We start from the raw sequence: 57,671 nt of genomic DNA, 5'->3' as shown, positions 1-57,671 counted from the left end.
CTCCGGACCGAAGGTAGCGACGGTTTTAGAGCCGCGATAATTTCCTGGTATTCTGCCCCCGCCACAACCAGCACCGGCGCACCGTCGGCGAGGACGTAGCCGATTTCTTCGGCGTTGAGCCGGAAATTAACCGGCAGCAGGATCGCGCCGAGCCGTGCGACCGCTCCGATCACATCGATCATTTCGAGCGAGTTTTGCGAAAGGATGGCGACGCGGTCACCGGATTTTACGCCCTCGCGTGCTAGGCCCGCCGCCAGCCGCTCGACCCTTTTCAGATATTCACGATGGGTGATGCGCTGGCCTTCAAAAACGAACGCGGTGCGGTCGGGAAAAAATTCCGCATTACGGCGGTACACGTCGAGGAAAGTAAAGTCTTTCAGGGGCATCGAGTCCTCGATGTTATGCACGATCTATCTACCGCAAAGTGCTCCACTCGAAGAAGGTCTTCGAAGCCGTCGCTCGCAGCGCGCTTTGTCAACTCTCGAATTTTGGCTCACGTTTTTCGAGAAAGGCAGCGATACCTTCCTGTGCGTCTCGATGCATGAATAGGAGCGGAAAACCATCGATGGCGTGCCGTATCTCATCGCCACCGAGGCCGCGGTTGTAAAACGATTTGGCCATCTGCACCGCAAGCTTTGGTTTTGATGCAATTCGTTCGGCAAATGCCAGGGCGTCCGTGAGCAGATCGCCGTGAGGAACCACACGTAGTACGAGGCCTAGTCTGAATGCCTCATCCGCGCTGATTGGATCGCCGAGGATACTCATTTCTTTGGCCTTGGCGCGGCCGACCATATCGTGCAGGCGTACAATCGCAAAACCGGGCAGTAGTCCGAGCTTGATCTCCGGTACCGCGAAGCGTGCGCGATCCGATGCGATGATAAAGTCTGAAGCGATCGCGAGTTCAAAGCCACCGCCGAACGCAATACCATTGACGGCGGAGATTACGGGTTTGCGGCAATTTTCCGGTGCCGCTAATACCGCCAAAGCCTCGATCATAAACTTGCGTACTTTGTCCGGATCAAAGTTGAAGCCGCTAATATCGGCGCCCGCGCAAAATGCCTTGTCCCCGTTGCCGGTGATGATGGCGACGCGGACGTTGTCGTCTGCATCCACTTTCTTCAGGCCATCCAGAATACCCTCACGGATGCCTGTGCTGAGTGCGTTAAGCTTGCCCGGCTCGTCCAGCGTAAGGATGGCGATCTTCCCTTTGGTTTCATAGTTGACGCTGCCTAGTCTCATCGCAGTCTCCCTTACGCTATGGCGCCATGTCGTTAGCGAAACGCGCTGAAATCAGGCTTGCGTTTCTCGAGGAATGCATTGGCGCCTTCCTGCTGTTCTTGTGTCGTGAAATAGGCGGGTGCGACCTCGCGGACGAGGTCATCCATGTCGCGCTCCATGATCGGCGCCATGTGATAGTAGAACGAGCGCTTGAGAATCTTCAGGCAAGTGGGGCTCAACGCCAGGAGTTCGTCGCAATATTTCCGCACCTCGACGTCGAGTTCGGCCATCGGAACGACGGAATTAGCCAGCCCCCAGTCGAGCGCTTGTTTGGCGGTGTAGCGTCGCGCCAGCATCCAGAGCTCTCTCGCGCGCTTGTGGCCAAGCACATTGGCGCTGTGCGAGACGATATAGCCTCCCGCCGGGGAGCCGACACGTGGACCGTTCTGGCCAAAGATCGCATGATCTGCGGCGATGGTGAAATCGCAGAAATAGGCGATGTGGTGCCCGCCGCCAATCGCGTAACCGTTGACACGCGCGATCACCGGTTTCGGACATTCGACGATGTGGCGGTTAAAGTTGAATTTCAGTCCTTCGAGCCCGCTCTTGCCGCCGGCGTCCTTCTCCCAGTTGACGTCGCCGCCGACGCAGAACGCGCGCTCGCCTGAGCCGGTGAGGACGATGACGCCAACTTTCTTGTCTGCGGTTGCCTCGAGGATCAACCGCTCCATCTCTACGATGTTATCGCCGGTAAAGGCGTTGAGGGTCTTTGGCCGATTGATGGTGATGGTTGCGACATAGTCCTTGACGTCGTACATGATCTCTTTTTCGGACACGATGGAACTCCATTTTGTTCTGGCGAAATTAACGGCCGACCTCAGCCGATCATGGTGTATCCGCCTGACACCGACAGGACCTGGCCGGTGACATGACCTGCGGCGGCGGACGAGAGAAACACTACGGCGTTGGCAATATCGTTCGGGCGACCCAGCTTGCGCAGCGGCAGCGCCTTGGCAACTTTCTCGAATTGCTCCGCCGTGAACATTGAGTCTGGCTTTGTCCACATGCTGTTGGTACCAACTTCTTCCGTATCCACGGGAACAGTGACGCCAGGACAAACGACGTTGCAGCGGATGCCATAGCGGCCGTTCTCTTTGGCAATGGTCTTCATGAAAGAATTAACGGCGGCCTTGACGCCACCATAGACCGCCTCGCGCGGCTCGCCCGAGCGGCTTGCGTCGGAACTAATCGACACGATAGCGCCGGCACCCTTCGGAATCATGATATCGAGCGCACATTTGGTGCAGTTAAGCACGCCGACGTAGTTGATCTTGATGATCTTGTCCCAGAACTCGGGCGTTGTTTGCGTAAAGAACATCAGCTGATCCCAGCCAACGTTATTGACGAGCACATCGACCGTGCCATGCTTCTCGGTAGCGGCCTTGAACATGGCGTTTACCTGATCGAAATCGGTCACGTCGGTCTTGATTACCTGAACGCTGGCAGCGCCATTCTTCTGCGCAAGTTTGGCAACTTTCTCAGCCTGCGCCTGGTCGAGATCGCCAACCGTAATGTTGGCGCCCTCGGCTGCAAACCCGAGCACAATGGCCCGGCCGATGTTGGAGCCGCCGCCAGTGACGACGACCGATTTGCCCTTCAGATTAAAATCCATACTTGCCACTCCCGGTTCTGTGATTGAATTACGGTTGCTGCTCCGGCTCCACGACTACGACAACCGCGTTGCGCTCGACGGTCTCGCCTGGCCGGCAATTGACTGCCGTGACCACGCCATCGGTTTCGCAATTGATCCGCAACTCCATCTTCATCGATTCCAGTACGGCTGCGACATCGCCCGCCTTGATCGTATCGCCGACTGCGACGTTGACCTTCAGGATCATGCCCATCATGGGCGCACGCAGCTCGCCGCTGGTTTCGGCGACCGCGCTGATGTAGGTGAGATAGGGAATAGCCGTCAGCGTATGGACGCCGCGGCGATCGTGGACGAAGATCGTCTGGTTTTCTTGATAAATGCGCACCGTCTCACGCCGCGCGCCGACAATCGCTGTGAAGGTGTCGTCTTTGAGCGGGATGAGTCTGACCGGTAGCTTCTCGTCGTCGACGCCGACAATCATCGAGCCGTCGGCCTTGAGCGGTGCGAATCGGATCTCCGCGCTTGCGCCCGCGGTTTCGAGGTGCAGGATCGGAATCGGTGACAATCCGTCGCCACCCGCGGCCATGTGCCATCCAGTCATTTCGCGCGACTGCCACGGCCCCCTTGCGAGGGGCTGTCGTTGCCGGATCATCCAGAAGTAGGCGCCCAACGCCAACGCCTCGGCCTCCAAATCCTTTGCCTTGTCGACCAACTGGTCGATTTGCTCGTCGATCAGGCGTGTATAAAAGGTGGCACTGCGCGTCGCTGGCAGGGCGAGCAAGCGCTTGAGAAATCCCTGATTGGTCGTAATTCCGAAAATCGAGGTTGCGTCGAGAGCCCGGTCGAGTTTGTCGAGCGCCTCATTGCGCGTTTCGGCGTGGGCGATGAGTTTTGCCAGCATCGAGTCGTAATACGGCGTGACTACCGACCCGCTTTCGACGCCCGTCTCGACGCGAACGCCGTCGGCGGGAAATTTGACGTAAGCGAGGTCTCCCGTGCAAGGGAGAAAATTATTTGCTGGATCCTCCGCACAGATGCGCACCTCGACGGCATGCCCGCTACATGTCACCGCATTTTGCGTAAACGGCAGCCCTTCTCCGGCGGCGATGCGGAGCATCACCTCGACAATATCGATGCCGGTGACCATCTCGGTCACGGGGTGCTCGACCTGGAGACGTGGGTTTACTTCCAGAAAATAATAGGTGTCTCCGCTCAGGATGAATTCGACAGTGCCGACCCCGCGATAGTTCAGGCGCTTGCCGAGCCGCACCGCGTCAGCGGCCATTTTGTCGCGAAGCGTTGCGGCGAGATTGGCGGCAGGGGCTTCCTCGATGAGCTTCTGGTGACGGCGCTGCAGGGAACATTCACGCTCGAACAGGTGAAGCACGTTGCCTTTGCCATCGCCGGCGATCTGCACTTCGATATGGCGCCCGCGTTCGACCAGCTTTTCGACGATCAGCCCGGGATAGCCGAACGAATTCTTCGCCTCACGCATGGCCGATTCGATCTCATTGGCAAGGCCATCGAGATCGGAAACGGCACGCATACCCTTGCCGCCGCCGCCGGCCGCCGCTTTCAGCATCACCGGAAGCCCGACTTCCTGCACGATCCGGGTGATCTCGGCGGCGTCCTCACTGGGCGTCTTGCTGCCGGGGATGATCGGCACGTCGGCCGCCTCAGCCTCCTTCTTGGCAGCGGCCTTGTCGCCGAGCCGTTCGATCACATCCGGTGTCGGCCCGATAAAAACCAGACCTGCCGCCTCGACTGCACGGGCGAACGTGGCATTCTCCGCGAGGAAGCCAAAGCCGGGATGGATGGCCTGAGCGCCGGTCGCTTGCGCTGCGGCAATCACCGCATCGATCCGCAGGTAGCTGTCGGACGCGGCGGCGCCTCCAATCTCGATGGATTCGCCGATCATCTTCACATGCAAGGCGTCGGCGTCGGCCGTGGAGTGAATGCCGGCAACCGCGACCCCGAGCCGATGGCAGGTTCGCGCGATCCGGCAGGCGATCTCGCCGCGATTGGCAATCAGGATTTTCTTGAACACGGAACGATATCCTCTGTCATCACATCCTGAACACGCCGAAGTCGGTTTCCTGCTGTGGCAGACGGCCGGCGAGATCAAGCAAGAGGGCCATCACGTCGCGGGTCTCGAGCGGATCGATCACCATGTCACACCAGGTGTTGCGTGCGAAGTTGTAGGCGTTCGCGAAATCCTCAAAAGTCTTGCGAACCGGAGCGCGATAAGCCTCGCGCTCTTCGTCGGTCCAGTTCGTGCCGTCGCGCTTGTGGATATCGTCCTTGACCATCGCGAGCGTGTTGGCGGCCTGATCCGGCCCCATGATCGCGGAGCGCCCGTGCGGCCACATCATCATCGCATGAGGTTTGAAGGCACGGCCGCACATCGCCAGATAGCCGGCTCCGTAGGAATTCCCGATGATCAGCGTGTATTTCGGCACGTTGGCGCTGGCCATTGCGGTGATCATCTTGGCGCCGTGCTTGGCGATGCCGCCTTCTTCCGCCTCGCGCCCGACCATGAAGCCGGTGACATCGGCCATGAACAGCAGCGGGATATTGCGCTTGCAGCAGAGGTCGATGAAGTGGGTCGCCTTCAGCGCGCATTCGGAAAACAGCACGCCGTTGTTACAGAGAATCCCGATCTCGAAGCCCATTATGCGGCCAAAGCCGGTAATCAGCGTCTCGCCATATAGCGGCTTGAATTCGTGAAACTCGCTGCCATCGACAAGCCGCGCAACAATCTCTCGATTGTTGGTGGGAATACGTGGGTCCGCGCTGATAAGTCCATAAATATCCCTGGGGTCGAAGCGCGGCTCACGCGTCGGCGCCACGTTCCACCGCTGCACGGGAATGTCACCGAGATTGGCGACGATATCGCGGGTAATCGCAATCGCGTGGCTGTCGCTTTCCGCCAGATGGTCGGTGACGCCACTGACGCGGCTATGCATTTCACCGCCGCCGAGGGCTTCGACGCCGACCTCTTCCTTGGTCGCGGCGTAGACCAATTGCGGTCCGCCCAGGAACATGGCGCCCTGATTGCGGATGATGACGGTCTCGTCGCAGAGCGCCGGCATGTAAGCGCCGCCGGCGGTCGAGGGCCCATGGACGATTGCGATCTGCGCGATACCCTCGCTCGACATCCGGATCTGGTTGTAAAAGATCGATCCGAACTGTCCGTCGTCGGGAAAAATGTTGGGCTGGTCCGGCAGGTTGGCGCCGCCGGATTGCACCATGGTGACGCAGGGGAGGCGGTGTTGCCAGGCGAATTTCTGTGCGCGGACGTGCTTCTTGCAGGTGATCCCGTAGTAGGTGCCGCCTTTGACCGTGGCGTCGTTGGCGATCAGCATGCAGGCGCGGCCCGACACCATTCCAACGCCGGTGACGATGCTGCCGCCGGGCGGCACGCCGTCATACATGCCTTCGCCCGCGAGCTGGCAAAATTCGAGGAACGGCGAGCCGGGATCGAGCAGCGCAGCGATCCGTTCGCGCGGCAGAAGCTGCTTGCGTTCCTTGTGCAGCAGCCGCGCCCGTTCCGGGCCGCCGACTATTGCGGCTGCACGGCGCTCATGCAGATCGGCGATTCTCAAGCCGTACGCGTCCCGGTTGCGGCGATACTCTTCGCTCGCAGCGGACACATCGGACTTCATGAGAGCCATTGCAGACGACCTTGTTCTTTGAGGGTGATCTCTGAATAATTGAAGACGAATCGCCGGTAGAGCCGCGCCTCACCGTTCCGGGTCATGCTCTAATAACTGCGAGGCAAGCCCATCACGTGCTCGCCGATGTAGTTGAGGATCATTTCGCGATTGAGCGGCGCGGTCTTCAACAGCCGCACCAGCGGATAGATATCGAAGATGCCGTACTCCTTGGTGAACCCGTTGCCGCCGAAGCATTGCAGCGCGGTGTCCACGGCCTTGATGCCGGCGTCGGCTGCGGCAAGTTTTGCCATGTTGGAGAATTCGCCGGCTTCGCGGCCCTGATCGAAGATCCAGGCGGCTTTTAGTGTCATCAGCGATGCCAGCTCAACATCGGTGCGGGCGCTGGCCAGGGGATGCTGCAAGCCCTGATAAGATCCGATCGGCACGTTGTTGAAAACCCGCCGTTCCTTGGCGTATTCGACCGCGCGGTTCAGGGCATAGCGGCCGAGACCGCAGGAAATCGAACCGACGAGGATGCGTTCGGGGTTGAGGCTCTTGAACAGGATGCCGAATCCCTTGTCAACTTCGCCGACAATGTCCTCCGGCCCAAGATCGACGTCATCGAAGAAGACCTGCCATTGTGTTTCCGGCGCCGGAATGCTCACCGGAATGTATTGCTTCTCCACACCCTTGGCTTTCAGGTCGACCACAAACAGGGTGAAGCCATCGGTTTTCTTCTGAACCTCGGTATGCGCTGTCGTTCGCGTCACCACCAGGGCGTAATCCGCGCCATCGGCGTCGGTGATAAATGTCTTCTGACCGCTCAGCGCGAAGCGATTGCCACGCTTCTTTGCTATCGTGGACGTACGAATCGTGTTGGTTCCTGCGTCAGGCTCGGTGATCGCGAAGCAAAAGCGCGTCTTGCCGCCACACGCATCGGGCAGATAGCGCAATTTCTGCGCTTCGCTGCCGTATTTGGCTATGAATCCCAAACTCATTGCCGCGCCGACGACGAGGTTTAGCAGTGGAATGCCATTGTTTGACAAGCCCTCAAGGAACAGGTGCATCTCGACCATGCCTTGTCCCGAGCCGCCGTATTCCTCAGGCACCATCGTTCCGACGAAGCCATCCTCCGCAACCTTGCTGTAAAGGGCTTGGGGGAATACGTGCTTGTCGGCGCATTCCATCCAGTATTTGCGATCGAATTGCTTCGCAACGATATCGCCGTATTCGTAGATTTGCCGCTGCTCGTGCGTAAGATCAAAGTCCATGTCGGAACTCCGCCGCCGGCCGAAACCCGCGTTGTTCTAAGTTGAGAATTGGAAACCCTCTCGGGAACGCCGTCGAGTTTGTTGTTTGCGAGGCGGCCGGCTGTCGGTCGGCAGCATCAATTGCTTGCTATCTTTAGGCAGAAGCGGCTAGGATTTCAACCTAACAATCGTTCGAAAACGAACAAATGTTAGAAAATAATGAAGACCATCAAGCCTGCATTTCCTGGCTTGCGATCGGTTTTTGGGGGGTGGCCAATTGACCGCGATGAAAACCGCTGTGGCGACCGGGTCCGACGAGTTCAAGCGCAATCGCGCGCATTATCTGGAACGGATCGCTGATCTTCAGAAGCGCCGAATGGATGCCAACCAAGGCGGTTCCGCCAAGGCTCGGGCCTTGCATAAATCGCGCGGACAGCTGCTGCCGCGCGAACGCATCGCGGCGCTGATCGATCCCGGTTCGCCGTTTCTCGAGCTCGGTCACCTGGCGGGCGAGGGGATGTACGACGGCGTGCCGCCGGGCGCGACGATCATCACGGGTGTCGGACAAGTCTGCGGCCGCAGTTGCATGCTCATTGCCAACGACGCTACCGTGAAGGGCGGGACGCTGTTCGGCATGACAACGAAGAAGCATACCCGCGCCCAGTTGTTTGCCTGGCAACACCGGCTGCCCTGCATCACCTTGGTGCAGTCAGGCGGTGGCTTCCTGCCGGACATCGCCAATATCTTTCCGGACGAAGGGCAGGCCGGATCGATCATGTATAACCAGGTCAAGATGTCGGCCGAGAATATCGCGCAGATCGCCGTCGTTCACGGCCCGTCAACCGCGGGCGGCGCCTACATTCCGGCGCTGTGCGACGAGGTGGTGATCGTGCGCAATCAGGGGGCGATGTTTCTCGGCAGCCCGCAACTGGTATTTGCCGCGACCGGTGAGACCATCGAGGTCGAACCGCTCGGCGGCGCGGAGATGCACAGCCGGATCAGCGGCGTCACCGACCATCTCGCCGAGAATGACAGCCACGCGCTGGCGATCGTGCGCAACATCGTCGCCAACCTGGGAGAGCCGCCGCGATTGCGCTGGACGGTCGAGCAGGGTGAACCGCCTTGCCATGCGATCGAGGAAATCTATGGAATCGTCAGCGCCAACCGGCGCATCCCGACGGACAACCGGGAGATCGTCGCACGTCTCATCGACGGCAGCCGCTTTCAGGAGTTCAAGCATCTTCACGGCGAAACCATGATGTGCGGGTTCGCCCGCATCAATGGCTTTGAGATAGGCATTCTGGCCAACAACGGCGTGCTGTTCTCGGAAAGCGCGATCAAGGGCGCGCACTTCATCCAATTATGCTGCAAGCGCGATATACCGCTACTGTTCTTGGTCGACGTCTCCGGCTTTATGGTCGGGTCCGCCGTCGAGCGGCAGGGCATCGCCAAGCATGGCGCCAAGTTCATGACTGCAATGGCGTGCGCCGACGTTCCGAAATACACCATCATTACCGGCGGTTCATACGCGGCGGCCTATTTCGCAATGCTTGGCCGCGCGTTCAAACCGAACGCCACGCTGATGTGGCCGAACGCCCACGCCGCCCTGATGGGACCGGAGCAGGCGGCGACAACGCTCGCGATGGTGCGCGACAACATTCACCGGCGCGAGGGCACCTCCTGGACCGACGAGCAGCGCGAGGAATTCAAGCAACCGATCCGTAGGGATTTCGAGGCGTTCGCCGATCCCTACAATTTTGCCCGCAATCTATGGTGCGACATGGTGATCGACCCGGTCGAGACCCGCGACGTCATGGCGCTGCTGCTGGATCTCGCCGGGCGGACGCCCGCGAAGAAAACGAAGTTCGGCGTATTCCGGATGTAGCCAATGCGGGTCTTAAGTCAGGCCTTCCTGAAGCGGGGCAGTGTGATCTCGTCATTGACCTTTTCGCAGACGAGCATGACCTCCATGTCGAACACGACATCTTCGGGCTTGCCGCCGGTGTAGGTACTGATTATCCGCGGGCCTTCTTCCAGATCGATCAGCAAGACAGCGTAAGGGGTATCGGCCTTGAATGCGGGGCCCGGTGCGCGGTGCACCACGCTGAAGGAATGAATCTTGCCGCGCCCGCTTGCCGGACGATGGGAGAGATTTTCGCCGCCGCACTGCCGGCACATCGCCTGCTGGTAGTATTGCACGTGGCCGCAATCGGCGCAGTGCTGCAGTAGCAGCATGCCGTCGCGCAGGCCGTGCCACAAGGCGGCGGAATCCGCGTCGGGCGCCGGCACCGGTTTCTTCATGGCGTCTTCGGACGAGATCACAGCGTGTTCTCCGTTCCCAGGATGGTGGTGGCGTTAGTTGCAAAACCGGCACCGAGGCTGTGAACCAGCCCGAGCTCCGCACCCGGCACCTGGCGTTCGCCGCACTGGCCGCGCAACTGCGCGATCACCTCATGAAAATGAAACAGCGATCCAGGTACTCCCGAATGCGCGAATGACAACAAGCCGCCGTGCGTGTTCGAAGGAATTTGTCCGCCATAGGTCATCTGTCCGTCTTCAACGAAGCGGCCGCCCTCGCCCTTGGGGCAGAAACCGAGATCTTCCAGCATCATGATAACGGTACCGGTGAAGCAGTCGTATACGCCGGCAAGGTCCATATCTTTCGGGCCATATCCCGCCATCTCGTAAGCCCTGCGGCTCGACTCGACCGCGCCGGTGGTCGTCAGCGACGGCATCAGGAAAATATGTTCGTGGGTGTAACACTCGCCGCCGCCAAGAATGTAAATCGGGCTTTTGATGCCGAGCGCCTTGGCATGTTCGGCCGATGTCAGAATGAATGCCGCGCCGCCATCCGATATCAGCGAACAGTCAAGCTTGTGATACGGCGTCGTCACCATGCCTGAGCTTAGCACGTCGTCCACCGTGATCGGGGTAGTCTGCTGCGCACCGGGCGTGCGCATAGCATGACGCCGCTGGACCACGGCGACTTCCGCCAACTGTTCCGGTGTGGTGCCGAAATCCTTCATATGCCGGTGTGCGGTCATGGCAAAGGTGTTCGCGACAGGAATGCCGAACGGCATCTCGTATTGCTGATCACGGCTTTCCGTCATCGAGCGCAGCGCCAGATCCGGCGTCAGGCCGGTCAGTAGGCTGTCGCCGCCGACCACGAGTACGACCTCGGCGAGGCCGCCATGAATGGCAGCGGCGCCAATATTGAACATCGTCGCCGCCGTCGCGCCGGACACCTGAAGCGTGTTCGAAAAGGTCGGCTGAATACCTAAATACTCGCTGAACGCAACGCTAAAGCGATGGAAGGGAGAAGCGAACGCATGGCTCGACAGCACGCCGTCGATCCCGCTTTTCCCGATGCCGGCATCGGCCAGCGCCTTCTTCGCGGCGTCGGCGGCGAGCCATAACGGGCTCTTACCCCGCACCTTGCCAACCGGCGACATCCCGATGCCGATTACTGCGACCTTGCCGCGTAGCGTTTGTTTACGAATGGAAGGCATTTGGTCTCCGCTCGGCGTTGTGCGTGAAGGTCAGCTTCCAGCCGTCGTGCGCGCCGAAGCGGCGCCCGTACTGCTGCCGGAGAATCCGAAGAACTTGGCGTAGGTATCGACCGGCACCCGCTTGGTGACGAGCTTGTTTTCGGGCGCAGTCGTGTCCTCGTAACCCAGCGCCACGCCACAAATCAGGATTTCGGTGTCGTCAAACGAAAGTTGCTTGCGGATGATGTCGTGATACCAGGTGAACGCGGCCTGGCCACAGGTGTGCAGGCCATGACCGCGCGCGGCGAGCAGGATGTTCTGCAAGAACATACCCATGTCGATATAGCTGCCGGTGTTCAAGCGGCGGTCCATCGTCACGAAAAGTCCGGCCGGGGCGTCGAAAAAAAGATAGTTGCGGTTCATCTGCGATGTGCGTGCGGCAACGTCGTCGCGAGCAATGCCAAGCTTTGCGTAAAGGTCGTAGCCGAGTTCGCGCCGGCGCCCGATATAGGGCTCGTGCCATTCGGTCGGATAATACTCATATTCCGGCCGATGCTTGTCCGGTTCGGTTTCGGCAGCTTTCAGGATGTCCGCGCAGAACCGATCCTTCACCTCGCCCGCGATCGCGTAGACCTTCCACGGCTGGATGTTGTGGCCACTTGGCGCACGCGCCGAGACCTCGATGATTTTTCGCACGACCGGTTCTGGAACCGGCTTGGGAAGAAATCGCCTGACCGAGCGCCGCGTCAAAATGGCTTCTTCGACATTCATGTTTCCGTCTCCGATTGCGGTGCCTTGCCGCGAGCAGTTTTCGTTCGACGAAAATTGCGACGCGAAGAGCTAATGGGCGTGTCCGTATTAGCTGTTTACCCGTTGTCTTTCGCCCGCCAGCCTGGCTTCGAGCTCGTGGCGCTGAACCTTGCCGCTGGTGGACCGCGGAAATTCCGAAAAATCGATGAACCGGAACTGCCGGGGACATTTGTATCCGGCAAGATCGCGCCGGCACAGAGCAAGCAGGTCCGCCTCTGTGACCGTCGTGTCGCGGCGCGACACGAATGCCACGGGAACCTCACCCCATTTCAAATCGGGAACACGCACGACCGCGGCCTCGGTGATCCCTGCATCACTCATCAAAACGCGCTCGATCTCGGCTGGATAAACGTTTTCGCCGCCGGTCTTGATCATGTACTTGGCGCGATCGACGAAATCGAGCGAGCCGTCGTCATTGCGTCGAAACACGTCGCCCATGTGAAACCACCCGCCGCGAAAGTCGCGTGCGTTGGTATCATCAGCTTTCCAATAGCCGGAGAACAAAGTTGGGCTGCGAATAGCCAACTCTCCCGGTGCGCCAATCGGAACCTCCTTGTCGGCAGAATCGACGAGCTTGATGTCGCAGAACGCGCTTTGTTGCTTCGCCAGGCTGGCAGGTATTTCGCCTACCGGGATCAATGATCTGGTTGCTGGCGGCAAGCCGGTCTCGGTCGAACCAAAACTGTTGACGTAGGGAGCCCGCAGCAGGTCAGTGACCTCGGCGATGACATGCGGAGGGACCAGGTCGGCCATCGCGCCGCAAACACCAACGCCTTTTACGGTAGCGTTCTGCGCCTTGAAGCCGGCGATGAACGCTTCAATCATGCCCGGAATCAAAACAAACCAGCCAACCCGATGGCGCTCCAAAGCAGACAATAACGGCTCGATCTGAAAACCATCGACCACGACGACTGTTCCGCCACGCAAGAGTGTCGCGAGACTGTGGTCCGTGGATGCCATGTGAAACAGCGGCGCCCAGGCGACAAAGGTATCGTGATGTGAAATGTTCAACTCGGAGCTGAACACTAGCGCCCGCATGATCATCGCCCGATGCGATATGACGGCCCCTTTGGGCTGGCCGGTGGTCCCACTGGTGTAAAGGATAACCAGGCCGTCTTCGGACTCCGCTGCAATGGGCAGCGCATGATCGTTTTGTTCTTGCAAGATATGCTCGTATTGCGGACCGATCTTGATGACCTTGCGATCTTCCGTAGGAGAAAGCTCGAAATCTCCGACTAGTTCTTCTTCAACAATCAAGAGCTTCGGTGAGACCAGATCGATACAGTAAGCGAGTTCCCGCTGCGACAATCGCCAGTTCAGGCAAGCCGTGATGACGCCGAGATTGGCGGCGGCCAGCTCTACTTCGAGATACTCCGGTCGATTGCGTGAAAGCAATGCTACGCGGTCGCCTCGGCGAAGATCTTGGCTCGCCAGCATCGAGGTCGTGCGATGTACACGGTCAAGGAGCTGCCCATAGCTGATATGTCTGCCCTGATACTCGATCGCGACCGAAGATTTGTGGATCAGCGCGCTCGCGCGAAACAGCTCGCCAATCGTAAGACTGGCGCCCGCCCTCGTTGTCAGAGCTTTTTCGTGCCCGTCTGCCACGGCAAATCCTCCGAGTCTTGCTCTCGCCGCCCCCGATGACGGCCTCAACTGAAAAGTATAGGCTTGCAGCCTTTCCCGATCGGTTTTAAATTCTAACATCTGTTCGAATGAATTCATAGCAGGTTCGTGGCGAGGACGTATCGGAAAGCAGGAGAAATCTGCCGACTGCGATATGCATCGTCATCCCTGTAAGATTTAACCCGACCAAGCAAATCAACCAAGTGTCCAGAAGGGAAGCCGATGTCCAATCGTTATGCTGCTTATACCAAATTGAAGCTCGACTATCCGTCCAAGCGGGTTCTCCGGCTCACATTCGACCGGCCCGAGACCTACAATTCGGTCGACGCCGAGACCCACACTCAGCTCACCAATATCTGGCGTGACATCAACGACGATCCGGATATCAACGCGATCATCGTGACCGGAGCTGGCAAGGCGTTTTCGGCGGGGGGCGATTTCGAGCTGATCAAGAGTATTCTAGACAACCCGGTCGCGCGAATGTCGACCTGGAAGGAGGCCAAGGATCTCGTTTATAACGTTATCAATTGCAACAAGCCGATCATCTCGGCGATCAACGGCGTCGCCGTCGGCGCAGGTCTTGTCGTCGGAATCCTGGCCGATATCTCGATTTGTGGAAAGTCCGCGCGCATCGTCGATGGTCATACACGGCTTGGCGTCGCGGCGGGCGATGTCGCTTGCATCATCTGGCCGTTATTGTGCGGCCTTGCAAAAGCAAAATATTACCTGCTGACCTGCAAGCCGCTGTCCGGCGAAGAAGCTGAGCGGATCGGTCTGGTGTCGCTATGCGTCGAAGACGCGGACCTGCAGAGAATAGCGATCGAGACGGCCGAGGAGCTTTCTAACGGCGCGCAAAGCGCGATCCGTTGGACCAAGTACGCTCTTAACAACTGGCTGCGTGTCAATGGTCCGCTGTTCGATACCTCGACCGCGCTTGAGATTTTGGGTTTCACCGGCGCCGAGGCGCGCGAGGGATTGGCGTCCCATCTCGAAAAACGCAAGCCGGTGTTTCCGCAGGATTGCCCGCTCTGATTTTCGCGCGCGACGGTCATCTCAGAAGGGGGCCGGAATTTCACCCGGCCTTCTTCTTGCGGCAGCCGTTAGCCGAGAATTATTTCATCGAATTAACGATCTCGCGAAGCCTGAATTTCTGTACTTTGCCGCTCGGCGTTTTCGGCAAGGCGTCGAGCACCTCAATGCGCTCCGGCCAGTAGTTCTTGGCTACAGCGTTCTCCGCCATATATGCCATCAAGTCAGCTAACGTCAGTAATGCTCCCTCGCGCAGCACGACACAGGCACAGGCCCGCTCGCCCAAGCGTTCATCTGGCACTCCGACGATTGCGACTTCTCGGACGGCTGGATGGCGATACATCAGCTGCTCAATCTCGATCACGGGAACATTCTCGCCGCCGCGGATGACGATGTCCTTGGTGCGCCCCGTGATACGAATGTAGCCGTCCTTGTCCTTGCGGGCGAGGTCGCCGGTCTCGAACCAGCCATCCTGATCGACGGCATAGAGATGCGGCCGCTTGAGGTAGCCCACAAAGGTGCCGGGGCCCCTCGCTTGTAGACGCCCCTCTTCATCGTGAGGCAGGACGTTGCCCCCGCCATCGACGATCCTGACTTCCATACCCTGGCTTGGGCAACCGTCGGTCTCGAAGACCTTTTCCGGTGGATCGTCGAGCTTGGTGGTCGTCACCAGCCCGTTTTCCGTCATCCCCCATCCTGAGACGATGTGCGCGCCAAGATTCTGTGTGGCCTGGCGTACCAAAACACGAGGAATTGGGGCGCCTGCCGATACGAAAGTGCGCAGTGAACGCAGCGCTTCAGGCCGCCGCTCTGCCTCCGCAGTCAAATCCGCCAGAAACGGCGTCGATGCCATGGTCATCGTCACGCGCTCTGTCTCGACGATGTCGACCGCCTTGGCTGGATTCCAGATATCCTGAAGAACAACCCGTCCTCCCAGATACAGCGGCAGCAGCAGGCCGACGAGAAAACCGGTCTGATGGGCCATCGGCGAGGCCATCAGCACGACATCGTTGGCTGTGAGACGGACGCGATCCTCAAAATATCGCACGCTGTTCAGCAACGTATTGCCTGTATGCATCACTCCCTTGGGCTCACCTGTTGTGCCCGACGTGTAAAGCAATTGCACGACATCATTGGCCGAGGCAGCGGTCGCTGCCTCAACCCGCTTTCCCGGCGAATTCAGCACGGTCTCGAAGTCTCGATTGTCGCCCGAACCGATAATGACGACGTGCTCAAGTGTGGGCACCTTGGCCTTGAGGCGGTCCGCCATTGCGGCGTGATCGAAATCGCGAAATCGCTGTGGAACGATCAGCACGCGCGTCTCGGCCAAGGTCAGCATGAATTCCATTTCGCGATCGCGGAAAATAGGCATGATGGGATTTGTGACCGCGCCGATCCGCAGCAGTGCGAGGTGAAGGGTCATGAAGTGCCACCAATTCGGCAACTGATACGACACCACTTCGCCAGGCTTGACACCAAGCCGCAACAAATTAGCCGCGATTCGATCGGCAGTTTGCTGCAGTTCGCCATATGTCAGCGCCGTACGTCGGTTGGACGCAGCTTCGTAGCCAACAACCGCGAGCCGCCCTGGATCGTTTCTGGCATGCCTCGAAAAAAAATCGAGCAAGGTTTGATCGCTCCAGAATCCAGCGGCCCGCATCGCTTGCTTGCGTTGATCTGACAAGATCGGATCCATCGCCATTGTACGCCTCTCCTTATGAAATCCTTGGAGCACCGAGGTCGGGGCCCAGGGAAAGGTCCGCTTCCACCTCGCCCGACAGCTCGCCATTGGTTTATACGGCGCCAAGTTTCTCGCGAAGCCTGTCAACTGCTTCGGGATTGGCGAGTGCGGAAAGATCGCCGGGATCCTTGCTTTCGAACACTGCTCGCAGTACCCGGCGCATGATCTTCATGTTGCGGGTTCGAGGCAGATCATCCACAAAAATGATCTTCTCCGGCCGATACGATGCTCCCATGCCATTCACGATAGCGGATGAGAGCTCGTTGGCAATATCACTCTCGACGTTCGTACCCGGCATGAGCACGCAGGCACAAACGATTGCTGAACCCTTTACCGGGTGCGGAATACCGAACACCGCCGCCTCGGAGACCTTGCCGGTGTCTATCAGAATACCTTCGAGCTCGGACGGTCCGGTCCGCTTGCCTGAAATCTTGATGGTGTCGTCGGAGCGCCCGAGAATATAGTAAAGCCCATCATGGCCGCGCATCGCAAAATCGCCATGCACCCACAGGCCGGCAAGCGTGCTCCAGTAGCTTTCAATATAGCGCGCATCGGCCTTCCACAAGCTCTTGGTCAATCCGATCGACGCATGGCGGAGCACCAGTTCGCCGACTTCGCCGGGCGGCAAACTTTTGCCGGACATATCCACGATGTCCGCGCCGACACCGAGCGCCGGACGGGAGAACGAACCGGGGTTCATCGGATGGTTCGGCGTTCCCGTGAAGATGCAGCCTCCAACCTCGGTGCCGCCGGAAATGTTGATGATCGGAAGCTTTCTCTTGCAGACATACTCGAAGAACCATTGCCACGGTGCGTTGGTCCATGCCTCGCCGCCCGACGCGGTCATACGCAGGCTCGACAGATCGTGGCGCTCGACGTCCTGCGTTCCATAGCGCATCAAACTACGGACTATGGTGGGGGATACTCCGAGATAGCTTACGCGATGATCCTGGATCAGCCGCCAGAATCGTCCAGTGTCCGGAAAATCCGGCGTGCCTTCGGCGATCAGAAGGCTCGCGCCCGCGAAACTGGGAATACACGCGCACATCGCGCCGACCATCCAGCCCATGTCACTGAGGAAGAAAAAACGGTCCGACGATTTGAAATCGGCGCAGATGATCATGTCGCGTGTGACCATAGAACCGATGAAGCTGATATGGGTCCAAACGCAACCCTTCGGTTCGCCGGTGGTTCCCGAAGTGTACAGCAGAATCGCGGGATCTTCCGCTTTCATTTCGACGGTCGCGATCGCTTCATTCTTGCCGGCGACGATATCGTGCCACCAGTGATCGCGGCCCTCCCGCATCGGAGTTTCGATCTCAAGGCCTTTGCGATCGACGACGATCACGTGCTGCACTGTCGGTGAGGAGTCGAGCGCGACGTCGAGGATGGATTTGAGCGGTGCCGCAGCGCCACGCCGCCAGGTCCCGCTCGCGGTGATGACCGCCTTGGCGCCGCCATGGTTGAGCCGGGTTTGCATGGGAGCTGGACCGAAGCCTGAGAACAGCGGCATCAGGATCGCGCCCAATTTCAGCACCGCGAAAAACGCGATAAAGGTTTCCGGCAGGTTCGGCAAATAGAGAGCGACCACATCGCCCTTACCGATGCCGAGATTACGCAGTCCCTGCGCAAGCCGTCCGACGCCGCGGTCCAATTCGCGATAGGTAAGCGCGCGCTGTTCGCGCTTGTCTTCACCCTCCCAGACCAAAAATGTCTGGTCCCATACGGGCGTGCTGCGATGCTTGTCGATGCAGTTCAGCACGACGTTGGTGGTCCCGCCGACGCACCAGCGTGCCCATGGCTGCCCGCGCGACAGATCCAACATCTGGTCGTAACTGCGATAGAATCGAACATCGCAGAACTTAAAGACTTCCTCCATTAGCCATGCCGGATCGGCCTCAGCCTTCGACGCGAGGTGATCGTAATCGTCATATCCGGTTGCGCCCAGGAAAGCGGTTAGATTACTTGCTGCAATTAGCTCGGGCGGAGGTGTCCATGCATAGGACGTTGGATTATTCATCGACTACGTTCCCTGATTTGCAGTCAAGTTCAATTCGAGATTGACTTACCGGCCGATAGGAACGCATGCCCGATCGTACACGAGACGGTGGACAGGCCCGCCCGATAAGCATGTGTCCAGCCTGGACGCCTAATGCTAACGCTCTCGTCTTGCGAGTTCAATCGATTCTAACAATCGTTTGATAAATCTATTCGTATGGAACAACAAATGAGGTATCCATCTTTGGGCGCCGGTCGCGACCCGATTTGACTTGCCTTAATTTCTAACATCTGTTAGGTGAGTGCAAGTACCAATCGAGGCGCAAGTGACGATCAACCCGGACCTCGCGGAATTTCTCGCTCCAACGCATTACGTGGATTGCGACTCACCTGCGATTAGAGATTTTGTCTCGCGTGTGGCTGGCGACAAACAAGACCGGTCGGCCGCCGAGAAGGCAATCCTCCTATTTAACGCGGTACGAGACCAGATCAGATACGACCCCTACGCGGTGAGTTTGTCCGAAGCCGATTATCGCGCCAGCGAGATTCTCAAAATGGCTTCGGCGTTTTGTGTTCCGAAGGCAATATTGTTGACGGCCGCCATGCGCGCAGCGGGAATCCCCGCCGCGATCGGCTTTGCAGACGTTCGCAACCATCTGAATTCCCCCAAGCTGACGGAGTTAATGGGGACTGATCTCTTCATTTATCACGGCTACGTCGCGCTTTGGCTCGATGGGAAGATGTTCAAAGTTACGCCCGCGTTCAACATAGAGCTATGTGAACGATTTGGAGTCCGACCTCTTATCTTCGACGGTACGGCCGACGCCTTGTTTCACGAGTTCGACACGAGCGATCATCGCCATATGGAGTATGTCAATGACCGAGGTTGGTTCGCCGACGCTCCGATAGGCAAGATGCTTGAGGACTTCCGCATTGCATATCCCGCGCTGGTGACATTGAATACTGGTGGTGTCTCAATAGATGACGCTGCCTTCGGAGCGCCTCAATCAGGCGAGTAGGCCGGAGCGAACGAAACCACGGGATCTGACTACCCGAACCCAGGTGCGAGCTGAATACGACACCCTGGGCGCGCAGTTTATCGATGGCGCGGTCGGCATCATCCATTTGGCCCGGCCCGAAAATCTACGCACGGCGGCACAGGTTTCGCCGAGAGATGGCAACGGCGGCGATAGGTACGCTCATTTTGAGGCATGCCGCAATTCGGAAGGCTGCTTGGCGTATTGAACAGCGACACGTCCGACCTTTTCGCGCGCGATGACAAGTTTCTGAATTTGTGCGGTCCCGTCACCGATTTGTAGACCCATGACATCGAGGTAACGCTGATGAAACGGCAGATCGGTGGTGTAACCGTAGTGGCCGTGGGTCAGCAGGCACTGGTGGATGATCTCGCAGGTCACCTTCGGAACATACCATTTGCACATCGCAGCTTCCGCGGTGTGTGCAAGCCCGCGATCTCTGAGCGAAAGCGTATAGTAACAAAGCTGCCGCATCATGGTGAGCTGGGTCTCAGCTTCCGCGAGCGGAAAGCTCACGCCTTGAAACTGCGCGATCGGCCGCTCGAAGGCGGTTCTTTCCGTCGAGTATTGCCATGCTTCGTCGACCGACGCCTGCGCCGGTCCGATGCACTCAAGGCCGATCAAGGCACGGCTATAGTCGAAGCCCGACATGATTTTGGAGAAGCCCTTGTTCTCCTCTGCCATCAGGCACTCGGCCGGAATGAAGACGTCGTCGAAGAACACCGAGCCGCGACCGACAGGCTTAGTCCCGATATCGTCGAAGTGAGTACGCGTAATTCCGCTCTGCGCCAGATCGACAAAGAATGCGCTGACGCCACGTGCGCCGTCTTCGACCTTCCCAGTGCGCGCGAAGATGATTGCTGCGTCGCATTGATCCGAGAAGCTCATCGATGTCTTTTCACCGTTGAGGCGATAGCCATTTCCTGATTTTTCGGCTCGCAGAATAAGATTGGCCGCGTCCGAACCGCCCCGCGGCTCGGTCAGGCCGAGGCCGATGATCTTCTCACCGTGGGCCACTTGCGGTAGCCACTCCTGAGCGATTTCGGGCGAGGCGTGCTCTGCGAGCATCCCGCCGAGCAGTGACGCCAGGAGTTGGACGTAGCTGGCGTTGAAGTCTCCATAAGCGATCTGCTCGACAATAATGCCCGCCGTCACGCTGCTCTCGCCAAGGCCGCCGTATTTTTCCGGCAGATCGGCGCCGATCAGGCCGAGTGACCCCATTTGTTTCAGCATGGCACGATCGATGCGGTGTTCCCTTGCCCGCCTCTGATAGTGGGGGGCCAGTTTTTCCTTGGCGAAACGCTTCGCGGTTTCCTGGAAAGCCTGCTGCTGCTCGCTAAGCGCGTAATCCATCGTGACCTCTCCCATCTGGCTGACTTTGAGTTCTTGCATTCAGTCTAACAACTGTTAGAAATTTAACAACCAGCCACGGAACCAAGTCCATGCTGACGCCAACCACCCCCGGAACACCGCTTTACCCTCATTTGCTATCTCCGTTGAAGGTCGGGCGAACCACGTTGCGAAACCGCATGGTCATGGGCTCGATGCACACCCGGCTCGATATGGAGGAGAACGGCGTGCACAAGATGGCGGTTTTCCTTGCCGAGCGCGCCAAGGGGGAGGTCGGACTCATCATCACCGGTGGTTATGCGCCCAACACCGCGGGTCTGATCGAGCCTGGGGGGCCGATTTTGACCGAACGTGCACAAGCTCGTGAACTTCGCCGCATCACCGATGCTGTGCATCAGCACGGTGGCAAAGTCTGCATGCAGGTGCTGCATTCGGGCCGATATTCCAAGCAACAGGACTGCGTCGGTCCTTCCGACATCCCGACCCGCATCAATCGGTTTCCCCCGCGCGCGATGACTGGGGCAGAGATTGAACAGACGATCTCGGATTACGTGCGCTGCGCGCTGCTCGCAAAGGAGGCCGGGTTCGATGGCATTGAGATCATGGGGTCGGAAGGTTATCTCATTAATCAGTTCGCGGTGCTGCGAACCAACAACCGTACCGATGAGTGGGGCGGATCGGAGGAGAACCGCCATCGGCTCGCGGTGGAACTCGTCAGACGCTCGCGAAGCGCCACCGGCGACGACTTCATCATTGTCTACCGAATCTCGGCGTTGGACCTCGTCGAAGGAGGTGCAACCGGCGAGGAGATCGATCGGCTTGCCCAACGGGTCGAGGCCGCGGGCGCCGACATTCTCAACACCGGTATCGGCTGGCATGAAGCGCGCGTTCCCACGATCGCTTACGTCATTCCGCGCGGCGCATGGCGTTTTGCGGCATCGCGTCTGAAGAAAGCGGTCAGGATTCCGGTAGTGGCATCAAATCGCATTAATACGCCGGATACCGCAGAAGAAATTCTGGCGGCGGGCGATAGCGACCTAATATCGATGGCCCGCCCGATGCTGGCCGATCCGCACTTCGCCAGGAAGGTGCGGGAGGGCAACGCCGGCAAAATCAACATCTGCATTGCCTGTAATCAGGCCTGCCTCGACCTGATCTTTTCCGAGCGGACCGCGAGTTGCCTGGTTAATCCGCGCGCCTGCCGCGAGACTGAGTTTGAGGACGGCCCGGCTCAGACCTCGCGTAGGATCGCAGTGATTGGCGCAGGCGCGGGCGGTCTCGCAGCTGCCGCGGAAGCCAGCCGACGCGGGCACAAGGTAACCCTGTTTGAGGCCGCTGATCGCATAGGCGGGCAACTCAACCTTGCCCGAGCAGTCCCGGGCAAGGTCGAGTTCGACGAAATGCTGAGTTATTACAGCGGCCAAATCGCCGATGGCGGCGTCGATCTCCGGCTGAATTCGGCGCCGGCGGTCAGTGACCTGAAAGATGCACGGTTCGATGCCGTCGTTGTCGCCTGTGGTGTCCATCCTCGCGTCCCGGAGATTCAAGGCATCAATCATTCGAAGGTGATATTTTATAACGATCTATTGAGTGGCAAACGCCACGCGGGGCGGCGAGTCGCCATCATCGGCGCTGGAGGTATCGGTTTCGATGTCGCCGAATACCTCTGCCATTCGCAGCCTGATGAACCGCCAAAATCACGGGCGATGGATATTCGTGAGTTTCAGCAAGAGTGGAATGTCGATGCCAGCCTTACGAAAGCTGGAGGGCTATCGGGCGATCCGCTGGCGCCAAAGCCAAGTCCGCGCGAAATTACGATGCTGCAGCGCAAGAAGACGCGGCCTGGCCTCGGTCTCGGCGTCTCGACTGGTTGGATCCTGCGTAGCAGTCTTGAAAAACGCGGAGTCAAGATTGTCGGAGGGGTGACCTATCAGCGAATCGATGATCTCGGGTTGCATTTCGTGGTCGACGGCGAGCCAAGTACGCTCGCCGTCGATACGATCGTAATTTGCGCCGGCCAAGTATCCAACCGCGACATGCTTGCCGAACTGCTCGAGACCGGAATCGAGACGCATGTCATCGGCGGCGCCAAGGAAGCTTTCGAACTCGACGCGATGCGCGCGGTCGAGGAGGGCGCGCGCATCGCGCAGGCACTTTAGTGCGATCGGGAGCCGAACTAAGATGAGTGCGCAAAGCATCCGGCCGAGTTACGGGTTCACGGACGACGAGCTCGCAACGATCCCGACAGTGTATCGATCCGATCTGTTCGCCGGCCAGACCATCATCGTCAGCGGCGCGGGGAGCGGACTCGGGAAGGCGATCGCATTCCTGTTTGCGAGGCTTGGCGCCAATCTGGCAATCTGCGGGCGCGATGCTGAGAAGCTCGCCCGCGTCATACCGGTTCTAGAGGGCCTCGGCGCCCGCGTCTTCAGCAGAAGTCTCACGATCCGCGATCCCGATCAAGTCAACGAATTCGTCAAAGACGTCTGGGATCATTTCGGCCGTCTCGATGTGATGGTCAACAATGCTGGTGGACAGTTCGCCCAGATGGCCATTGACTTCAAGCCAAAGGGCTGGAACGCAGTGATCGACACCAATTTGAATGGATCGTGGTGGATGATGCAAGCCGCGGCGCGCGAATGGATCGATCGCGGCAAGACCGGTAATATCGTCAATATTGTCGCGTTGATCTGGCGAGGCCTGCCAGGGATGGCGCACACTGTCGCGGCGCGCGCCGGCGTGATTTATGCGTCCAAGACCGTCGCGGTCGAATGGGCGCCGCACGGCATCCGGGTGAACTGTGTCGCGCCGGGCGTCAATGAAACCACGGCATTTGGCCGCTATGTTCCGGAAGGCTCCGCGACCTACAAGGAAGCGAATCCCATGAAACGGCACGGCGACGCCTGGGATATCGCCGAGGCCTGCGTTTATCTCGCGGCGCCGTCCGGGAAATTCATCACGGGCGAAACGCTTTCGGTAGACGGCGGGCAGCAAATGTGGGGCGATCCGTGGCCTGCCGGACGTCCGGAATATTTTCGCATTGGTCAGACGTAAACAAGCTCCCGAATCGAATATTCGATATGCCGCCACAGCGTTAGCGATTCTGACCGCTACTACAATCCTGCATCGCCGCGTTCGCGTTTGGCAAATTTAACGGCGTCGATCATGTCGCGGGCGTCGTGGGCAAGGTGTAGCGTCTCGCCGCCATCGATGTACCAGTCCTCGCCGGTGACGAATTGACCGAGCGGCGAGGACAGAAAAATGATTGCTGCAGAAATATCCTCGACGCTGCCCATGCGTCCCAGCACGTTACGGTTGAGCCTGACCCAGTCGTCCGGCGGTATCGGATAGCGGCCAAGCGCCTCAGTTTTGATGGTTCCGGGTGCGACGCAGTTTAGGCGAATACCGAACTCGGCCCACTCGTAGGCGAGCGTTCGCATCATCGCAGTAACGCCGCCGCGCGCTGCCGCAGTATGCACGAAGCCGCCAAGGCCGCTGCGGATACAGGCGGTTACGAACACAATCGATCCGCCATGCGCCAACATGAAATGGTCCGCGGCAGCCTTGGTTACCTGCCACGAGCCGATCAGGTTGTTGCGGATCACGGTCTCAAAGCCCTTGTTGCTGAGTTCGCGGGCTGGCGTCACGAATTGTCCGCCGGCATTATTGACGAGGATATTGAGCCCGCCGAACTCGGCTTTGATCTTCTGCATCGCGCGTTCGATCAGGTCGGGCTCGCGAATGTCCGCCGATACGGCAAAGGCCTCGCCACCCGCGTCGCGGATTACCTTTGCAGTGCTCTCTATCGGATCGATGCGGCGGCCGAGAACGGCGATGCGGGCCCCGCAGCGCGCCATCTCAATGGCCGTGGCGCGGCCCATTCCTGTGCCGCCGCCGGTGACGAGTGCGACCTGACCCTTGAGAAGGTCCGGCGCGAAGCGCGTTTTTGAAGGACTTTCGTGCATCACCAATCCCATGCCTGAAAATGCTTTTGCGTTCGGTCAGGTTTAGGATATTCTAACATACGTTAGAATACATAAAAAGGCAGATCGATGTCAAACAATGAACCTATTCGTTACTCGGTCGAGGATGGCATCGCGACGATTACCATCGATCGGCCCGCGCGTAAGAACGCCTTGTCGGTTGAGGCGATGAACGGTTTGACCAATGCCTGGGAGCGTGTCGAACGGGATTCCCAGGCGAGGGTGGTGATCCTGACCTCGGCTGACTGCGGCGTATTCTCCGCCGGTCTGGACCTCAGGCAGGCAGCCGAGATCAGGGCGCGTGACGGTGTCGATATACTGACCCTGATGCGCGATCCGATGCAAACGGCCATGCGCACCGTTTCAAAGCCGATCATCGCGGCGATGACTGGGTCGCTGATGGCGGGCGGGATGCTGCTGGCGCTTAAGTGCGACCTTAGGATAGGCTTACGCGGAACACGAGCCGGGATTACCGAGGTCAAGATGGGGCGGGGATCGCCGTGGGCAGTGCCGCTGCTCTGGATGTTGCCGCAACCGGTGCTGATGGAACTCGTCTTGACCGGCGAGACCCTGCCGATCGAGCGGCTCGCGGAATATGGCTTCGTCAATTATCTGGAAGAAACACCCGACGCTGTTCGTGCGCGTGCATTGCAGCTTGCGCGCAAGATTGTGGAAGGCGCACCATTGTCGGTGAGGGCGGCCAAGGCCAGCGTGTTGGCCGCGATGGACCTCGGCTGCGAGAAGGGACTCGTTGAGGCCAACAGGCTTCATGTCGAAACCTACGCAAGCCTCGATGCCATTGAAGGCCCGAGAGCCTTTGCCGAGAACCGCAAACCGGTGTGGCAAGGTAAATAAGGCAAGGCAGATGAGGATTGTGCCGAATGATGTCCGCTTTCATGCTTTCAAGTCGATAGCGGATACCAATCCTTCCGACAATTTTTCCTTAGCCCGCAAGGTCAACGATGAGCACACACCACGTCGGCACCCCGAATCGCTCGGCTTATTTCGGCGAAGAACATGAATTGCTGAGAGCCCAGCTACGGCGTTTCGTTGAAGAGGAGATCAAGCCACACGCGCTTAAATGGGAACAGGACGGCATGGTGCCGCGCGAAGTGCTGCGGCGCATGGGCGAGCTTGGCTTTCTCGGTATCCGCTACCCAGCCGAATATGGCGGTTCCGATATGGATACGCTGGCGACAGTCGTGTTAGCCGAGGAGTTGGGACGATCGTCGTTCTCGGGCGTGGCGATCACGGTGCTGGTTCATACCGATATGGCGTCGGTACATCTCTACAACGCCGGCTCGCAGGCGTTGAAAGACCACTTTATGCCGGATGTCATTGCCGGAAAGAAGATCGTCGCGGTCGGGGTTACCGAGCCCGGCGCGGGCTCCGACGTGAAGGGCATTCGGACCACCGCGCGCCGCGACGGCGGCAGCTACGTGCTCAATGGCGCCAAGATGTTCATTACGAACGGCGTGCACGCGGATCTTTATTGCATCGCCGCCAATACCAATCCGGACATGCGGCCTTCCCAGCGTATCTCGATGCTGCTGGTAGAGAAAGGCACGCCCGGATTTCGTGTCGGACGTGCGCTCGACAAGCAGGGCTGGAGATCCTCGGACACGGCTGAGTTGTTGTTCGAGGATTGCCGGATTCCCGCCACGAACCTGCTTGGCGAGGAAGGGCGCGGCTTCTACGCGATCATGCGAAATTTTCAGAACGAGCGGATCGTGATCGGCGCGATGGCGATGGGCGAAGCACTAGCTGCGATTGAGATTACATTGGACTGGGTTACGCAGCGGCAGACCTTTGGCGCGCCGCTATGGTCCAGGCAAGCTATCCGTCATCGGCTGGCGATGCTGGCGGCCAAGGTCGAGGCAGGACGGCAACTTGTCTATCACGCTGCATGGCTGGTAACGCAGGGGATCGATGCCACCAAGGAAGTATCGATGGTCAAGGCTTATTGCGGCGAGCTCGTCAACGAGGTGATGTACACATGCCTGCAGTTTCATGGCGGCATGGGTTACATGCGCGAGAGTACGATCGAGCGAATGTCACGCGACGCGCGCGTTCAGTCGATCGGTGGCGGTGCCACCGAGGTGATGCTGGAGGAGGTTGCCAAGCGAATGCGTTAAAGCCGCACACAATCGGTCGTTAGTGTGGCAAAATACCATTGAAGATTAACAACGTGGTGCGGTCCGCCAAGTCTTGCACCGAGCTATTTTTTCGCGCATCAAACCACTCAACTGTCCAATTCATAGCACCAAGAATAAACCTGCGTAGGGGAACAATCAATATCTCCGGGCGGATTTCGCCGGCACGCTGCGCATCCACCAGCATGTCATCCCAATATTTGCCATAGGCGCGGCGCAGTGGACGATGTCGCTTCTTGATGCGTTCGGGCAACTGCCCGTAGACACGCATATTGGCGGAGGTATAGTCGCTCTCTTGCAGCAGGGTGACGAGATGAGCTTTGATCGCGGCGCTGATCTTGTTCCGGTGCGACCCCTTGCCAAGGTCATTCACGCTTGCCTTTACTGCATCGAATATGCGTTGCAACCCGAGTTCGAGGATTTCGTCCAATATCGCGGTTTTCGAATCAAAGTGGTAATAGATGCTGCCTGCCTTCATTCCCGCCTTGTCAGCGATCTGTCGAAGTGTCGTTGCGGAATAGCCCTGCTGCCGAAAAAGCTGTGCTGCGACCCGAAGGATAAGGTCACGTGAAACCTGCGATTTCGGCGGCACGGAAAGTGCGACTTTTTTACGCTTGGGCTCGCGCTTGGCAACCCGCTTCATTCCCGATGAAGATTTCAAATCTTGCTCGCTTAAACCCGAATGGCATCACCGTACAAAGCCCAGCTTTTGCACCAGATGAGTAATGCCCTTGTAATAGACCAACAAGGCTGTTCGGGCAACATTGCGAAGCTCTGAAACTACTTTCAATGGGCGGCCAGAGAACGACTCAAACCTCGGACGATACATCATGACGATCCGACCGTAATAGACGGATCGGCCTCTTGCAAGCGAGCCGGGCCTTGTCCCATTGGTCTGGCCGGCTACAACTCGATATCGCCGGCCAGCAGCCGCTGGGCTATGGTGCGTGCCAGGATTTCGTTGGTGCCGTCGGCAATGTTGATGATTCGCAAATCCTGCAAGGCATGGACGAGGCCCACCTCGTTGGTGAGGCCCATGGCGCCGTGGGCCTGTATCGCCTGATCGACAGCCCGATAGCCTACCTGCACGGCGTATGCTTTGGCCATCGACAATTCCTTCACAGCCCGCTCGCCACGATCGAGCAGCATTGCGGCATTGAGTCCCATCAGATGTGCGGCGTGCAGTTCGGTTGCAGCGCGAGCGAGTGGAAACGAGACGCCCTGATACTCTGCGATTTTGGCGCCGAAAGCCTCGCGCTGTTTCACGTAGTCCAGTGCTTTCTCAACTGCCCAGCGGCCTTGCCCAACGGCGCGCGCGGAGTTATAGACCCGCCCGAGCGATACGCCGTACAGCGCGAGCTTGAAACCGTCATCCAGCGTGCCGACGAGTTGCCACGGCTCGACCCTGACATCCTCCAGAACCAGTGCGCCTTCGTGGCCGCCCGGATGACCGAACAGCCGCACCACGCTTTCCACAGCGAAGCCTGCCGCGTCGGTCGGCACCAGAAAGCCGCTGATGCCGCCGGCTTTGCGCCTCGCTTTGTCCAGATCCGTGACGGCGAATACGACGCACCATTCGGCGGTAGGTGAGTTTGTGGTCCAGAGTTTGCGGCCTGTGATGCGCCAGCCGTCGCCGTCCTTGACTGCGCGGGTCGTGATCATAGTGGCGTCGGAGCCTGCGCCGGGCTCCGAAAGGCCGAAACACATCGAGGTGCGCCCCGCGACCATGTCGTCGAGACAACGCGCCTGGGCTTCCGGTGTCGCCTGCATCAGCATTGCGCTTGGCCCAAACGCCCAATGCGCTATCACCCATGGGGTTAGGATCGCGGGGCCGCCAATTCGCCTGTAAATCGCCTCCCACGCGACGTAATAGGCAAGATGGCCAAGGCCGCCGCCGCCGAGAGCGACCGGTGCGCACATCGCATAGAAGCCGGCTGCCGCTGACGCCATACGCACCTCGCGGATCAGCGCGCGCACCTCCGGCGCATAACGACCGTCAACCGTATAAGTGCGGCGCGAATCATCGAGCAGCGCGTGGTTGTGCTGCAGCCGCGGGAGAACCTCGGCTTCGACAAACCGCAGGACCCCGTCGCGTACCGCAACCACGTCTTCGGGAAGCTGAAAGCCGATTGCGCTCATGTTATCATCTCCGTGTTGAGCCTAGGACGGCTGCGGGTGAAACTTCTTCTTGGCCGTCAAACCGCTGTTCAGACTGTTTCGCACACTTTTCCTCAAACGTCTGTCAGCAGCCTTCAGCGTCGGCGCCTTACGTTCTTCGGTGACCTTGGGTCTCTGGCCGCGCTCGATGCCTTCAGGGGTTGCATCACTGCCATGCAACGCATCAACTGGGTCGTCTACGCCAAGCGACCCTTCGGCGACCCCACACAGGTCTTGGCCTATCTCGGCCGCTACACCCATCGCGTTGCGATCGCCTACAGCCGGCTCGTCGCTTTCGACGACGATCATGTCGCCTTTACCTGGAAGGACTATCGCCAAAACAGCGCAACAAAAATCATGAAGCTCAGGCCCGACGAGTTCATTCGCCGCTTCCTTCTTCATACGCTGCCCGACGGGTTCCACCGCATCCGCCACTTCGGCTTCATGGCCAACCGCCACCGCGCCGCCAAGCTTGCCCTTTGCCGCTCCATTCTTAGTCATGAGCGGACAGCGCAAAACAATAGCGAATCGTTGCACGTGGATTCGAGCGCTCAGACCAGGGCCGAGGTTCCCGCCTCTCCTGATTATGGTGGCGTCATGCGCATCATCGAGCGCTTTCGACACAGCTTTAGCCGCTCCAGCCCTCGAACATCGCCGTTCCGATGCGACACATCGCGAGCCAGCTCATGCTCTGCACGACGATCATCATTCGTCATTCCGCTCCCAGAGTCTCGATCATCGCGAACATTCCCAAATCCGTGCGGCCACACAGAGGAGCGACAACCATTCGATGTAGCAGAAAGTCAACCGCGATCTCCGGCGAAGCGCGTCTGACCTCAACTCTTCTCCGATGCGTACATCTCGTGTCTCTGTGTTACGCGCTGAGCCAGCAGATCGGGCCTTGCGATCTCGAACAATGACCATAGCTGCAAAACCGCGCATATACTCCCGCACCCTTCGTGTTCAGTCCGGCTCCAATGAGGTCGCGTCATAAGCGCCTGCCGCGCCCTCGCGTGAGCGCGGCCTCATAGAACGCTCCAGATTCTCTGCTGCTCTATCCAGGAGCAGAGATCCCGTGCGAAGCAACCCGTTTTGGCTGAACGAACTCCAGCCTTTGAGCGTCGGGTTGACCCGGCCGAAGTCATAGTGTGAACGCGGCATCGACCAGATGGGACAGCGATGGTATTTGGCAGCATCGGCTAGGCAGCGGTGGGATCACTGTGACCTGACCGCTTGAGACGGCCTATGTAAACCTTGACAAGCCACCGCCTTTTCGACCAGATCGGATATCGAACGGTCGTTAGTTAGAATCTAAAAAAGAGGGCTTTAATAAGCGTGAAGGTCCTGGTACCGGTAAAGCGGGTGGTCGATTACAACGTCAAGGTCCGCGTCAAGAGCGATGGATCGGGCGTCGAACTGTCCAACGTCAAGATGTCGATGAATCCGTTCGATGAAATCGCCGTCGAGGAGGCCCTGCGGCTGAAAGAAGCCGGCAAGGCGACCGAGGTGGTGGTGGTGTCGATCGGCCCGGCGCAGGCGGCCGAAACCATCCGGACCGGGCTCGCGATGGGTGCCGACCGCGGCATTCTGGTCAAGGCGGAGGGCAATGTCGAACCGCTGGCGGTGGCGAAGATTCTCAAGTCCATTGCCGACGAAGAGAAGCCCGGCCTGATCATTCTCGGCAAGCAGGCGATCGACGACGACTCGAACCAGACCGGCCAGATGCTGGCGGCGCTGCTCGGATGGTCGCAGGCGACCTTCGCCTCCAAGCTCGAAGTCGATGGAACCGATTTCAAGGTGACGCGCGAAGTCGATGGCGGCCTGCAGACCTTGAAACTGAAGGGCCCGGCGATCGTAACGACCGACCTGCGGCTGAACGAGCCGCGCTACGCCAGCCTGCCCAACATCATGAAGGCAAAGAAGAAGCCGATCGCCGACAAGAGCGCATCCGATTACGGCGTCGATCTCACCGCCCATCTCGAAATTCTCAAAACTTCGGAGCCGCCGGGCCGCAAGGGAGGCGTCAAGGTCAAGGACGTCGCCGAGCTGGTGTCGAAACTCAAGAATGAAGCCGGGGTTCTCTGATGACCACGCTGTTGATTGCTGAACACGACAATGCGTCGATCAAGGACTCCACCAACAAGGCGCTGACCGCCGCTGCCGCGCTGGGCGGCGAAGTGCATGTGCTGGTCGCCGGCGAAAACGCCAAGGCCGCCGCCGACGCGGCGGCCAGGCTGGTCGGAGTCAAGAAGGTGCTGCTGGCGGACAATGCCGCCTATGCCCACGATCTCGCCGAGCCGCTGGCGGCCCTGATCGTCGCGCTGGCCCCTGGCTATGACGCCTTCGTCGCGCCCGCGACCTCGCGCTTCAAGAACGTGATGCCGCGGGTGGCCGCCCTGCTTGACGTGATGCAGGTGTCGGAAATCATCAAGGTGGTTTCGCCCGACACGTTCGAGCGGCCGATCTATGCCGGCAACGCGATCCAGACCGTGAAATCGAAGGACGCCAAGAAGGTGATCACGGTGCGGACCTCGACATTCGCGGCCGCTGGCGAGGGCGGCAGCGCGCCGGTCGAGAATGCGGCTCTAGCGGCCGATCCCGGTCTTTCCAGCTTTGTCGGCGAGGAAGTTGCCAAGAGCGACCGTCCTGAACTGACTTCGGCAAAGATCATCGTCTCCGGCGGCCGCGCCATGCAGAGCCGCGAGAATTTCGCCAAATATATCGAGCCGCTGGCCGACAAGCTCGGCGCCGCGGTCGGCGCGTCGCGCGCCGCGGTCGATGCCGGCTACGCCCCAAACGACTGGCAGGTCGGCCAGACCGGCAAGGTGGTGGCGCCGGAACTCTATGTTGCGATCGGTATTTCCGGGGCGATCCAGCATCTCGCCGGCATGAAGGATTCCAAGGTCATTGTCGCGATCAACAAGGATGAAGACGCGCCGATCTTCCAGGTTGCCGATTACGGCCTGGTCGCGGATTTGTATCAGGCGGTTCCGGAATTGGCGCAAGCGCTAGGCTAAAGTAGGAGACTCGCGCCGATTCAATCCGTTTGTGCCACCACGCCATACGGCGTACTGACGCAGCCATCATGCAAAACTACCGGGTCGGCCGTCAATAAGGCGAATTTTCGTTTCCGCATGAACCCACTTCGGTTTCATGAAACACCGCACACTTGGGATCTATAAAACCAGCAGCAGCTTGTCATGCGCATCAACTCGATAGCGGGATACGCGACAAGCCGGCGACATCGGTTCGCAGCCGATAGATGCAGCCGCCCAACCCGGGAGGAGCACCACGCGATCCTATGGTTGGGGCGATCGAAAGAGGGTTATCGACGCGTCAGGCGGCAGCGCAGTTTGCGATCGGGATTGCGACGGCCGGGACATGGGCACGGCTGAAGCGCGCGCGGTTCGCCCTGCCAAACAGGGCCAGCCGAAGGGCGCCGTGCTTGATGCGCATGCGAATTTCATTCTGAGCGTGCTTGCCGAGGCGCCTGACACGACGCTTGACGAGATGGTCGAGCGGTTGCGGGACGAACGCGCGGTCACGGTTGTGAGGACCGTGGTGTGGAAGCTTCTCGACCGGCGCGGCCAGACGTACAAAAAAAGACCGCCCATGCCAGCGAGCAAGCGCGCGCAGATGTGAAGGCGGCGCGCGAGAATTGGTTGGACGGCCAAGGCGATCTTGACCCCGAACGGCTGATTTTCATCGATGAGAGCGGCCTTTCGACGAAGATGGCGCGGCTTCGTGGCTGGGCGCCCAAAGGCGAGCGTTGCCGCGCCGCAATTCCGCACGGTCATTGGAAGTTTCCTTCGCGACGTCCCGTCGGGGTTGAGTTTCATCGACGGCGACACGGTTGGCATTGCGACATTTGCGTCGTTGATCTGCCCGGGCTCTGCCTCTGCGCTCGAACCCTCAGACGCCGAACGCAGCGAGCAACTGCGCCAGGATTGTCGGACGTGGGCAACCCAAGAGATAACGTCCCATTCAGACGCGCTGCCGTCCGTTGAAGGTTTAATGGCACTGATGGGCACTCTCACCATCGGTGCAGGCTTCACGGTGTTCGGCCTAAACGCAGCACTGGATACGCTAGACCTGCTGTCGCTGCCGGACGACCAGGACGACCCGCTTGCCGCCCGGTTGACAGAAATGGTCGCGCGCGTTCGCTTTCGTCTTCACATCTACGCAGCCCATCTGGGCGATCCTGCCGCTGCGGCGAAGCTGGCTTCGTGGAGCGCCGGTTTTGCGCTGATGAACCTGAACCGCGCGGGCGGATGGCCGATGCTCGTCGCGGCGTTGGGCTGGGCCGAGCGATCCGCGATTGCTCATCCCGCGGCTCTCTCATCGGCGCGGGCACTGGGTTTGCCGGATGTCGACGTTTTGCTTGCGGAATCACTTGCATCGCGCCTCGATGCAATTGCGGCGGATCTGGCTTGGGCAGTTAGGAAAGTCGTCGTCGTTCGAGAGGGCGATGCGGAAGGCGCCCAGCGCACCTTCGAAGCGCTGTGGCGTGCCTCCCTGGCCACCAGCAAGGAGGCGAGGCGCTTAATCACTGCTGCGGACAAGGCATGCGAGGCGACCGCAGTCGACGAGAGTGCCATCGTCGTCGTTCGCTCAATCGCACAAGGCCAGGGACTCGGCACCAAGGAGTTGCACGCGGACTGGGCCTCATGGGTTGGCAAGGACGTTCCGCTCGTATCGACCGGAAACATCCAGAAGGTCTATCGACAACTGGTATCCGAGGTGCCGCATGCGCAGCTGATTATCGATACAATCTTGCGCGACACAGCGGCTTCGCGCACGGTAAAGTGGCGGCCGACGCTAATTTGTGGAAAGCCGGGAGTCTCGAAGACTTTCCTGGCCATCCGTATTTGCCAAACAATGCATTTGCCCTACCGAATTGTCCCGTGTGGCGGGGCATCGGACTCGTCGTATGGAGGAACGTCGCGTCAGTGGGCGACCGGACGAGCCAGCGTTCCGCTTCAAACAATATGCCAACATGGTGTCGGGAATGTTGTCCAAATCCTAGACGAAATCGATAAATCCGCAGACGGCTCAAATCGCCGAAATGGCTCGCTAAGCGATGTCCTGCTCTCCTGCTCGCGATGCTCGAGCCACTTAGTTCGTCGAATTCTTTCGCCCCTTATCTGGAGGGAGAAGTCGACCTGTCTCGCGTGTTTTGGCTGGCCACTGCAAACGACTTGTCGATGGTACATCCCGCTCTGCTGGACAGATTTCGAATCCTTTATATGGAGGAGCCGCGCGCCGAGCATTTACACGCTGTGCTGCCGGCTGTTGTTCGCGGGATCTCGGAGCGGCGTGGAATGTCGCACGAATGGATCGCGCCCTTCGACACCATGGAAATCAACATGATCCAGAATCTCTGGAAAGGCGGTTCGATTCGACGCCTTACGCGTATCATCGAGGCGATGCTGGATGCCCGAGATCGGCCGGAGATGGCCAATTGATAAGGTACGACCACTTCTGGCGCGAAGCGGTCGCTCATCGTGCGTGTTTCGCGGGATCGTGAGCATGGATTTCACCGCATCGTGAGCAACGATTTCAGAGGATCGTGAGCAGCGATTTCAGGCGATCGTGAGCACCTTTTGGCGGTGCCGGACGCTTCGGCCGACAACTCAACCGGGCTACGGGTTTCTCATTCAACCAATGAGGAAGCCTGATGCCTACCCAGAGATTGTCGATGCGCCGGATCAGAGAAGTTCTACGTTTGAGGCACCAGGGCCTGACCGAGCGCGTCATTGCGCACATGTTGGGAGTGAGCAATGGCGTCGTGCATGGTTATGTGCGGCGCGCCCGCCTTGCGGGGCTGAGCTGGCCACTGCCGGAGGGCATGGACGACGAAGGCCTGGAGCTGTTGCTGTTCCCGGCGCCGACGGCGGCCTCGCAAAGCGACCGGCGACCGGCCCCCGATTGGGTTTATGTGGAGAAGGAACTGCGCCGTCGCAGCGTGACACGGCTGCTGTTGTGGGAAGAGTATCGCGCCGCCAATCCCGACGGCTTTGGCTATACCTGGTTTTGCACGACCTTTGAGGCCTGGAAGCAGCGGGCGCGGCCGAGCATGCGTCAGACCCACATCGGTGGGGAGAAGGTGTTCGTCGATTTCGCCGGCGACACCATCGACATCTTCGATCCCATCACCGGCGAAGTGCGCGCCATGAAGCTGTTCGTCGCGGCGATGGGGGCCTCGAACTACACCTACGCCGAGGCCTGCCCAAGCGAGAGCCTGTCCGACTGGATCGGCGTGCATGCCAACCTGTTCAGGTATCTCGGCGGCGTGCCGAAGTTCGTGGTCTGCGATAATCTCAAGGCCGCCGTGACCAACCCCGATCGTTACGATCCCGGGATCAATCGAACCTATGCCGAGATGGCCGGCCATTATGGCACGGCGATCCTGGCGGCGAGGCCGAGGCGGCCAAAGGACAAGGGCTCAGACTCATATTGCACCTCGTCAGTTACGTGAGGATGAAGTTACAGGATCGACCTGGCAGTCGCGCTTGTGGGCGAACTTCGCCGGCAGGTCCTCTGGCGGAATCTCATAGAGGAAGTCGCCGCGATCGTTGACCGGATGTGCGCGTAGCAGGCCACGTCGGCGCCACAGGTGGACGGTCGAGACCACAACGTTGTAGCGAGCTGCGACGTCCTGCGGAGTCAGCAGTCCCTGCGCGAGCAGGCGTGTCTGCCGATCGATGAGGTGGTAGCTATGGCGAAGCCGCCCGATCCGCGCAGCTGTCCAAGGCGTGCTCACGACGGTCCGCACGCCTCGCTCGTTGAGCAGATCGGCGATCTCTTTGTCCGTGTAGGTGTCGATGAGGCGGTTGATCTCCTCGATCACGGCGGCGTCTGTCGTGCGCAACTCGACGCACGACTTCGGCAGCGGCAGATCCAACGAGCGCGTCGCGCCGCCGACGAAGCGGATATCCACATGCAGCGTATCGCCCTTGCTGAGCGTCACGTCCTCGATTAGCAGGCGCAGCATGCGCTTCTTGTCTTTCATCTGCGTACGCGGATTGCGCCAGAGGCGGGGGAAGTCGGTGGCGAGAGCCATCAGCTCGGTACGCTCGGCATCGGTCACGACACTTACATCGGCCGCCGAGGCTTTGTTGTATGCTTCCTGTGCCGCGGCGAGCGCACGAAGCTTCGTATTCCAGTCGGCTTCCAGGGCATCGGCCACCAGGCGGTTGTCGGGATCGACCTTGAGGAAGCGACGCTGCGCGAGTTCTGAGTCATACTTCGCTCGCTCCACGTGCTGACGGCGCAACCGGTCTGCTTCCTCCTGACGGCTGGCGAGCTCCTGCTGCACGCTGAGAGCGACGTCGACCGCCAGTGGCGTCATCGCCTCGATCAGGATATCGCCGATCGCAGCATCGAGTGCGCCGCCATGCACCGTCTGACACAGACCGATCTCGCCTCGGTGCATCGGGCGCCGGCCACACCAGTAGGTCGGCACTTGTTGGTTGCGGTGAGAGTGGTAACGCACCGACATGCGCTCGCCGCAGCTCCCGCAGATCACAAGACCTTGCAGCAAGGCCGTCCCCTCGCGCGCCGGGCCCCGATCCCGATCGGTGCTCCAGGCCAGCGCATTACCCTTCACACGGTCCAGGTTCGATCGGTATTCCTCCCAGCTTATATAGCCCGGATGGATGTCGCGCAGCAGGATCCACTCCTCGCTTGGAACTTGCCGCGAGGAGTACTTTCCGCTCGGCAGACGACGGTGTTTGGTGCGACCGAACACGAAGGCCCCAGCATAGCGCGGATTATGGATAATCTGCCGAGCGCGACAATGCAGGAGTTCTGCCCACACGAGTTCGCCCTTGTGCGCGCCACTTCCCAAACGGCGCGGGAACAGCAGTTCCTTCGCGTGGAACTCCTTGACCACTGCCAAACAGGAGCCTGTGCGCCTGAAGGTGTCGAAGAATAGCCGTACGGCTGCCTGCACCTGGAGGTCCGGATCAAGGATAACGCGCTCCTGCGCATCATGCACAAAGCCGACCGGGACCATCTGCTTGAGCTCGCCGCGGCGGGCGCGGCTGAGGATGCCACCGCGAAGTCGCGCCTTGAGCACATGAAGTTCGGCTTCACTCATGGTTCCTTTTAAGCCGAGGAGTAGACGGTCATTGAAGTGCGCCGGATCATACAGCCCGTCTTCATCCAGAATCAGTGTGTCAGCGAGTGCGCACAGCTCGAGCAGTCGATGCCAGTCGGTGTTGTTGCGCGCGAGGCGCGATACTTCAAGTCCGAGTACGATCCCGACACGGCCCAGGCCAACCTCGCTGACCAGACGCTGGAAGCCCTCGCGGTCGGCCGCGCTGGCGCCGGATTGCCCGAGATCGCTGTCGATGACCACGATCCGATCAAGCGGCCAACCGAGCGCGACGGCACGATCGCGCAGCGCATACTGGCGCTGCGTACTCTCGGTGTTCTCGAAGACCTGGCGCAGCGTCGACTGTCGCACATACAGGAATGCCATGCGCGACAGATGCGTGGCCGTGATCTTTTGATAGGCCTCACTGTTCATTGGCATGATCGATATCCCTCCTTCGGTATGGGGTGTTCTACACAACGCGTCGAGAGAACCAGATTGGCCAGAAGCGCAGTCAAGTCGCGGTGCGGCACGCTGCCGAGCCACTCCGGCGCAGCCCCGTATGCGCTGGGAGGTTCGGCCGCCGCGGCGTTTGCGGTGCGCAGCGCGCCTGACGCACGGATAACGCCCTCCAGTGCCCTGAGCCACCCGGGCATCCCTTCGCACAGTAGCAAGGCAAGACCCACGCCGCGGGGCTGACCTGCTGCGCTCGCCCCGCCCGGATTCGCTCTCGCGCCGATCACCTGTGAACGAAGCAACTCGTAATGAGCTACGTACTGCGCGGGATCGAGCGCAGCCGCTTCTTCGGCGATCGTGAGCGTTTTTTTTCCTGCCGGTTCAGATAGGGGAGCAGACGTCGCAGGATGCTGCGTGGGTGGGCATGAATGCCGCAACGTTCGGCCAAAAGCTCGGCCAACTCTGCAGCGCCTGGCATGCGTTCGGCCTCGCGCACGGCCTGCGCCAGAACGGCAAGGGCCTCCTCGGTAAGTTTGTGCGGCCGCTTCGGCCCGCGTTTGCGTGGTAACAGGCCCGGCAAACCTTCGCGATTGAACAGCCCCCAGGTCACGTAGTAGACCGGCCGGGACAGTCCAAAGGCCTCTACCGCATCCACCACGGCGCGGCCTTCCTTCTCGACGCTGCGTAGCATCTCGTACTTGACCTGGACCAGATCGTTCGGGTCGAAGAACGCACTGCCGCGAAAGAGCGCATCGGTCACGGCCTGAGGGCGGGGGTGGGTGGCGCCGTGTGCCTGCAAGGCCTGCCGGCGCCGCGCCCGCTGACGTGAATCTGATGCCATCCGGCCTCCTTGAAGCGCGAATCGCTTGTGTGTCTTGATAATTAAATACTATACACGAGCACACATCAAGGAGAGAAGATCGCAAAATCAAACAATATCCGGACATATCAGCGATTACATGCAAGAAATCGTACATCTGTCCGCCCGTAGCTACCAGTGCACGAACATATTTACCAAGACATATTGTACATAATTTGCCTAACATGACGGCGCCTCCTCCTGCTGCCGCCGGCACTCATCGATGAGCTTGCGCAGCTCACGCAGTCGATCAGCTCGGAAGAAGGCGCGACCAGCACCAACCGTGACTACGAGTTCGGGCTCGATGACGTCAGTCCATTCGACCGGAAGTGTGCGCAGCCTCCCTTCGGGGCCTGCGTATGACACGCGGTCTCCGCCCCAGTTGTTGCGCACGGCGAGCAGCTCGAACGTCTGTCCTCGCAGCGGATGAAACGGATGGGTGACCGTAAAAACTTGCGCGCCATGCTCGTCACCATATGCAATGCGCGCTAGCCCGTCTTCGCGGATTGGCGGGTTTTCAAGATACCCGCTCGTTATAAATCAAAGGCTTAGGTCAGAAGGTCTTCACTACGGCGGTTGGCGTGTTGACGGCGGCTGTGGTGATCCTTGGCGGTGGCTGCGGCGGCAGGCGGAGCTTGAGCCGGTCGATGACGAGTTGGAGTTCGGGTTCAGGGTGGGTGTAGCGGGTGAGCAGGATCTCGCGTCCGTCGGTGGTCGGCAGATGAACGTCGATCATCTGGATGGCGGCAAATTTTTCGAGCGCGCTACGCGCAGTCAGTCCGGGCGCCAAGGCATGCAGACGACGGGTCAGGGTGATCTGCATGCAGTAGGCCAGAAAGGCGATGAAGATGTGGGCCTCGATCCGCTTCTCGTCCTGATGGAAGACCGGACGGACCGCCAAATCGCCTTTAAGATTGCGGAAGGCCTCTTCGACGGCGACGAGCTGCGTGTAGTATTGCCATAGCTGGGCGGGATCATTGTCGCTGAGATTGGTGCGCAACAAATAGCGACCTTCGCGCCGCCGGGTCATCAGCAGTTTCTTGCGATTGAGGGCGAAGCTGAAGCTCGGGCGCTCCTTGTCGATCTCGATATCGACCAGGCGCCATGCGGCCGGTGCTTTGGAGCGCGCGCCGCCGAGTTTCATCAGCAGTTCTTCGCGCGAGATTTCCATGGCGGCGATCTGCTGGATCCGCTTCCACAGCCATTTCAGCTGCCGCCGCCGCATCGCGCGTTCCTTGCTGACCCGATCGGAGCTTTGGGCGAAGACGTAGAGTTCGCCGTCCTCAGCCAGAAGCTTGACCTGCACGCCTTCCCGCGCGTCCTGCCAGGGTTTTTCCAGCAGGTGCTTCTCCAGCCGGTTCAGGCGTCCCTTCGGCGTTCCCACCAGATACTGCACTGGCGGATCGCTGTTGCGCATCTCGGCCAGCACCGCCTCGGTCGGCACGCCACGATCCATCACCCAGACCCGCCGCGCCTTGCCGTATTGCCGTTCGATCTTGCCGAGGAACATCCGCAGCGTCTTGCTGTCGGCAGTGTTGCCGGGCAGCACCTCGTAAGCCAGCGGCAAGCCTTCGGGCGTCACCACCAGCGCGATCACCACTTGCGGACAGTCGGGCCGCTTGTCGCGGCTATAGCCGTGGCGGCGCTTGGTACCTTCCGGCAAGTCCGAGGCGTTGACCTCGAAGTAGGTGCTGGTCAGATCATAAAGCAGCACGTCGAAGTCGGCGTTGAACAGATCGCGCCAGCGCCCCACCAAATGCGAGAACAGCGCTTCCTTGTGCTCCAGCAGCAGATCGTGACAGGCATAAAGCTTATGCGCTTCCGCAAGGCCGAAGTCGGCACCGAGCAGATCGGCCATCGCACTGTTGCCGAACCATTCGCGATGCAGCCGCCACTCGCTGCCCGGAGCGATCAGCCGGTAGGTGGCGAGAACCTGCAGGATCTGATCCCACGGCGTCCCCTTTCGGCTCGGCGGCAGTCGATCGGCCCAGAACCGATCGAGCTGAAGCTCGCGCCACAACTGCCCGGCCAGCCAGCAGGCACCCCATTGCCGCGGACGCTGAAGCCGCATCTGCGACAGCCGAAGCTGAACGACGAAGCCGTCGCTTGCAATCGCATCGCATTGGTCCTCCGGGAACAACGCCAGCGTCCGCGAGCGGCCGGCATCCTCGTCGAACACCTCGATCGCCTTGCGCCAGGCAACCGCCTGCGAGGAATTGATCTCGCCCAGATACAGTAAATGCCGCTGCACCACCCGGCCATCATCGAGACGCTTGTTCTCGACGACATTCCAATAGCTGTGCGCCTTGCCGTTCTTCTTTCGCTCAGTGCGTCGCAGAAACATGATGCGGCGAATCTATCCGCACCATGCAGCGCTTGGGAATCGGGTAGGTCTTCACTACAGCCGTTTTCGGCCAGAATCGAAGACGTCACCCTTTGCAAATCAGATACTTAGCCGTCCAAAAAATCTCAAAATCCGCGTTTTCAAACGCGAATCCGCGAAGACGGGCTAGCCCTGCCTTCGTCGTGATGAAGGCCACGGAAGAGTTCAAAGACAAAACGCCCGCGACGAACCAACTTTGACAAATGGACCTCATATATTCGAAAGTCATCGAATGGGCTGTTTCTATCTGAGCACTATCCTGGACGACGTTTTTCGTAACATTATCGTCCAGAAGCTATGCCGACGATGGCCAAACGAGACACAATCCAAACCCAACGCTTGCAGCATCAAAAAGAGAGCCGCTTAATTTAACCCAACGAATCAGCCATGCCCCCGTCTAAAAAACGCCGCGAACTGTCGCAACGCATATGGCGACGTGTGAATAAGCCCTTTAATTGCGGGTTTTAGTCAAGCTCCTTTTCAAGCTCGCGTCTTGCTCAGGCGGTAGCGCTTGCCCCGCCGGAGCTGGACGGGGTTGCAGAGAAGCGGCAAGCGCGGCTGTCAATGCGATTGCCGGCTCGGCGTTGGGATCAATTAGTCATGATTGGCTGTTTCAACGTGATCTCATTGATGCCTGCGCTGGGGTCATGGTCCTTTCCGAGGTCGCCAAGCGCCTCATGATGATGTCCGGGTCGGGTGCCTCAACGTGTCCAGCGGAGTGCGGACGAGCCGCCGCCAGCTTATTCAACGAGGTCACCACAACCACCGTCCCAGCGGGACATCGCCGGCCCGTTGAACCAGGCCAGGAACTTAAGAGTTGACGTTCAGGCCGCCTTCATCGCCCCCCACTCGAACGAAGTCCCATCGACCCAGATGCAATGAAGGATCACGGCAATCTTGCGTGCAATGGCCACTTTCGCCTTTTTCATGCCAATCCGCTTGGCAAGTTTCATCCCCCAAGCCTTCAGAGAAGACCATTTTTTCGTACGATAAAGCAGAACAGTCGCGGCCTCGAACAAGTAGGTACGCATTAGTCCGTCGCCCCATCGCGAGATTCTGCCGTTCCTGTCAGTTTCGCCAGACTGATTGCGTCGCGGTGTCAGACCCAAATAGGCTCCGACGCTGGATGCCGAATGAAAGCGCGATGGATCATCGACCGTGTGACGGAACGTCAAGGCCGTCACCACGCCTACGCCTGGCACCGTCATGAGACGACGGGTCGTTTCGTCAGACTTAGCTAGGCGACGTACCTCGTCGTCGAACTTGCTTTGCTGCTCGCATACCTGCCCGTGGATCAACAAGAGTGGCTCGATGACGGCACGGAGTTGATGGCCTTCGCCCACCAGCAAGTCAACCTCGTTCCTGAACTGGAGACCAACGGCTCTTCGGAACAGCAGGCCATATTCTTTGATCATGCTGCGAACCTGATTCTCAATATCTCTTCGAATGCCAACGAGACGGGACCGCGCAACAAGCATGGATCGGATCCTTTGGCTTTCTTCGCTCTTGACCTTCACCTCGCGATACCAGCCGACCCGCACCAATTCAGCCAGCCCCCGAGCATCATTCTGGTCGCTCTTATTCATGCGTACCGACAAAGCCGCGTGCGCATGTCGCGCGTCAATGCAAACAACAGGAAGGTCAACGCGTCGCAGTTCATGCCAAAGCCAGCTCGCCATCGATCCGGTCTCGAAGCCAATGCGTGCCGCATGCGGAGCGTGCTTGCGAATTACGGCAATCAGGGCGCCTGGATCAGACTTGGCCTTTCCTTCGAAGATCACCTGCCCCGTCTCGCTGACCACGCACACCGAGGTTTCCTTTTGCGAGACGTCCAGCCCAACGTACTGCTTCATAACAAGCCCTCCGAATCGATTGATTGCGAGAGCTCGAAGGTAACCGAGATTTCGTGCCACGAGCGCGGATCGCAATTACGTCATCGTGTCCAAGAGTGGCCACTCCACCACTAGATGGATCAATGGCTTAGCGTGCCGATCGGCGTCGGGACCCCGCGCCGATTAACAACCATCCCAGGAATCTGGCAAATGTCCGTTGCCTGCGCCAAATCCGTTCTTGAAAAGATGATCACCGCTATGAACAGGGACGGTGATGCAGCAAAGCACGCTATCTTGCGGAGTACGATTTCAGATAATCTTTATGCAACCGCCAAGACACTCGGCCTCGACATCGATTACAAGCGCCTCCTCAAGGAATTCCAGAGTAGCGGCACGCTAGACTAGTGCGCGCGCATTATTACATCGCGATCGTTGAGGATCAGGAGTTTTCGTCGATCAAACCTTTGATCGATTGGCTCGATTACAACGGCTACACCGTCGTCACCAAGGCGACCAAAGAATTCATCGACGCCAGCGGACGCCGCAAGGTGAAGGGCAACATGGATATCGAGCTCTCGGTCGACGCGATGGAGCTCGCCGAGCATGTCGATCAGATCGTGCTGTTTTCCGGCGACGGCGATTTCCGCTCGGTGGTCGAAGCGGTGCAGCGCCGCGGCGTCCGGGTACTGTGGTCTCAACGATTTCGTGCCAGCCGCCGATAGTCGCCGACGAGTTGCGGCGCCAGGCCGACGTCTTCACCGATCTGGAGGAGCTTCAATCCAAGCTCGGCCGCGATCCGTCCGAGCGTCCGGCTATACGCTCGGTCCGGTCATCGCCGATCTCGAAAAAACTCACCGGGCTCGCGGCATGCCGCATCCATGCCGACAAGGGCTATCGTGGCCACAACTATCCCGATCGGCTCAAGGTCTGAATCAGCGGCCAGGTCCGCCGGCTCACCAAAGTCATCCGCCGCGAGATGCGCCGCCGTCGAGCCCGCGATCGGCCATCTCAAGGAGGACCACCGGATGCGCCGCAATTATCCCAAGGGCCGTGACGGCGACCTCATGAACACCGTGCGAGGCGGCCGCAGGCTACAAACTCAGCCTGCTCCTGCGCTGGGTCGAGAAACTTTTGCGCGTCTTGTCGCTAATCCTTGCTCGCGCCGTCTTGGCGCCCACTTCGCTTAAAATAGCGTTTGGAAACATTCCTCACGCACGACTAACGCAGCGCGATAAATTGATCTCCAGTCGGATTAACCCTGTCGGTTAATGTGCGCAGTTATTTTTTTGAGAGCGGGCACGTGCTTTCCGAAAGCGGCAGGAATGCCTGATCTGCCGGAATCGTGGATACTAGTTTATAATAGTCCCAAGGCCCTTTCGACTCAGACGGCTTCTTCACCTCGAACAGATACGCTGGATGAATAGCACGTCCGTTCGGCTCGATGCTTCCTTTGCCGAACAGCGCGTCGTCGGTCGGCAATTCCTTCATTTGGGCAACGACCTTGGCGCCATCGTGCGGGTTGCCCCCAAGCGCCTCAAGCGCCTTGAAGTAGTGCAGCAAGCCGGAATAGACGCCGGCATGGACCATAGTTGGCATCGCCTGCGTTTTCATGCGCGCCTGAAAGCGCCTGGAGAAGGCCCGTGTCTGGTCGTTTGTGTCCCAATAAAATGTTTCGGTGAGGTTCAGTCCCTGCGCCGTGCCGAGTCCAAGCGAATGGACATCGGAAATGAACATCAACAGCGCCGCGAGCTTCTGATCGCCGCCGCCGATTCCAAACTCGGAGGCTTGCTTGATTGAGTTGGTCAGATCGCCCCCGGCGTTGGCGAGACCGATGATTTTAGCTTTTGATGCCTGGGCTTGCAGCAGGAAGGACGAAAAATCGGAAGAATTCAGCGGGTGTTTAACTCCGCCGAGGACCTTGCCACCCGCAGCCTTCACGGCATTTGCCGTGTCGCGTTCGAGTGCCGCTCCGAAAGCGTAATCCGCGGTGAGGAAGAACCATGTGTCACCACCGCTTTTTGCCAGTGCCGAGCCGGTGCCGTGGGCCAACATATAGGTGTCATAGGTCCAGTGGACGGTATTCGGCGTACATTGGGCATTGGTCAGATCGGAACTTCCGCCACCGGAGATGATAAAAACACCATTCTTCTCTTTGACTATGTTATTGACTGCAAGGGCGACTCCCGAGTTCGGCACGTCGACAATGATATCGACCTTGTCCACATCGAACCATTTCCTTGCGATACTGGCGCCGACGTCTGGCTTATTTAGGTGGTCCGCGGAAACGACGTCGATCGTCCAACCCTTGGTTTGCAGACCTGAGTCTTCCACAGCCCATCTGTGCCGCGAGCGTAGACCCCGGTCCAGTGAGGTCCGCGTATACGCCCGACTGATCGCTGAGCACTCCAATTTTGACAGTCTTGTCTTGCGCAAGGCCAGTAGTGTTTGCGCCAAACATCAGGATGGAGCTCAACAACAACGCCTGAATTTCATGTTTCATGTTTCTTCCTCTTTGAAATCTTCTAACCGCGTCAGCCCGCCGCTAAATCCGGTTGGATTGCTTCCTATGCCGGAATCCAGAATTTAGCAACGCATCGATCGCCTTGCGCCCGATGCGACGAAACTCTCTGGGGACGTTAAGTTCGGTGCAAAGCGCTTGAAACTGCGCTTTCACAATTACGGCCGCGGCCTCTGCAGAAGCATCGAGCTGGACGATCACTTGGCTGATAGCATCGTGGCCACGGGCGTAGGACATGGACAATGTCGCATCCGCAAAGACAAGATGCGCGCCTACCAGATGCGCGCCACAACGCTGGGCTAAGGCGGCGGCTGCCCGCTTCTGTCCGGATGGACTGGCGTCAAGGAAGACTGCGATGGTCTTCGGTTCAGACTGCACTGCAGAGCGCCACAATCCTCGATCGGGTGGTGTCCCATGTCACGGTTATTGACCCGCGACATTCCTTGTTTGGCAGCAAGCTTGCGGTGCTGCCGGAGCGCTCGGGACGAGGTCCCGCCTACGTCGTAGTGGAGCTTTCCGACGGACGAAGACGCTCGATCCGGGTGTCGTCGACGGATCTTGGCGAGCCCCCCATCACAGCCAACGCAAAGGGGTCTGTGGTGCCCCGAATTAGCGTGCGCACGCTGATCCCATTGACGCGGCATTTGAACGCGAGTCTGGCTCTCCTCGCTGAGGAGGTGATTCGCGATGGCCCTACACACCCTTCCAGAACGCGTTGCGTCTTCGCCACTCCCGCGCCAGGCGTGCCAGCCTCGCCGGTTGGCAAGAAGTCCTCCGTCCCCGTGGTCGAAGTTGCCGGCCGAGACGCAAAAGCAGGTAGCTCGGGCAGTGGCCGTGTTGATACGACGAATGCAAGCCGGCGCACCCGGAAGGGAGACCACCCATGTTGATGGTCTCGAACGTCGCTGACGAACGCCTTACGACGACGCATCGCGCAAAGTTGGCGTACATTTACGTGCGGCAGTCATCCGTTCACCAGGTGCGGCAGCATCAGGAGAGTACGGAGCTGCAATATCGTCTTGTCGATCGCGCTGTCCGGCTGGGATGGCCTCACGAGCGATGAGGATCTCGGCAAGTCAGGCGCAGGCGGCGTTGAGCGCCAAGGCTTCCAGAAGCTGATTGCCGAGATTGGCCTCGGAAATGCAGGGCTCGTGATCAGCCTCGACGCATCACGTCTGGCCCGCAATAATCGGGACTGGCACCAACTGCTCGAGCTTTGCTCGGTGTTCGGCGTGCTCATCGCAGATGGCGAACGTCTCTACGATCCACGCGCCTATCACGATCGTCTGTTGCTGGGCTTATCCGGCATCATGAGCGAGGCCGAGCTCCACCAGATACAGATTCGCCTCCATCAAGGCGAGCGTCAAAAAGCAGCACGAGGCGAACTCCGTCTGCCGTTGCCGGCGGGGCTCGCCCTTGACCGAGCAGGCAGCATCGTCCTCAATCCCGACGAGGAGGTACAGGCCCGTCTGGAGCTTGTCTTCACCAAGTTCCGGGAGCTGCAGAGTGCGCGCGCTGTCATGCGATTCTTTCGCGCGGCTGGATTGAAGTTGCCGGTTCGACCCGTGCTCGGACCGTCCCCGCATGAGGTCGCTTGGCGGGAGGCCGACAGTGCGCGGGTAAGAAGCATCCTTCAGAATCCGGCCTATGCCGGCGCTTATGTGTACGGCCGTCGGCAAAGGGATCCGAGCCGATGCCGACCCGGATCGCTTCGGGGAACTGTCAAGATACCAATCGCGGACTGGGCGGTTTGCCTTCAGGCCGCCCACCCTGGTTACATCAGCTGGGAGGAGTTTATGGCCAACCAGCGGCGGCTGGCAGACAACACACGAACCGCTATGAGGCGGGACACACTGGCGCGCCGCGCAGGGGCGCGGCCCTACTGCAGGGCATCGCTATTTGCGGGCGCTGCGGGCGTCGCATGAGCTTGCGGTACACGGGGCCGAATGGCGATTATCCGGTCTACTGCTGCCGAGCCGACAAGAGCCAGCGAGGCGGCGCCCTGTGCCAAGAGGTCCGCGCCCTGGCGGTGGATGAACTGGTCGAGGGGGTGCTCCTTGAGTCCCTTGCACCCGATCGAATTGCGATCGCACTCGCGGCAGTCGGGGAGCTGGAGGAAGAGAGCCGGCAACTCGATCGGCAATGGACGCTCCGACGAGAGCGCGCCCGATACGAGGCCGAACGGGCACGGCGCCAGTATGACGCCGTCGAGCCTGAGAACCGTCTGGTAGCGCGCTCGCTCGAGCGCGCATGGGAAGAGAAGCTGCGCGTCGTCGAAGTGATTGAGCAGGAGCATGCACGGTCGCGACCGGGAGAACCCCTCGCCATCAGCGACACGGTTCGTGCGGAGCTGCAAGCGCTGGGCGAGAATCTGCCGCGAATCTGGCACGCCCCCACCACTTCGGCGGCTGAGCGGAAGCGCATTTTGCGCTTCATCATCCGAGAAGTCGTGCTCGACCAAAAACGATCACACGGCGCGGTATGGCTCAAAATCATCTGGCAGACCGAAGCGACCAGCGAGCATCATCTGCAGCGGCGCGTTCACACCTACGGCGACTACATCGACATCGACCGACTGCGACAACGGATCACGGAACTCAACGCCGCCGGCAAGATGGACAAGGAAATAGCCGCGATACTGAACCAGGAAGGCTTCGTTGCAGCCCGCGGCTGTTCCTTCAGGGGCGAGAACGTCTGGTTACTGCGGTCCCGCTGGCACGTCCCGACCGTGAAGATCAATGGCGTCGACGCCAATCCGATGTGCTGGCCCGACGGCAGCTTCTCGGTCCAGGGGGCGGCGGCGGAGCTCGGCATCACGCCACAAACCGTGTTCGACTATCTTGCGCGTGGGCTGTTGACTGGCCACCAGCTGGCAAAGGGACAGCCTTGGCAAATCAACCTGTCTGACGAGCAGATCAAGCAATTGCGTGCTCGTCTGCGACACACCAAACGTTCAAGGAAGGAGGCATCATGAAAGCTTCGACTCGATGGGCATTGCCCTATCCTTGTATTGAGCGCTGATGGTTGCCGTTTTCAACGAAAACCCTGGCTTCACAGCGTCCCCTCGGCCTAACCGCTTCGCCAGAAGGTCCGCACAGCGTGATCGATGTTGCTCTCGGGCTGCGGCGAGGCGATGCGGTGGCAGGCCAGCCAGAACGCGCATCAAAGAATTGCGTTGCCATCCGATCGGCATCAATCGCGCTGATCCGGCTATGCCAGGCCCAAATCCGAAGCGCCTTCCGAGTCTCAGCGCGTTTTTCGATAAGCGTCCCGGCGAGTGCAGTTACATAGTCGACTCCCTTCTCTCCTTCGGGTGTCGCGTCGACGAAGACCCCGGTGTTTTTCAAAGCTATTGCTTCTCTGCTATCGGCAACGTCAGGCATGAGTCAGCGTGTGGCGAAGCGCCGCTTGATGACATGGACTGGTTCAACAGTGCGGACGCGATTAGTCGGCTTAAGGCCTCCCGTGTGCAGACGTCGTACCTATCTCGGCAGAGTCGGATGACGTCCGGCTCCACCAGGGCACAGGCGGCCGCCTTCACGCGCCGGGCTTCCTGCTCGGTATCACCTTCAAGCTTGAACTCTCCCGATGCGCTCGCCTCAGTGAGGATCTTTGCGATGCGGCGAACGACCCACGCATTATAGTGAGAATAGCAGGGCCATTGTTCCGCAGTGGCATCGGCTAGCAGCTCGCTGACCTGCGACTCGGAATCAGAGAAGATAAGCAGAGTCGCGTTCAAGCCGGTGAGAAAACCGCTGAGCCGATCCCGTGCCGAGTCGCTGCTGCTGCACGCGCCAGCAAGCGCTGTGCGCTCGGCCTCGCGCAGGTAGTGAGACGCAAGAGTGTCGAGGATCGCGCGGCGGCTTGAGAAATACCGATAGACGTTGGCGGCGGAGAAGCCGCACGCGTCCGCGACTTCCGCCACTCTGATTTTGCGATGGCCGCAAATTCTCAAAAGCCTTTCCGTCTCGACGAGGATGCGTGCGGCCATGTCCTCAGGGGCATGTCGCAAGGCACGGTACATCCGCGGGCTCGCACCCGGCTTGCCCGTTGTCCCCACTCCGATCGCATAAGCCGTGGGGCGAAGGGTCTTTCCGGCGACGTCGGGAGGGCAGGAAATCCGAGGCGTTTCTTGGGGCCGCCCGTCAGCCTCGGCTGTCGATGATCGATGTCGCCGAGAGCGGAGGAGGGGGGCAAGATGATGCATATGGCCAGCTCCCTTTGGGAGCGCTGAGTGGACGGGCCCTATCGGATCAGCCGCGGGTGGGGGCCGGGCACAAGATGTCGACTTGACATCGCAGCCTTAAATGATAACGTAATGTACGTTACGTACAACAAAAATGCAAGGGGTCCCATGTTGGCGACCGCGACAGTGCGGCGGGCCAGACCCCGCGGTGAGATTCGGCGCGCTCAAATTCTGGACGCCGCCGTCGAAGTCTTTCTGGAGAACGGCTACGGCGGCGCCACCATCGACCTCGTCGTCGAGCGCGCCGGGGCATCCAAAGCCACCGTGTATTCGTTTTTCGGCGGTAAAGACGGCCTGTTCGCCGCGATTGTGGAGGAGCGCTGCGAGCGCATTCTTTCCGCGTTCGGCGACCCCGAGGTCGTGGACTCCGACGTCCTCTCTGCTCTCACTCACATCGCGCAGCGTTACATGGAGGTCGTGATGGCTCCGGATGCAGTAGGGTTTTACCGGCTGATCATCGCTGAGGGCGTCCGCTTCCCCGAACTTACGCGGACTTTCCACCAGACCGGACCCGACCGCACCAATGCGCACCTTGCCGGCATGTTGTCGGACTGGTGCGAGCGCGGCCTTATCCGCCTCGACGATCCGCAGCTCGCGGCCGTGCAGTTTTTCGACTTGGTCAGCGGAGATCTGCATCGTCGCGCGATGGCCGGCATCATCCCAAGGAACCCCCGCGCCGCGATCCAGCGCAGCATCGATAATGCGGTCCAAGTCTTCTGGAATGGCATCAGAGTTGACGACCGCCCGGAGCGAGGCTGGCGGCCGGTGAAATGATGACTGCGGACTATCTGACGCGCATCGCCGCGTGGTCGCGAGCTGAGCTGAAGATCCGGTACTGCGTCATAGCCACGAGGATAAGTTCGATTGGCTGATGAGTTCATTCTCGAAACCCGCGGATTGACCAAGGAATTCGCGGGATTCTTCGCTGTTCGCGATGTCGATCTTCGGGTCCGCCGCGGCAGCATTCACGCGCTGATCGGTCCGAACGGGGCCGGCAAGACCACGTGCTTCAACCTTTTGACCAAGTTCCTGAAGCCCTCGGCCGGCCAGATCCTCTATAAGGGACAGGACATCACGGCGACGGCGCCGGCCGACGTGGCGCGGCTCGGCCTGGTGCGCTCGTTCCAGATTTCGGCGGTGTTTCCGCACCTCACCGCGCTTGAGAACGTCAGGGTCGCGCTGCAGCGCCAGCACGGGCAGTCGTTCGATTTTTGGCGCTCCAAATCGGTGCTCGATCGCTTCAACGGACGCGCGCTCGAATTGCTCGACGATGTGGGCCTCAGCGAGTTCGCAACGACTCCGGCGGTCGAGATGCCCTATGGGCGCAAACGCGCGCTCGAAATTGCGACGACCCTGGCTCTCGATCCGGAAATGATGCTGCTGGACGAGCCTATGGCCGGCATGGGACACGAGGACATCGACAAGATCGCGGCGTTGATCAAGCGCATCTCGGCGAAATACACCATCCTGATGGTCGAACACAATCTCAACGTCGTGGCCAACCTGTCCGACATCATCACCGTGCTGACGCGCGGTCACGTGCTGGCGGAAGGCAATTATGCCGACCTTTCCAAGGACGAGCGCGTCAAGGAAGCCTATCTGGGGGCGGGTCATGCCTGAGCTGAAAATGGCCGATGCCGCGACCAAGCCCGCGGCCGCATCGGGCGCCGGGAAGACCGTGCTGGCGGTGCAGGACCTGCAGGCCTGGTACGGCGAGTCCCATATCCTTCACGGCATCAACTTCGACGTGAATGCCGGCGAGGTAGTCACGCTGCTCGGGCGCAACGGCGCCGGCAAGACCACCACGCTGAAGTCGGTGATGGGGATCATCGGCAAGCGCACCGGATCGGTCCGGTTCGACGGCCAGGAGATCATCCGGACGTCCTCGGACCGGATCGCGCGCATGGGCATCGCGTTCTGCCCGGAGGAGCGCGGGATCTTCGCCAGCCTCGACGTCCGGGAAAACCTGCTGCTGCCGCCGATCGTTCGCCCCGGCGGCCTCTCGCTGAACCAGATCTTCGACCTGTTTCCCAATCTCAAGGAGCGGCTCAACAGCCAGGGCACCAAATTGTCCGGCGGTGAGCAGCAGATGCTGGCGATCGCGCGAATCCTACGCACCGGCGCGCGGTTCCTGATGCTGGACGAGCCGACCGAGGGGCTCGCGCCCGTCATCATCCAGCAGATCGGCCACACCATCGCGCGGCTCAAGAAGGAAGGTTTTACGATTCTTCTGGTCGAGCAGAATTTCCGTTTCGCCGCCACCGTGGCGGACCGTTATTACATCGTCGAGCATGGCAAGGTGATCGACGGCTTCGCCAACGCCGACCTGCAGGCCAATATGGACAAGCTGCACACCTATCTCGGCGTCTGAAGACGCGACAATAATTTCAGGAAGGAAACGTTATGAGAAAGACGATCTCCGCGCTTTTGATGAGCACTGCGCTGATGCCCACCACCGCCGGCATCGCAGCCGCGCAGGACAAGACGGTCAAGATCGGTGCGCTGAGCGATAGGTTCGCACTGTACGCCGGTCTCGGCGAACCCAGTTCGCCGCTCGACGAAAGCACCTGTCCGCTTCTGAAAAAGTAAAACCGGTAGTCCGGCGGCCTCGCGATGCCGGGCCGGGCTGCACGTTTCATACGGTTAGAGTTGAAAACACCATGTCGATCAATTTGCAGTCCCTGTTCGCGCAATTGCTGGTAGGGCTGATCAACGGTTCGTTCTACGCGCTGTTGAGCCTAGGCCTTGCCGTGATTTTCGGCATGCTTAACATCATCAATTTCGCCCACGGCGCGCTCTACATGATGGGCGCGTTCTGCGCCTATTTCTTGTTGAATGTGCTCGGCATCGGCTACTGGCCGGCCCTGATCGTGGCGCCGATCGCGGTCGGCATTTTCGGCATGATCATGGAGCGGACCATGCTGCAATGGCTGGCCGGTATTGATCATCTCTACGGAATGTTGCTGACATTCGGCATGGCACTGATAATCCAGGGTGTATTCCAGAATTATTTCGGTTCGTCCGGTCTGCCCTATTCGATCCCGAACGAACTGAAGGGCGGCATGAATCTCGGCTTCATGTATCTGCCGATCTATCGCGGCTGGGTGGTGATCTTCTCGCTGATCATTTGTATCGGAACCTGGTATCTGATCGAACGCACCCGGCTTGGAGCCTACCTGCGCGCCGCGACCGAAAACCCGACCCTGGTGCGGGCCTTCGGCATCAACGTGCCGCGCATGATCACCCTGACCTATGGGCTCGGCGTCGGCCTTGCCGCGCTCGCCGGGGTGTTGTCGGCGCCGATCAACCAGGTGCGGCCGCTGATGGGCGCCGACCTCATTATTGTGGTGTTCGCGGTGGTGGTGATCGGCGGCATGGGTTCTATCTTGGGCTCGATCATCACCGGTTTTGCGCTCGGCATCATCGAGGGCTTGACGAAATACTTTTATCCCGAGGCCTCCAACACCGTCGTCTTCGTCTTGATGGTACTGGTGCTGCTTGTGAAGCCTTCGGGACTGACCGGACGGGCGACCTGACATGACGGCCATGACCGATGATACGCTGCCTGCGATCCCACGCACCATCCGCGATGAGATGATCGCGTTCGGCGTCATGACGGCGCTGTTGCTGATCGTGCCGCTGACCGGGGTCTACCCGTTCTTCGTGATGCAGGCGCTGTGCTTTGCGCTATTGGCCTGCGCCTTCAACCTGCTGATCGGCTACGGCGGATTGCTGTCGTTCGGCCACGCGATGTTTCTTGGCACGGCGGGCTACATCTCGGCGCATGCACTGAAAGTTTGGGGCTTCACGCCCGAGCTTGGAATTTTGGTCGGAACCGCCGGCGCCGCCGCGCTTGGCGTCATCACTGGCGTCGTCGCCATTCGTCGCCAGGGCATCTATTTTGCGATGATTACGCTCGCGCTGTCGCAACTGTTGTATTTCATCTACCTGCAGACCCCGTTCACCCACGGCGAAGACGGAATCCAGGGCATTCCGCAGGGACACCTGTTTGGAATTTTCAATCTCGCCAACCCGACGGTGCTTTACTACGTCATTCTCGCCGGCTTCCTGTTCGGTTTTCTGCTGATTTTTCGCGCCATCAACTCGCCGTTCGGCGAGGTGCTGAAATCGATCCGGGAAAATGAGCAGCGCGCGATCTCGCTCGGCTATAAGACCGACCAGTACAAGCTGCTCGCCTATATCATCTCCGGCACTCTGGCGGGCTTTGCCGGTTCGCTGAAGGTGTTTGTGGCGCAGAACGCCTCGCTGACCGATGTGCACTGGAGCATGTCGGGCGAAATCGTGCTGATGACGCTGGTCGGCGGTCTCGGCACCGTATTCGGTCCGGTGGTCGGCGCCTTCGTCATCATCGCCATGCAGCAATATCTGGCCGGGTTCGGGCAGTGGGTGACGGTGATCCAGGGCGCGATCTTCGTGGTCTGCGTGCTGACGTTCCGCCGCGGTGTGATCGGCGAGATCGCGCATTATTTCCGGCGGTCGCTGTAGCTAAATCGATAGCTCCCGCCAGACTTAATATCCGCGTCGACTTGCCGCCGAACATTTTCATAGAATACCAAAAGACTTTCGTCGCTCGATCTTGAAAAATCATCCATCGATCACATTCCAACCCAACGCTCTTGCAATCTGGCCAATACTGCCGAGCTAAGGTTAGCAGCCCGTAAAGCGTGGATCTCGCCCCTCGTGCAGTTCTTTTAAGTAGGCCAAGCCATACACTGTCAATCGATGGGTATCTTTTTGTCCGGCGGCGGCCAGCTTCTCGATGTATCGGCTGATTTTTTCTCTGGATTCCGCGACCCTCGCTTCATCCATGGTTTGCATCAAAGCGTATCTTTTCAAAACCCGGTCGACCACTTCGTTCATGGCGGCACTCCGAATATACTGCATCGCAATATCGCAGTGCAACACTTCGGTTTTCCGGAGTCAAGGAGGCTTTCGGTTAGATCGATAACAAGCGCGCCTACTTCGCTAGTTTCCGATCGCCAATGCTGACGCCGAGCCGCCTGCCGCCATCTTGAAATTCGATACCCCCCCTTTTTCTAGGGCTGCGAATATCGCTGCCCGGACCACCGGGATTCCTCCGCCACCCCGTCCTCCGCGTCGCTCTATTGCGAGCGTATTATTTATCATGGCCGAACAGTTCGGCTTTCCCAAATAGCATTCCCGCCCGATCTCCTCTGGCGGATATTGTTGATTTAGTCTTCCGTTGATCGGCATTAACCGGTGTGATTCCCTCCTCGTATTGCTTTACGGAGGAGCGGGACCATGATGGGGATGCAAACGGCGCCGGCGCAGCGGTTCTACGATTTCTGCCTCGATGACCGAACCGCTAGACGTTTTGGCATCAAGCCCCGGCACCTTGCCGCTGACAGCGCCTATGGATCGGCCGCAAACCGGGCATGGCTGGTTAGGGAGCGTCAGATCGAACCGCACATCCCGGTGTTCGGCAAGTCCAACCGGACCGACGGCACTTTCTCCCGATCCGACTTCGTGTTCGACGCCGAACGTATCCGTGACGGCGAACTCGCAGCTTATATCGGTTTCCTCATCGAGGAGAGCGGCATGCGGCTCGGTGTCTGCGACTGGGGGGACTGTGTCTATCGCGCCGTCATCGACACCATGCAGTGTCAGCTTCGTCAGCTCGCGACCAAGAATGCCGGACTCATGCGACGCGCGATCGAAGCTGAACGCCGTGCCGACAGGGCTGAACACCGCAGCGCGCAGTTGAAGGAATTCGATCGCCATCGTCGTCCCACGTTGCTACGATCGTCAGAAGGTGAGCACCGATTCGATAGTTGATAATATCGTCGTCCCCTTCCAGTTTCCTTGCCGCCCTTCGCCAAGCATCGATAGGTCGTTGCCGGATGATGCACGATACTGCCCTGCCTGTCGCGCCTCTCGGCGAGGGGGTCCATGTCCGATGCAGGGAAGTGTCTCGATACCCCGTCACGCCGTCCTCGCTGGTGTTTCTACGCCATGAGCCAGGGTCTTTCCTCGGTAGGCTGTCCTGAGGTGCGGCCATTGCGGCCTTTCTTGCTGGCGTATCTCACACCGCGTTCGGTTGCTGCGCAGCCCGCCCTTGATCCCGCAACAGCGCGATGCCGACCTTCTTCCCCGCGTGCTCGGCTGACGCCTCCACGCGGCTTCCTCGCGAGGCAAGAAGCGCGTCCCTGCGCCGCCTTCCACTTCGTTCCAGCCCTTTGGGTGCGGGCCGGTCGCCCGGTGTTTTCCGATCGCCATCAAGGCCGCGATGGTCGCGACCTGATACAGCAAAGGAGAAGACCCATGGCTCAGATCGGCACGTTCACCCGCAACGAAGACGGCTCTTTCGTCGGAGCGATCAAGACCTTCAACCTCAACATCAAGGCCCGTCTGTTTGTCGCCGAGAAGGAAAGCGACAAGTCGCCCGACCTTCGGGCCCTCGCAGGCACCATCGAGATCGGCGCCGGGTGGAAGAAGACCGCCAAGGAGACCGGCCGGGAATACCACTCCGTCAAGCTCGACGACCCGAGCTTCCCCGCTCCGATCTACGCAAGCCTGGTCGAGAACGAAGGCGGATACGTCCTCATCTGGTCGCGCTGAGACCACCAGCCAGTGGACACGGCGCTCCACTCCGGGGCGCCGCGATCCAGCTAGAGGACGCTCGGGAATGTCCTCATCAGATAGCGAAGCAAACTCCGATGTTTCGTTTCAAAAGGACAGTTGACGGCTGACCTAAAAGGGCTTTCTCGGCCGCGTCCGCACGCTCGCGTTCGACGCCGAAGTCTCCATCCTGCCGGCCGTCGGCTCGGAGGCCGAGAACGCGCCGAACCACCGCGTCTTCTGCAACGGAGTCGAAGTCGGCGCGGCTTGGGACCGCACCGGCGACAAAGCCGGAACCTATCTCTCCGTCAGCATCGACGATCCCTCGTTCGCGCAGCCGATCCGCGCCCGGCTGTTCGAATCCGATACCAAGAAGGACACTTGGCATCTGTTCTGGACGCGCAGGGCGAAGCAAGACGAGAAGGCCTGAAACCATGCGCTCCTGGGCTTCCTGCGACCTGTTCGGCTCGCCTTCAATGGGCGGCGTGAAGGGACGAGCCACAAGCGGCGCTCAAGCCTTGAAAATCGCTCACACGGACTGTGACAGCCTTGGTTTTTGCCGCTTCAATTGACTGTTCGCTTCTGACTCCCGGTTGCGCTTGACCAGCTTCAGAAATGCCAAGGATACAGGTCCGAGCTTGTCAGGCTCCATTGTGACGGCATGAAGTGTGCGCCGCATGTTGTGACCGGCCGCGATATGGTCGGTGGCTTGGTGGGATTCAATGAACCTGCAAGTAGCGATGGCGGTGGCCCTATTCCCGGAGGTAGTATTATGGGTTCGTCGGCAACCGGGGACGTGAACGGCGCGACCAATGCGGGTGGGCTGGTGGGTGTTAATGCCGGAACTATCAATGGCTCCAGCGCGACTGGATCGGTGAACGACGGTGGCTCCGCTGGAGGGCTCGTTGGATCGAACTCATTCACAAGCGCTCTTGGCGTTACCTTCGCAGGCACGATCACCAACAGCACCTATCATGATGTGAAGGCCGAAGCTGCGGCCGCAGCCGCCGCTTAGGCACAAGCCGCCGTGGCGCAGCAAGCGGCCACGGCGGCCAATGTGATTGGGACCACCGATACGCAGACCTCGGCGTTGACGCCGCCAACGCCCGCCCTCTCCAGGCGGGGACGAAGGCGGTCGACGCCGTCGCGCCCCCCGGCTGTCGAAAACAATCTCAAGACCATCGAAAACAATATCAAGATTGAGGAGCAGCGACGGCGCCGCCGGCTCGCCACGACGACGGGGACCCGGCAAGGCAGCGGCCGTCGAGGCGGCAATTTCGGCGCCACCATCCGGTCCATCGACGTCGACGGTCAACGCTTCAATCTGCAGAACGGCGCTCCTCAGGGTGCGCCGAGCCAAAAACCCCAATAGCGCAAGGTCTCCAGTACAAGGTCTCCAGTAAGGTATCGCGGCAATGAAGATCGGCGCACATTCATCGCCTGCTGCGCCAGCCTGCCGGCCATGCTCGGCGCAGCATCCCCGGCTCTGGCGCAAAGCCCACCCATTTCGCAATAAGGCATCGGCAACGCCG

Annotated in this window: 47 protein-coding genes and 6 pseudogenes (1 of these 53 running past the window's edge); 27 read left to right on the top strand and 26 right to left on the bottom strand. The window is 59.6% G+C overall.

The window, feature by feature from the left end:
- The 7 genes from JQ621_RS10020 to JQ621_RS09990 form a co-directional block, all read right to left on the bottom strand.
- Positions 1-386, bottom strand: the 5' end (the start) of a protein-coding gene (locus JQ621_RS10020) for an AMP-binding protein (protein WP_212234239.1). It extends 1,120 nt beyond the left edge of the window; 386 of the gene's 1,506 nt are visible here — the first part of the coding sequence; it begins with the start codon at positions 384-386; the stop codon falls past the left edge of the window.
- An 88-nt stretch (positions 387-474) separates the two neighbouring features.
- Positions 475-1,239 (bottom strand): enoyl-CoA hydratase/isomerase family protein, encoded by a 765-nt coding sequence (locus tag JQ621_RS10015; RefSeq protein WP_021075753.1) that lies wholly within the window; start codon positions 1,237-1,239, stop codon positions 475-477.
- Positions 1,240-1,271: 32 nt separating this feature from the next.
- The gene (locus JQ621_RS10010) at positions 1,272-2,054 is read right to left on the bottom strand and encodes an enoyl-CoA hydratase-related protein (protein WP_212234238.1); all 783 of its coding nucleotides are present in this window, start codon (positions 2,052-2,054) and stop codon (positions 1,272-1,274) included.
- 41 nt (positions 2,055-2,095) lie between these two features.
- Positions 2,096-2,890: an SDR family NAD(P)-dependent oxidoreductase gene (locus JQ621_RS10005; RefSeq protein WP_212234237.1), complete on the bottom strand. Its 795-nt coding sequence runs from the start codon at positions 2,888-2,890 to the stop codon at positions 2,096-2,098.
- Positions 2,891-2,918: 28 nt separating this feature from the next.
- On the bottom strand, positions 2,919-4,916 hold the full coding sequence (locus JQ621_RS10000) for an ATP-binding protein (RefSeq protein ID WP_212234236.1): 1,998 nt from the start codon (positions 4,914-4,916) through the stop codon (positions 2,919-2,921).
- 19 nt (positions 4,917-4,935) lie between these two features.
- Positions 4,936-6,543 (bottom strand): carboxyl transferase domain-containing protein, encoded by a 1,608-nt coding sequence (locus JQ621_RS09995; protein ID WP_212234235.1) that lies wholly within the window; start codon positions 6,541-6,543, stop codon positions 4,936-4,938.
- A gap of 89 nt (positions 6,544-6,632) precedes the next feature.
- Positions 6,633-7,796: an acyl-CoA dehydrogenase family protein gene (locus JQ621_RS09990; RefSeq protein ID WP_212234234.1), complete on the bottom strand. Its 1,164-nt coding sequence runs from the start codon at positions 7,794-7,796 to the stop codon at positions 6,633-6,635.
- A gap of 265 nt (positions 7,797-8,061) precedes the next feature.
- Between JQ621_RS09990 and JQ621_RS09985 the strand changes: the two genes are divergently transcribed.
- A complete protein-coding gene (locus JQ621_RS09985) occupies positions 8,062-9,660 on the top strand; it encodes an acyl-CoA carboxylase subunit beta (RefSeq protein WP_249125115.1) in 1,599 nt (532 codons plus the stop codon).
- 17 nt (positions 9,661-9,677) lie between these two features.
- On the opposite strand, the gene JQ621_RS09980 is transcribed toward JQ621_RS09985, so the two are convergent.
- The 4 genes from JQ621_RS09980 to JQ621_RS09965 form a co-directional block, all read right to left on the bottom strand.
- Positions 9,678-10,076, bottom strand: a complete 399-nt coding sequence (locus JQ621_RS09980; protein WP_249125036.1) for a Zn-ribbon domain-containing OB-fold protein — start codon at positions 10,074-10,076, stop codon at positions 9,678-9,680.
- A 17-nt stretch (positions 10,077-10,093) separates the two neighbouring features.
- Positions 10,094-11,284 (bottom strand): thiolase C-terminal domain-containing protein, encoded by a 1,191-nt coding sequence (locus JQ621_RS09975; protein WP_212234231.1) that lies wholly within the window; start codon positions 11,282-11,284, stop codon positions 10,094-10,096.
- A 30-nt stretch (positions 11,285-11,314) separates the two neighbouring features.
- On the bottom strand, positions 11,315-12,034 hold the full coding sequence (locus JQ621_RS09970; RefSeq protein ID WP_212234230.1) for a nitroreductase: 720 nt from the start codon (positions 12,032-12,034) through the stop codon (positions 11,315-11,317).
- 87 nt (positions 12,035-12,121) lie between these two features.
- Entirely contained in the window at positions 12,122-13,798 is a 1,677-nt protein-coding gene (locus JQ621_RS09965; protein ID WP_249125034.1) for a class I adenylate-forming enzyme family protein, read from the bottom strand.
- Between the two features lie 123 nt (positions 13,799-13,921).
- Between JQ621_RS09965 and JQ621_RS09960 the strand changes: the two genes are divergently transcribed.
- Positions 13,922-14,731 (top strand): enoyl-CoA hydratase/isomerase family protein, encoded by an 810-nt coding sequence (locus tag JQ621_RS09960; protein WP_211375990.1) that lies wholly within the window; start codon positions 13,922-13,924, stop codon positions 14,729-14,731.
- A gap of 79 nt (positions 14,732-14,810) precedes the next feature.
- Here JQ621_RS09960 and JQ621_RS09955 read toward each other — a convergent pair whose 3' ends face one another.
- Positions 14,811-16,430 (bottom strand): AMP-binding protein, encoded by a 1,620-nt coding sequence (locus JQ621_RS09955; protein ID WP_212234229.1) that lies wholly within the window; start codon positions 16,428-16,430, stop codon positions 14,811-14,813.
- A 91-nt stretch (positions 16,431-16,521) separates the two neighbouring features.
- Complete coding sequence (locus JQ621_RS09950) at positions 16,522-18,489, bottom strand: AMP-binding protein (protein WP_212234228.1); 1,968 nt, start codon at positions 18,487-18,489, stop codon at positions 16,522-16,524.
- Between the two features lie 304 nt (positions 18,490-18,793).
- On the opposite strand from JQ621_RS09950, the gene JQ621_RS09945 reads away from it, so the two are divergent.
- Complete coding sequence (locus tag JQ621_RS09945; RefSeq protein WP_212234227.1) at positions 18,794-19,486, top strand: transglutaminase-like domain-containing protein; 693 nt, start codon at positions 18,794-18,796, stop codon at positions 19,484-19,486.
- Between the two features lie 180 nt (positions 19,487-19,666).
- Here the strand turns inward: JQ621_RS09945 and JQ621_RS09940 are convergent, their stop codons facing one another.
- Positions 19,667-20,857 (bottom strand): acyl-CoA dehydrogenase family protein, encoded by a 1,191-nt coding sequence (locus JQ621_RS09940; protein WP_212234226.1) that lies wholly within the window; start codon positions 20,855-20,857, stop codon positions 19,667-19,669.
- 89 nt (positions 20,858-20,946) lie between these two features.
- Here JQ621_RS09940 and JQ621_RS09935 point away from each other — a divergent pair, with 89 nt between their 5' ends.
- Together JQ621_RS09935 and JQ621_RS09930 are read left to right on the top strand one after the other, a co-directional pair.
- A complete protein-coding gene (locus JQ621_RS09935; protein ID WP_212234225.1) occupies positions 20,947-23,013 on the top strand; it encodes an NADPH-dependent 2,4-dienoyl-CoA reductase in 2,067 nt (688 codons plus the stop codon).
- Positions 22,928-23,908: an SDR family oxidoreductase gene (locus tag JQ621_RS09930; RefSeq protein ID WP_249125032.1), complete on the top strand. Its 981-nt coding sequence runs from the start codon at positions 22,928-22,930 to the stop codon at positions 23,906-23,908. Before JQ621_RS09935 ends, JQ621_RS09930 begins: the two co-directional genes overlap by 86 nt.
- A 59-nt stretch (positions 23,909-23,967) precedes the next feature.
- On the opposite strand, the gene JQ621_RS09925 is transcribed toward JQ621_RS09930, so the two are convergent.
- Positions 23,968-24,819 carry an SDR family oxidoreductase gene (locus JQ621_RS09925; RefSeq protein ID WP_188107370.1) on the bottom strand — a complete coding sequence of 284 codons (852 nt, stop codon included), beginning with the start codon at positions 24,817-24,819 and terminating at the stop codon, positions 23,968-23,970.
- Between the two features lie 87 nt (positions 24,820-24,906).
- Here JQ621_RS09925 and JQ621_RS09920 point away from each other — a divergent pair, with 87 nt between their 5' ends.
- Both JQ621_RS09920 and JQ621_RS09915 read left to right on the top strand, forming a co-directional pair.
- On the top strand, positions 24,907-25,692 hold the full coding sequence (locus tag JQ621_RS09920; protein WP_212234224.1) for an enoyl-CoA hydratase/isomerase family protein: 786 nt from the start codon (positions 24,907-24,909) through the stop codon (positions 25,690-25,692).
- A 107-nt stretch (positions 25,693-25,799) separates the two neighbouring features.
- Positions 25,800-26,972: an acyl-CoA dehydrogenase family protein gene (locus JQ621_RS09915; RefSeq protein ID WP_212234223.1), complete on the top strand. Its 1,173-nt coding sequence runs from the start codon at positions 25,800-25,802 to the stop codon at positions 26,970-26,972.
- Between the two features lie 19 nt (positions 26,973-26,991).
- Here the strand turns inward: JQ621_RS09915 and JQ621_RS09910 are convergent, their stop codons facing one another.
- Complete coding sequence (locus tag JQ621_RS09910; RefSeq protein WP_211376000.1) at positions 26,992-27,651, bottom strand: TetR/AcrR family transcriptional regulator; 660 nt, start codon at positions 27,649-27,651, stop codon at positions 26,992-26,994.
- 242 nt (positions 27,652-27,893) lie between these two features.
- A complete protein-coding gene (locus tag JQ621_RS09905) occupies positions 27,894-29,129 on the bottom strand; it encodes an acyl-CoA dehydrogenase family protein (RefSeq protein WP_212234222.1) in 1,236 nt (411 codons plus the stop codon).
- Here JQ621_RS09905 and JQ621_RS36125 point away from each other — a divergent pair.
- The 6 genes and pseudogenes from JQ621_RS36125 to istA all read left to right on the top strand — a co-directional run.
- Positions 29,025-29,981 carry an IS91 family transposase gene (locus tag JQ621_RS36125; RefSeq protein ID WP_464165370.1) on the top strand — a complete coding sequence of 319 codons (957 nt, stop codon included), beginning with the start codon at positions 29,025-29,027 and terminating at the stop codon, positions 29,979-29,981. The genes JQ621_RS09905 and JQ621_RS36125 overlap by 105 nt on opposite strands.
- A 501-nt stretch (positions 29,982-30,482) precedes the next feature.
- The gene (locus JQ621_RS09895) at positions 30,483-31,232 is read left to right on the top strand and encodes an electron transfer flavoprotein subunit beta/FixA family protein (protein ID WP_212234220.1); all 750 of its coding nucleotides are present in this window, start codon (positions 30,483-30,485) and stop codon (positions 31,230-31,232) included.
- On the top strand, positions 31,232-32,164 hold the full coding sequence (locus tag JQ621_RS09890) for an electron transfer flavoprotein subunit alpha/FixB family protein (protein ID WP_212234219.1): 933 nt from the start codon (positions 31,232-31,234) through the stop codon (positions 32,162-32,164). Before JQ621_RS09895 ends, JQ621_RS09890 begins: the two co-directional genes overlap by 1 nt.
- Positions 32,165-32,588: 424 nt before the next feature.
- On the top strand, positions 32,589-32,789 hold the full coding sequence (locus JQ621_RS09885; protein ID WP_212234218.1) for a hypothetical protein: 201 nt from the start codon (positions 32,589-32,591) through the stop codon (positions 32,787-32,789).
- 102 nt (positions 32,790-32,891) lie between these two features.
- Positions 32,892-34,517 carry a hypothetical protein gene (locus tag JQ621_RS09880; RefSeq protein ID WP_212234217.1) on the top strand — a complete coding sequence of 542 codons (1,626 nt, stop codon included), beginning with the start codon at positions 32,892-32,894 and terminating at the stop codon, positions 34,515-34,517.
- Between the two features lie 307 nt (positions 34,518-34,824).
- Positions 34,825-35,589: pseudogene (gene istA / locus JQ621_RS09875) on the top strand (IS21 family transposase); the annotation flags it as partial.
- 24 nt (positions 35,590-35,613) lie between these two features.
- Here istA and JQ621_RS09870 read toward each other — a convergent pair.
- The 5 genes from JQ621_RS09870 to JQ621_RS09850 form a co-directional block, all read right to left on the bottom strand.
- On the bottom strand, positions 35,614-37,686 hold the full coding sequence (locus tag JQ621_RS09870; RefSeq protein ID WP_249125030.1) for a recombinase family protein: 2,073 nt from the start codon (positions 37,684-37,686) through the stop codon (positions 35,614-35,616).
- Between the two features lie 328 nt (positions 37,687-38,014).
- A complete protein-coding gene (locus JQ621_RS09865) occupies positions 38,015-38,542 on the bottom strand; it encodes a helix-turn-helix domain containing protein (protein WP_212234216.1) in 528 nt (175 codons plus the stop codon).
- 198 nt (positions 38,543-38,740) lie between these two features.
- Entirely contained in the window at positions 38,741-39,043 is a 303-nt protein-coding gene (locus JQ621_RS09860) for a DUF5372 family protein (protein WP_212234319.1), read from the bottom strand.
- 70 nt (positions 39,044-39,113) lie between these two features.
- The gene (locus JQ621_RS09855; RefSeq protein ID WP_212234215.1) at positions 39,114-40,904 is read right to left on the bottom strand and encodes an IS1634 family transposase; all 1,791 of its coding nucleotides are present in this window, start codon (positions 40,902-40,904) and stop codon (positions 39,114-39,116) included.
- 863 nt (positions 40,905-41,767) lie between these two features.
- A complete protein-coding gene (locus tag JQ621_RS09850; protein WP_212234214.1) occupies positions 41,768-42,796 on the bottom strand; it encodes an IS110 family RNA-guided transposase in 1,029 nt (342 codons plus the stop codon).
- 237 nt (positions 42,797-43,033) lie between these two features.
- Between JQ621_RS09850 and JQ621_RS09845 the strand changes: the two are divergent.
- Positions 43,034-43,595: pseudogene (locus JQ621_RS09845) on the top strand (LabA-like NYN domain-containing protein); the annotation flags it as partial.
- A pseudogene (locus tag JQ621_RS35415) lies at positions 43,586-43,942 on the top strand (IS5/IS1182 family transposase); the annotation flags it as partial. The pseudogenes JQ621_RS09845 and JQ621_RS35415, both read left to right, overlap by 10 nt.
- Before the next feature lie 111 nt (positions 43,943-44,053).
- Here JQ621_RS35415 and JQ621_RS09840 read toward each other — a convergent pair.
- Together JQ621_RS09840 and JQ621_RS09835 are read right to left on the bottom strand one after the other, a co-directional pair.
- Positions 44,054-45,275, bottom strand: a pseudogene (locus JQ621_RS09840) (ABC transporter substrate-binding protein).
- A gap of 42 nt (positions 45,276-45,317) precedes the next feature.
- Complete coding sequence (locus JQ621_RS09835; protein WP_212234213.1) at positions 45,318-45,671, bottom strand: hypothetical protein; 354 nt, start codon at positions 45,669-45,671, stop codon at positions 45,318-45,320.
- A 641-nt stretch (positions 45,672-46,312) separates the two neighbouring features.
- On the opposite strand from JQ621_RS09835, the gene JQ621_RS09830 reads away from it, so the two are divergent.
- Positions 46,313-47,218: a recombinase family protein gene (locus JQ621_RS09830; protein WP_212234212.1), complete on the top strand. Its 906-nt coding sequence runs from the start codon at positions 46,313-46,315 to the stop codon at positions 47,216-47,218.
- Positions 47,215-48,267 carry a hypothetical protein gene (locus JQ621_RS09825; RefSeq protein ID WP_212234330.1) on the top strand — a complete coding sequence of 351 codons (1,053 nt, stop codon included), beginning with the start codon at positions 47,215-47,217 and terminating at the stop codon, positions 48,265-48,267. Before JQ621_RS09830 ends, JQ621_RS09825 begins: the two co-directional genes overlap by 4 nt.
- Before the next feature lie 375 nt (positions 48,268-48,642).
- On the opposite strand, the gene JQ621_RS09820 is transcribed toward JQ621_RS09825, so the two are convergent.
- The gene (locus JQ621_RS09820; RefSeq protein ID WP_212234211.1) at positions 48,643-49,284 is read right to left on the bottom strand and encodes a TetR/AcrR family transcriptional regulator; all 642 of its coding nucleotides are present in this window, start codon (positions 49,282-49,284) and stop codon (positions 48,643-48,645) included.
- A 363-nt stretch (positions 49,285-49,647) separates the two neighbouring features.
- Here JQ621_RS09820 and JQ621_RS09815 point away from each other — a divergent pair, with 363 nt between their 5' ends.
- From JQ621_RS09815 to JQ621_RS09790, 6 genes are all read left to right on the top strand, one after another.
- On the top strand, positions 49,648-50,313 hold the full coding sequence (locus JQ621_RS09815) for a TetR/AcrR family transcriptional regulator (RefSeq protein WP_212234210.1): 666 nt from the start codon (positions 49,648-49,650) through the stop codon (positions 50,311-50,313).
- 90 nt (positions 50,314-50,403) lie between these two features.
- Positions 50,404-51,159 carry an ABC transporter ATP-binding protein gene (locus JQ621_RS09810; protein ID WP_212234209.1) on the top strand — a complete coding sequence of 252 codons (756 nt, stop codon included), beginning with the start codon at positions 50,404-50,406 and terminating at the stop codon, positions 51,157-51,159.
- The gene (locus tag JQ621_RS09805; RefSeq protein WP_212234208.1) at positions 51,152-51,910 is read left to right on the top strand and encodes an ABC transporter ATP-binding protein; all 759 of its coding nucleotides are present in this window, start codon (positions 51,152-51,154) and stop codon (positions 51,908-51,910) included. The genes JQ621_RS09810 and JQ621_RS09805 overlap by 8 nt, the downstream gene beginning before the upstream one ends.
- A 32-nt stretch (positions 51,911-51,942) precedes the next feature.
- On the top strand, positions 51,943-52,128 hold the full coding sequence (locus JQ621_RS09800) for a hypothetical protein (protein ID WP_212234207.1): 186 nt from the start codon (positions 51,943-51,945) through the stop codon (positions 52,126-52,128).
- An 83-nt stretch (positions 52,129-52,211) separates the two neighbouring features.
- Complete coding sequence (locus JQ621_RS09795) at positions 52,212-53,075, top strand: branched-chain amino acid ABC transporter permease (protein ID WP_212234318.1); 864 nt, start codon at positions 52,212-52,214, stop codon at positions 53,073-53,075.
- Between the two features lies 1 nt (position 53,076).
- On the top strand, positions 53,077-54,045 hold the full coding sequence (locus JQ621_RS09790; protein WP_212234206.1) for a branched-chain amino acid ABC transporter permease: 969 nt from the start codon (positions 53,077-53,079) through the stop codon (positions 54,043-54,045).
- Positions 54,046-54,207: 162 nt separating this feature from the next.
- Here the strand turns inward: JQ621_RS09790 and JQ621_RS09785 are convergent, their stop codons facing one another.
- The gene (locus tag JQ621_RS09785) at positions 54,208-54,420 is read right to left on the bottom strand and encodes a hypothetical protein (protein WP_212234205.1); all 213 of its coding nucleotides are present in this window, start codon (positions 54,418-54,420) and stop codon (positions 54,208-54,210) included.
- 459 nt (positions 54,421-54,879) lie between these two features.
- Between JQ621_RS09785 and JQ621_RS09780 the strand changes: the two are divergent.
- The 4 genes and pseudogenes from JQ621_RS09780 to JQ621_RS09765 form a co-directional block, all read left to right on the top strand.
- Positions 54,880-55,056, top strand: a pseudogene (locus JQ621_RS09780) (IS5/IS1182 family transposase); the annotation flags it as partial.
- Between the two features lie 786 nt (positions 55,057-55,842).
- Complete coding sequence (locus JQ621_RS09775) at positions 55,843-56,139, top strand: DUF736 domain-containing protein (RefSeq protein ID WP_212234204.1); 297 nt, start codon at positions 55,843-55,845, stop codon at positions 56,137-56,139.
- 139 nt (positions 56,140-56,278) lie between these two features.
- Positions 56,279-56,569 (top strand): annotated as a pseudogene (locus JQ621_RS09770) (DUF736 domain-containing protein); the annotation flags it as partial.
- Positions 56,570-57,166: 597 nt separating this feature from the next.
- Positions 57,167-57,511 carry a hypothetical protein gene (locus JQ621_RS09765; protein ID WP_212234203.1) on the top strand — a complete coding sequence of 115 codons (345 nt, stop codon included), beginning with the start codon at positions 57,167-57,169 and terminating at the stop codon, positions 57,509-57,511.
- Positions 57,512-57,671: the final 160 nt, after the last annotated feature.

Source organism: Bradyrhizobium manausense (assembly GCF_018129685.1).
Lineage (GTDB): Bacteria > Pseudomonadota > Alphaproteobacteria > Rhizobiales > Xanthobacteraceae > Bradyrhizobium > Bradyrhizobium manausense_D.
The sequence above is the reverse complement of the archived record's forward strand: the minus strand, read 5'-3'. Positions and strand labels throughout refer to the sequence as shown.

Bases quoted from the DNA above. Each gene is read 5' to 3' on its own strand.
- JQ621_RS09970 (WP_212234230.1), bottom strand. From the start codon at position 12,034: ATGAATGTCGAAGAAGCCATTTTGACGCGGCGCTCGGTCAGGCGATTT.
- JQ621_RS09965 (WP_249125034.1), bottom strand. From the start codon at position 13,798: ATGAATTCATTCGAACAGATGTTAGAATTTAAAACCGATCGGGAAAGG.
- JQ621_RS09975 (WP_212234231.1), bottom strand. From the start codon at position 11,284: ATGCCTTCCATTCGTAAACAAACGCTACGCGGCAAGGTCGCAGTAATC.
- JQ621_RS09870 (WP_249125030.1), bottom strand. From the start codon at position 37,686: ATGCCAATGAACAGTGAGGCCTATCAAAAGATCACGGCCACGCATCTG.
- JQ621_RS09930 (WP_249125032.1), top strand. From the start codon at position 22,928: ATGTCATCGGCGGCGCCAAGGAAGCTTTCGAACTCGACGCGATGCGCG.
- JQ621_RS09990 (WP_212234234.1), bottom strand. From the start codon at position 7,796: ATGGACTTTGATCTTACGCACGAGCAGCGGCAAATCTACGAATACGGC.
- JQ621_RS09920 (WP_212234224.1), top strand. From the start codon at position 24,907: ATGTCAAACAATGAACCTATTCGTTACTCGGTCGAGGATGGCATCGCG.
- JQ621_RS10015 (WP_021075753.1), bottom strand. From the start codon at position 1,239: ATGAGACTAGGCAGCGTCAACTATGAAACCAAAGGGAAGATCGCCATC.
- JQ621_RS10005 (WP_212234237.1), bottom strand. From the start codon at position 2,890: ATGGATTTTAATCTGAAGGGCAAATCGGTCGTCGTCACTGGCGGCGGC.
- JQ621_RS09995 (WP_212234235.1), bottom strand. From the start codon at position 6,543: ATGGCTCTCATGAAGTCCGATGTGTCCGCTGCGAGCGAAGAGTATCGC.
- JQ621_RS09905 (WP_212234222.1), bottom strand. From the start codon at position 29,129: ATGAGCGCAATCGGCTTTCAGCTTCCCGAAGACGTGGTTGCGGTACGC.
- JQ621_RS09825 (WP_212234330.1), top strand. From the start codon at position 47,215: ATGAGCTTGCGGTACACGGGGCCGAATGGCGATTATCCGGTCTACTGC.
- JQ621_RS09980 (WP_249125036.1), bottom strand. From the start codon at position 10,076: ATGAAGAAACCGGTGCCGGCGCCCGACGCGGATTCCGCCGCCTTGTGG.
- JQ621_RS09785 (WP_212234205.1), bottom strand. From the start codon at position 54,420: ATGAACGAAGTGGTCGACCGGGTTTTGAAAAGATACGCTTTGATGCAA.
- JQ621_RS09850 (WP_212234214.1), bottom strand. From the start codon at position 42,796: ATGAAGCAGTACGTTGGGCTGGACGTCTCGCAAAAGGAAACCTCGGTG.
- JQ621_RS09805 (WP_212234208.1), top strand. From the start codon at position 51,152: ATGCCTGAGCTGAAAATGGCCGATGCCGCGACCAAGCCCGCGGCCGCA.
- JQ621_RS09775 (WP_212234204.1), top strand. From the start codon at position 55,843: ATGGCTCAGATCGGCACGTTCACCCGCAACGAAGACGGCTCTTTCGTC.
- JQ621_RS09890 (WP_212234219.1), top strand. From the start codon at position 31,232: ATGACCACGCTGTTGATTGCTGAACACGACAATGCGTCGATCAAGGAC.
- JQ621_RS09985 (WP_249125115.1), top strand. From the start codon at position 8,062: ATGAAAACCGCTGTGGCGACCGGGTCCGACGAGTTCAAGCGCAATCGC.
- JQ621_RS09815 (WP_212234210.1), top strand. From the start codon at position 49,648: ATGTTGGCGACCGCGACAGTGCGGCGGGCCAGACCCCGCGGTGAGATT.
- JQ621_RS09865 (WP_212234216.1), bottom strand. From the start codon at position 38,542: ATGGCATCAGATTCACGTCAGCGGGCGCGGCGCCGGCAGGCCTTGCAG.
- JQ621_RS09915 (WP_212234223.1), top strand. From the start codon at position 25,800: ATGAGCACACACCACGTCGGCACCCCGAATCGCTCGGCTTATTTCGGC.
- JQ621_RS09940 (WP_212234226.1), bottom strand. From the start codon at position 20,857: ATGGATTACGCGCTTAGCGAGCAGCAGCAGGCTTTCCAGGAAACCGCG.
- JQ621_RS09955 (WP_212234229.1), bottom strand. From the start codon at position 16,430: ATGGCGATGGATCCGATCTTGTCAGATCAACGCAAGCAAGCGATGCGG.
- JQ621_RS09950 (WP_212234228.1), bottom strand. From the start codon at position 18,489: ATGAATAATCCAACGTCCTATGCATGGACACCTCCGCCCGAGCTAATT.
- JQ621_RS09800 (WP_212234207.1), top strand. From the start codon at position 51,943: ATGAGAAAGACGATCTCCGCGCTTTTGATGAGCACTGCGCTGATGCCC.
- JQ621_RS09790 (WP_212234206.1), top strand. From the start codon at position 53,077: ATGACGGCCATGACCGATGATACGCTGCCTGCGATCCCACGCACCATC.
- JQ621_RS09925 (WP_188107370.1), bottom strand. From the start codon at position 24,819: ATGCACGAAAGTCCTTCAAAAACGCGCTTCGCGCCGGACCTTCTCAAG.
- JQ621_RS09820 (WP_212234211.1), bottom strand. From the start codon at position 49,284: ATGGCCGCACGCATCCTCGTCGAGACGGAAAGGCTTTTGAGAATTTGC.
- JQ621_RS09935 (WP_212234225.1), top strand. From the start codon at position 20,947: ATGCTGACGCCAACCACCCCCGGAACACCGCTTTACCCTCATTTGCTA.
- JQ621_RS09960 (WP_211375990.1), top strand. From the start codon at position 13,922: ATGTCCAATCGTTATGCTGCTTATACCAAATTGAAGCTCGACTATCCG.
- JQ621_RS09855 (WP_212234215.1), bottom strand. From the start codon at position 40,904: ATGTTTCTGCGACGCACTGAGCGAAAGAAGAACGGCAAGGCGCACAGC.